Source organism: Vogesella facilis (genome assembly GCF_042648525.1).
Lineage (GTDB): Bacteria > Pseudomonadota > Gammaproteobacteria > Burkholderiales > Chromobacteriaceae > Vogesella > Vogesella facilis.
The window spans coordinates 251,912-307,264 of the sequence record NZ_JBHRXN010000036.1 but is presented as its reverse complement, the minus strand read 5'-3'; the positions used below and the strand labels follow the sequence as shown (position 1 = coordinate 307,264).

The 55,353-nt window shown below is 65.1% G+C and carries 53 protein-coding genes and 4 tRNA genes (1 of these 57 running past the window's edge); 33 read left to right on the top strand and 24 right to left on the bottom strand.

Features of this window, described 5'->3' with window-relative positions; genetic code table 11:
• Together fhuB and ACFOLG_RS16820 are read left to right on the top strand one after the other, a co-directional pair.
• Nucleotides 1–426 carry the final stretch of a Fe(3+)-hydroxamate ABC transporter permease FhuB gene (gene fhuB, locus ACFOLG_RS16825; RefSeq protein WP_386094088.1) on the top strand. It extends 1,572 nt beyond the left edge of the window, so only the last 426 of its 1,998 coding nucleotides appear in the window; its start codon lies off the left edge, out of view; its stop codon occupies nt 424–426.
• A gap of 20 nt (nt 427–446) precedes the next feature.
• Entirely contained in the window at nt 447–1,352 is a 906-nt protein-coding gene (locus ACFOLG_RS16820; protein ID WP_386094085.1) for an iron-siderophore ABC transporter substrate-binding protein, read from the top strand.
• 69 nt (nt 1,353–1,421) lie between these two features.
• Here the strand turns inward: ACFOLG_RS16820 and mnmA are convergent, their stop codons facing one another.
• From mnmA to ACFOLG_RS16800, 3 genes are all read right to left on the bottom strand, one after another.
• A complete protein-coding gene (mnmA, locus tag ACFOLG_RS16815; protein WP_386094082.1) occupies nt 1,422–2,498 on the bottom strand; it encodes a tRNA 2-thiouridine(34) synthase MnmA in 1,077 nt (358 codons plus the stop codon).
• Nucleotides 2,495–2,899, bottom strand: a complete 405-nt coding sequence (locus tag ACFOLG_RS18115) for a hypothetical protein (RefSeq protein WP_449369294.1) — start codon at nt 2,897–2,899, stop codon at nt 2,495–2,497. The genes mnmA and ACFOLG_RS18115 overlap by 4 nt, the downstream gene beginning before the upstream one ends.
• A gap of 141 nt (nt 2,900–3,040) precedes the next feature.
• Complete coding sequence (locus ACFOLG_RS16800) at nt 3,041–3,493, bottom strand: NUDIX hydrolase (protein WP_386094073.1); 453 nt, start codon at nt 3,491–3,493, stop codon at nt 3,041–3,043.
• An 88-nt stretch (nt 3,494–3,581) separates the two neighbouring features.
• Here ACFOLG_RS16800 and ACFOLG_RS16795 point away from each other — a divergent pair, with 88 nt between their 5' ends.
• Together ACFOLG_RS16795 and bfr are read left to right on the top strand one after the other, a co-directional pair.
• Nucleotides 3,582–3,776, top strand: a complete 195-nt coding sequence (locus tag ACFOLG_RS16795) for a (2Fe-2S)-binding protein (RefSeq protein WP_349582867.1) — start codon at nt 3,582–3,584, stop codon at nt 3,774–3,776.
• A gap of 116 nt (nt 3,777–3,892) precedes the next feature.
• Nucleotides 3,893–4,363: a bacterioferritin gene (gene bfr, locus ACFOLG_RS16790; RefSeq protein WP_386094069.1), complete on the top strand. Its 471-nt coding sequence runs from the start codon at nt 3,893–3,895 to the stop codon at nt 4,361–4,363.
• 63 nt (nt 4,364–4,426) lie between these two features.
• Here bfr and ACFOLG_RS16785 read toward each other — a convergent pair whose 3' ends face one another.
• Complete coding sequence (locus ACFOLG_RS16785; protein ID WP_386094066.1) at nt 4,427–6,007, bottom strand: YdgA family protein; 1,581 nt, start codon at nt 6,005–6,007, stop codon at nt 4,427–4,429.
• A gap of 168 nt (nt 6,008–6,175) precedes the next feature.
• Between ACFOLG_RS16785 and ACFOLG_RS16780 the strand changes: the two genes are divergently transcribed.
• Complete coding sequence (locus ACFOLG_RS16780; protein WP_386094063.1) at nt 6,176–7,357, top strand: DesA family fatty acid desaturase; 1,182 nt, start codon at nt 6,176–6,178, stop codon at nt 7,355–7,357.
• 87 nt (nt 7,358–7,444) lie between these two features.
• Nucleotides 7,445–7,789 carry a RidA family protein gene (locus ACFOLG_RS16775; protein ID WP_386094059.1) on the top strand — a complete coding sequence of 115 codons (345 nt, stop codon included), beginning with the start codon at nt 7,445–7,447 and terminating at the stop codon, nt 7,787–7,789.
• Nucleotides 7,790–7,872: 83 nt separating this feature from the next.
• Here ACFOLG_RS16775 and ACFOLG_RS16770 read toward each other — a convergent pair whose 3' ends face one another.
• The 8 genes from ACFOLG_RS16770 to sbcB all read right to left on the bottom strand — a co-directional run bounded on the left by ACFOLG_RS16770 (nt 7,873) and on the right by sbcB (nt 16,616).
• Nucleotides 7,873–9,417, bottom strand: coding sequence for a DHA2 family efflux MFS transporter permease subunit (locus ACFOLG_RS16770; RefSeq protein ID WP_386094056.1), 1,545 nt, complete (start codon nt 9,415–9,417; stop codon nt 7,873–7,875).
• 12 nt (nt 9,418–9,429) lie between these two features.
• Nucleotides 9,430–10,620, bottom strand: a complete 1,191-nt coding sequence (locus ACFOLG_RS16765; protein ID WP_386094053.1) for an HlyD family secretion protein — start codon at nt 10,618–10,620, stop codon at nt 9,430–9,432.
• A 4-nt stretch (nt 10,621–10,624) separates the two neighbouring features.
• Entirely contained in the window at nt 10,625–12,028 is a 1,404-nt protein-coding gene (locus ACFOLG_RS16760) for an efflux transporter outer membrane subunit (RefSeq protein WP_386094050.1), read from the bottom strand.
• Between the two features lie 137 nt (nt 12,029–12,165).
• Nucleotides 12,166–12,678 carry a MarR family transcriptional regulator gene (locus tag ACFOLG_RS16755; protein ID WP_386094047.1) on the bottom strand — a complete coding sequence of 171 codons (513 nt, stop codon included), beginning with the start codon at nt 12,676–12,678 and terminating at the stop codon, nt 12,166–12,168.
• A gap of 23 nt (nt 12,679–12,701) precedes the next feature.
• A complete protein-coding gene (gene miaA / locus ACFOLG_RS16750; protein WP_386094044.1) occupies nt 12,702–13,652 on the bottom strand; it encodes a tRNA (adenosine(37)-N6)-dimethylallyltransferase MiaA in 951 nt (316 codons plus the stop codon).
• Nucleotides 13,653–13,724: 72 nt separating this feature from the next.
• Complete coding sequence (locus ACFOLG_RS16745) at nt 13,725–14,189, bottom strand: heme-degrading domain-containing protein (RefSeq protein ID WP_386094041.1); 465 nt, start codon at nt 14,187–14,189, stop codon at nt 13,725–13,727.
• 97 nt (nt 14,190–14,286) lie between these two features.
• Complete coding sequence (locus ACFOLG_RS16740) at nt 14,287–15,057, bottom strand: sulfite exporter TauE/SafE family protein (RefSeq protein ID WP_386094038.1); 771 nt, start codon at nt 15,055–15,057, stop codon at nt 14,287–14,289.
• Nucleotides 15,058–15,188: 131 nt separating this feature from the next.
• Entirely contained in the window at nt 15,189–16,616 is a 1,428-nt protein-coding gene (gene sbcB, locus ACFOLG_RS16735) for an exodeoxyribonuclease I (protein WP_386094035.1), read from the bottom strand.
• Nucleotides 16,617–16,647: 31 nt separating this feature from the next.
• Between sbcB and ACFOLG_RS16730 the strand changes: the two genes are divergently transcribed.
• The 6 genes from ACFOLG_RS16730 (at nt 16,648) to zapE (ending at nt 22,159) form a co-directional block, all read left to right on the top strand.
• The gene (locus ACFOLG_RS16730; RefSeq protein WP_386094032.1) at nt 16,648–16,848 is read left to right on the top strand and encodes a hypothetical protein; all 201 of its coding nucleotides are present in this window, start codon (nt 16,648–16,650) and stop codon (nt 16,846–16,848) included.
• Between the two features lie 139 nt (nt 16,849–16,987).
• Nucleotides 16,988–17,332, top strand: coding sequence for a hypothetical protein (locus ACFOLG_RS16725; protein WP_386094029.1), 345 nt, complete (start codon nt 16,988–16,990; stop codon nt 17,330–17,332).
• Nucleotides 17,333–17,391: 59 nt separating this feature from the next.
• Nucleotides 17,392–18,435, top strand: coding sequence for a hypothetical protein (locus ACFOLG_RS16720; RefSeq protein WP_386094026.1), 1,044 nt, complete (start codon nt 17,392–17,394; stop codon nt 18,433–18,435).
• 124 nt (nt 18,436–18,559) lie between these two features.
• A complete protein-coding gene (gene glyA, locus ACFOLG_RS16715) occupies nt 18,560–19,804 on the top strand; it encodes a serine hydroxymethyltransferase (RefSeq protein ID WP_386094023.1) in 1,245 nt (414 codons plus the stop codon).
• Between the two features lie 251 nt (nt 19,805–20,055).
• Complete coding sequence (gene cysM / locus ACFOLG_RS16710) at nt 20,056–20,952, top strand: cysteine synthase CysM (protein WP_386094020.1); 897 nt, start codon at nt 20,056–20,058, stop codon at nt 20,950–20,952.
• 49 nt (nt 20,953–21,001) lie between these two features.
• Nucleotides 21,002–22,159 (top strand): cell division protein ZapE, encoded by a 1,158-nt coding sequence (gene zapE, locus ACFOLG_RS16705; RefSeq protein WP_386094017.1) that lies wholly within the window; start codon nt 21,002–21,004, stop codon nt 22,157–22,159.
• Between the two features lie 62 nt (nt 22,160–22,221).
• Here the strand turns inward: zapE and ACFOLG_RS16700 are convergent, their stop codons facing one another.
• Nucleotides 22,222–23,064: an SPOR domain-containing protein gene (locus ACFOLG_RS16700; RefSeq protein ID WP_386094014.1), complete on the bottom strand. Its 843-nt coding sequence runs from the start codon at nt 23,062–23,064 to the stop codon at nt 22,222–22,224.
• A gap of 135 nt (nt 23,065–23,199) precedes the next feature.
• Between ACFOLG_RS16700 and ndk the strand changes: the two genes are divergently transcribed.
• The 15 genes from ndk to ACFOLG_RS16625 all read left to right on the top strand — a co-directional run bounded on the left by ndk (nt 23,200) and on the right by ACFOLG_RS16625 (nt 38,312).
• A complete protein-coding gene (gene ndk / locus ACFOLG_RS16695) occupies nt 23,200–23,625 on the top strand; it encodes a nucleoside-diphosphate kinase (RefSeq protein ID WP_088966884.1) in 426 nt (141 codons plus the stop codon).
• A 50-nt stretch (nt 23,626–23,675) separates the two neighbouring features.
• Nucleotides 23,676–24,767 carry a 23S rRNA (adenine(2503)-C(2))-methyltransferase RlmN gene (gene rlmN / locus ACFOLG_RS16690; RefSeq protein WP_386094010.1) on the top strand — a complete coding sequence of 364 codons (1,092 nt, stop codon included), beginning with the start codon at nt 23,676–23,678 and terminating at the stop codon, nt 24,765–24,767.
• A complete protein-coding gene (gene pilW / locus ACFOLG_RS16685; RefSeq protein WP_386094007.1) occupies nt 24,767–25,510 on the top strand; it encodes a type IV pilus biogenesis/stability protein PilW in 744 nt (247 codons plus the stop codon). Before rlmN ends, pilW begins: the two co-directional genes overlap by 1 nt.
• Before the next feature lie 7 nt (nt 25,511–25,517).
• Nucleotides 25,518–26,366: a helix-turn-helix domain-containing protein gene (locus ACFOLG_RS16680; protein WP_386094004.1), complete on the top strand. Its 849-nt coding sequence runs from the start codon at nt 25,518–25,520 to the stop codon at nt 26,364–26,366.
• An 8-nt stretch (nt 26,367–26,374) separates the two neighbouring features.
• Nucleotides 26,375–27,649: a flavodoxin-dependent (E)-4-hydroxy-3-methylbut-2-enyl-diphosphate synthase gene (ispG, locus tag ACFOLG_RS16675; protein ID WP_386094001.1), complete on the top strand. Its 1,275-nt coding sequence runs from the start codon at nt 26,375–26,377 to the stop codon at nt 27,647–27,649.
• 44 nt (nt 27,650–27,693) lie between these two features.
• Complete coding sequence (hisS, locus tag ACFOLG_RS16670; RefSeq protein WP_386093998.1) at nt 27,694–28,968, top strand: histidine--tRNA ligase; 1,275 nt, start codon at nt 27,694–27,696, stop codon at nt 28,966–28,968.
• Nucleotides 28,969–28,978: 10 nt separating this feature from the next.
• A complete protein-coding gene (locus tag ACFOLG_RS16665; RefSeq protein ID WP_386093995.1) occupies nt 28,979–29,608 on the top strand; it encodes a YfgM family protein in 630 nt (209 codons plus the stop codon).
• 1 nt (nt 29,609) lies between these two features.
• Nucleotides 29,610–30,749, top strand: coding sequence for an outer membrane protein assembly factor BamB (bamB, locus tag ACFOLG_RS16660; protein WP_386093992.1), 1,140 nt, complete (start codon nt 29,610–29,612; stop codon nt 30,747–30,749).
• A 10-nt stretch (nt 30,750–30,759) separates the two neighbouring features.
• Nucleotides 30,760–32,124: a ribosome biogenesis GTPase Der gene (gene der / locus ACFOLG_RS16655; RefSeq protein ID WP_386093989.1), complete on the top strand. Its 1,365-nt coding sequence runs from the start codon at nt 30,760–30,762 to the stop codon at nt 32,122–32,124.
• Nucleotides 32,125–32,213: 89 nt separating this feature from the next.
• Entirely contained in the window at nt 32,214–32,471 is a 258-nt protein-coding gene (gene hfq / locus ACFOLG_RS16650) for an RNA chaperone Hfq (protein ID WP_174874661.1), read from the top strand.
• A gap of 70 nt (nt 32,472–32,541) precedes the next feature.
• Nucleotides 32,542–33,675, top strand: coding sequence for a ribosome rescue GTPase HflX (gene hflX, locus ACFOLG_RS16645; protein WP_386093985.1), 1,134 nt, complete (start codon nt 32,542–32,544; stop codon nt 33,673–33,675).
• Entirely contained in the window at nt 33,662–34,846 is a 1,185-nt protein-coding gene (gene hflK / locus ACFOLG_RS16640) for an FtsH protease activity modulator HflK (protein WP_386093983.1), read from the top strand. Before hflX ends, hflK begins: the two co-directional genes overlap by 14 nt.
• Before the next feature lie 12 nt (nt 34,847–34,858).
• Nucleotides 34,859–35,734 carry a protease modulator HflC gene (gene hflC / locus ACFOLG_RS16635; protein ID WP_386093981.1) on the top strand — a complete coding sequence of 292 codons (876 nt, stop codon included), beginning with the start codon at nt 34,859–34,861 and terminating at the stop codon, nt 35,732–35,734.
• A 99-nt stretch (nt 35,735–35,833) separates the two neighbouring features.
• Nucleotides 35,834–36,985, top strand: coding sequence for an ATP phosphoribosyltransferase regulatory subunit (locus tag ACFOLG_RS16630; protein ID WP_386093979.1), 1,152 nt, complete (start codon nt 35,834–35,836; stop codon nt 36,983–36,985).
• Between the two features lie 31 nt (nt 36,986–37,016).
• Nucleotides 37,017–38,312, top strand: a complete 1,296-nt coding sequence (locus ACFOLG_RS16625) for an adenylosuccinate synthase (RefSeq protein ID WP_386093976.1) — start codon at nt 37,017–37,019, stop codon at nt 38,310–38,312.
• 274 nt (nt 38,313–38,586) lie between these two features.
• Here ACFOLG_RS16625 and ACFOLG_RS16620 read toward each other — a convergent pair whose 3' ends face one another.
• From ACFOLG_RS16620 to ACFOLG_RS16595, 6 genes are all read right to left on the bottom strand, one after another.
• Nucleotides 38,587–38,919, bottom strand: coding sequence for a rhodanese-like domain-containing protein (locus ACFOLG_RS16620; RefSeq protein WP_386093973.1), 333 nt, complete (start codon nt 38,917–38,919; stop codon nt 38,587–38,589).
• A gap of 88 nt (nt 38,920–39,007) precedes the next feature.
• Complete coding sequence (locus tag ACFOLG_RS16615; protein ID WP_386093970.1) at nt 39,008–39,235, bottom strand: YgaP family membrane protein; 228 nt, start codon at nt 39,233–39,235, stop codon at nt 39,008–39,010.
• 143 nt (nt 39,236–39,378) lie between these two features.
• Nucleotides 39,379–42,585: an efflux RND transporter permease subunit gene (locus tag ACFOLG_RS16610; RefSeq protein ID WP_386093967.1), complete on the bottom strand. Its 3,207-nt coding sequence runs from the start codon at nt 42,583–42,585 to the stop codon at nt 39,379–39,381.
• Complete coding sequence (locus tag ACFOLG_RS16605; protein ID WP_386093964.1) at nt 42,585–43,610, bottom strand: efflux RND transporter periplasmic adaptor subunit; 1,026 nt, start codon at nt 43,608–43,610, stop codon at nt 42,585–42,587. The genes ACFOLG_RS16610 and ACFOLG_RS16605 overlap by 1 nt, the downstream gene beginning before the upstream one ends.
• A 571-nt stretch (nt 43,611–44,181) precedes the next feature.
• Nucleotides 44,182–45,015 carry a hypothetical protein gene (locus ACFOLG_RS16600; RefSeq protein WP_386093961.1) on the bottom strand — a complete coding sequence of 278 codons (834 nt, stop codon included), beginning with the start codon at nt 45,013–45,015 and terminating at the stop codon, nt 44,182–44,184.
• A 411-nt stretch (nt 45,016–45,426) separates the two neighbouring features.
• Nucleotides 45,427–46,428 (bottom strand): recombination-associated protein RdgC, encoded by a 1,002-nt coding sequence (locus tag ACFOLG_RS16595; RefSeq protein WP_386093958.1) that lies wholly within the window; start codon nt 46,426–46,428, stop codon nt 45,427–45,429.
• 92 nt (nt 46,429–46,520) lie between these two features.
• Here ACFOLG_RS16595 and ACFOLG_RS16590 point away from each other — a divergent pair.
• The 3 genes from ACFOLG_RS16590 to ACFOLG_RS16580 all read left to right on the top strand — a co-directional run bounded on the left by ACFOLG_RS16590 (nt 46,521) and on the right by ACFOLG_RS16580 (nt 46,809).
• Nucleotides 46,521–46,597, top strand: a tRNA-Pro gene (locus ACFOLG_RS16590).
• Nucleotides 46,598–46,627: 30 nt separating this feature from the next.
• Nucleotides 46,628–46,704 (top strand) — tRNA-Pro (locus tag ACFOLG_RS16585).
• A gap of 28 nt (nt 46,705–46,732) precedes the next feature.
• Nucleotides 46,733–46,809: transfer RNA gene (locus tag ACFOLG_RS16580), tRNA-Pro, on the top strand.
• A gap of 263 nt (nt 46,810–47,072) precedes the next feature.
• On the opposite strand, the gene gltX is transcribed toward ACFOLG_RS16580, so the two are convergent.
• A complete protein-coding gene (gene gltX / locus ACFOLG_RS16575; protein ID WP_386093955.1) occupies nt 47,073–48,458 on the bottom strand; it encodes a glutamate--tRNA ligase in 1,386 nt (461 codons plus the stop codon).
• A gap of 136 nt (nt 48,459–48,594) precedes the next feature.
• A complete protein-coding gene (locus tag ACFOLG_RS16570) occupies nt 48,595–49,227 on the bottom strand; it encodes a LysE family translocator (RefSeq protein ID WP_386093952.1) in 633 nt (210 codons plus the stop codon).
• A gap of 152 nt (nt 49,228–49,379) precedes the next feature.
• Between ACFOLG_RS16570 and ACFOLG_RS16565 the strand changes: the two genes are divergently transcribed.
• Both ACFOLG_RS16565 and ACFOLG_RS16560 read left to right on the top strand, forming a co-directional pair.
• The gene (locus ACFOLG_RS16565; protein WP_386093950.1) at nt 49,380–50,798 is read left to right on the top strand and encodes an aminotransferase-like domain-containing protein; all 1,419 of its coding nucleotides are present in this window, start codon (nt 49,380–49,382) and stop codon (nt 50,796–50,798) included.
• A gap of 59 nt (nt 50,799–50,857) precedes the next feature.
• Nucleotides 50,858–51,295, top strand: a complete 438-nt coding sequence (locus tag ACFOLG_RS16560; RefSeq protein WP_386093947.1) for an SRPBCC family protein — start codon at nt 50,858–50,860, stop codon at nt 51,293–51,295.
• A 5-nt stretch (nt 51,296–51,300) separates the two neighbouring features.
• On the opposite strand, the gene ACFOLG_RS16555 is transcribed toward ACFOLG_RS16560, so the two are convergent.
• The gene (locus ACFOLG_RS16555; protein ID WP_386093944.1) at nt 51,301–52,332 is read right to left on the bottom strand and encodes a DUF2157 domain-containing protein; all 1,032 of its coding nucleotides are present in this window, start codon (nt 52,330–52,332) and stop codon (nt 51,301–51,303) included.
• 196 nt (nt 52,333–52,528) lie between these two features.
• Complete coding sequence (rlmD, locus tag ACFOLG_RS16550) at nt 52,529–54,112, bottom strand: 23S rRNA (uracil(1939)-C(5))-methyltransferase RlmD (RefSeq protein WP_386093941.1); 1,584 nt, start codon at nt 54,110–54,112, stop codon at nt 52,529–52,531.
• Nucleotides 54,113–54,238: 126 nt separating this feature from the next.
• Between rlmD and ACFOLG_RS16545 the strand changes: the two genes are divergently transcribed.
• Complete coding sequence (locus tag ACFOLG_RS16545; RefSeq protein WP_386093938.1) at nt 54,239–55,138, top strand: L,D-transpeptidase; 900 nt, start codon at nt 54,239–54,241, stop codon at nt 55,136–55,138.
• Between the two features lie 92 nt (nt 55,139–55,230).
• On the opposite strand, the gene ACFOLG_RS16540 is transcribed toward ACFOLG_RS16545, so the two are convergent.
• A tRNA-Leu gene (locus ACFOLG_RS16540) sits at nt 55,231–55,317 on the bottom strand.
• Nucleotides 55,318–55,353: the final 36 nt, after the last annotated feature.

The window sequence follows — 55,353 nt, the reverse complement described above, 5'->3', positions numbered from 1 at the left end:
CTGCTGCTGGCCGGCGGCACGCTGCTGCTGGCGCTGCCGGTGCTGTGCGGCCAACGTGCGCTCACCTTGCTATCGATAGGCGACGGCGTGGCGCAGGGGCGCGGCCTGCAGCTGGCGCGCAACCGGCTGGCCTGGCTGACGCTGGTGGCGCTGCTCACCGCGCTGGTAACCAGCGTGCTGGGGCCGGTGGCCTTCCTCGGCCTGCTGGCGCCGCATATCGCCGCCATGCTGGGCGCGCGCCGCGTGCTGCCGCAATTGCTGCTGGCGGCGCTGTTGGGCAGTGTGCTGCTGCTGGTGGCGGACTGGCTGGGCCGGGTGCTGATCTTTCCGCTGCAGGTGCCGGTGGGCATCCTGGCCTCGGTGCTGTGCGGCGGCTATTTCATTTTCTTGTTACTGGCGCAGCGCCTGCGCCGGGGGAGGGCGTGATGGCGCGCGCAACGGGAATCATGTTGGCCGCAGCGCTGCTGCTGTGCTCGGGGCTGGCGGCGGCGTTGACGGTGCGCGACAGCGATGGCGAGCACCACTTTGCCCGCGCGCCGCAGCGGGTGGTGGCGTTGAGCTGGGAGGCGGCGGAGCAGCTGCTGGAGCTGGGCATCACCCCGCTGGCGGTGGCGGATGCCGACGACTACCGCAAGTGGGTGGTGCGGCCAACCTTGCCGGCGGCCACGCTGCCGGGCGGCGGCCGGCTGGAGCCCAACCTGGAGCTGCTGGCCAGCCTGAAGCCAGACCTGATCATCATCAGTCCCAGCCTGCTGGACATGCGGCCGCAGCTGGCGCGCATTGCGCCGGTGCTGTATTTCGACGCCTACCGCCACGACCACGACAATGCGCAGGTAGCGCGCGACATCTACCTGCAGCTGGCCGGGCTGTTCGGCCGCAGCGCACTGGCGCGGCAGCGGCTGGCCGCCATGGAGCAGGGTTTTGCCCGCTTGCGCGGCCGGCTGCAGCAGCATTTCGGCGCGCGGCTGCCGACAGTGGACGTGGTGCGTTTTGCCAGCCCTGCGGTGGCCTATCTATACGGCAGCAACTCGATGCCGGTGCATGCCTTGCAGCGGCTGGGGCTGGGCAGTACGCCGCAGGTGGCGGCGTCGGTGTGGGGCGTCAGCCAGAAGAAGGTGGTGGAACTGGGCAGCCTGCGGCACAGCGTGGTGCTGTACCAGCAGCCGTTCGAGCAGGCCGGCAAGCTGTTCGGCACCCCGCTGTGGCGCGCCATGCCCTTCGTGGCGCAGCAGCGCTTTGCCGCGGTGCGCTCCACCTGGAGCTATGGCGGCATCTTCTCGCTGTATTACCTGGCCGAGGCGATGACCGAGGCGCTGTTGCGCCTGCCGCCACGGACGGCGTTGGCGCCGTGAAGCACAAGGCCCCGCGCTGCGGGGCCTTGCTGGCATGCCCTGCGGCCAACGTTGGCCGCAAGGGGCTGCTTACTGGATGATGCCGCCGCCCAGGCAGATGTCGCCGTCGTACAGCACGGCGGACTGGCCGGGGGTGACCGCCCATTGCTTGTCGCGGAAGGTCAGCGTGGCCTTGCCGTCGACGATGGGTGACAGGCTGCAGCCGGCATCGGCCATGCGGTAGCGGTTCTTGGCGGCGTAGTCGCCGGCGGCCGGCGGCTGCGGCAGCGTCCACGACAGGTCGTCCATCTGCAGCGCCGGCTTCAGCAGCAGCGGGTGGTCGTGGCCCTGTACCACGATCAGCTTGTTGCCCGGAATGTCCTTGCCGCCGACGAACCACGCTTCGCCGTTGCCATCCTTGCTGCCGCCAATGTTCAGGCCCTTGCGCTGGCCCAGGGTGTAGAACATCAGCCCGACGTGCTCGCCCACCACTTTGCCGTCCGGGGTGATCATCTCGCCCGGCTTGGTGGGCAGGTAGCGCTGCAGGAACTCGCGGAACGGCCGCTCGCCGATGAAGCAGATGCCGGTGGAGTCCTTCTTGGCGGCGGTGGGCAGGCCGGCTTCCTCGGCCAGGCGGCGCACTTCGCTCTTGTGGATGTCGCCGAGCGGGAACAGGGACTTGGCCAGCTGGTGCTGCTGCAGGCGGTACAGGAAGTAGCTCTGGTCCTTGCTTTGGTCCACGCCCTTCATCAGGTAGTGCACGCCGTCTTGTTCCAGCTTGCGCGCGTAGTGGCCGGTAGCGATGCAGTCGGCGCCCAGTTCCATCGCGTAGTCGAGGAAGGCCTTGAACTTGATCTCGGCATTGCACAGCACGTCCGGGTTGGGGGTGCGGCCGGCGGAGTATTCCTTGAGGAAGTACGAGAACACGCGGTCCTTGTATTCCTTGGCGAAGTTGACGATCTCCATGTCGATGCCGACGATGTCGGCCACGCTCATGGCGTCCAGTGCGTCCTGCTTGATGGAGCAGTATTCGTCGTCGTTGTCGTCTTCCCAGTTCTGCATGAACACGCCGATCACCTCGTGCCCCTGCTGTTTCAGCAGCCAGGCGGTTACCGACGAATCCACACCGCCGGACATGCCGACGACAATACGTTTCTTACCCGTCACGGGGAAAATCCTTCCTTCCAGAGTGCAAGAGGCAGCACCAGCGGTGGTGCCCCGAAATCTCGCGGCCAGGCATCGATCACCCAGTGTTCGGGCGTGTCGATGGCATCCAGGCCGACGGCGTAGTGCTGGTTGAACAGCAGCGGGGCGCGGAACACGGCCCCGGCAAGATGGTGGTAGTGCAGCCATTGCCGCGCCTCCAGCAGCTGCAGCAGCTGCGCGACATTGCGGCTGTGATCGATGCAGTCCATGCGCCCGAGGGTGCGGCCATCCTCGTGGTTGCCGCCGCGATCGGCGGCGATCGGCGCCTGTTGCGCCGCCAGCTGGTAGTAGGCCAGCACTACGTCCTGCAGCGCGGCGCGTTCGCCGCTGGCGGAATCGGCGGCCAGCAGGCGCCGGTTCATCCAGCTGAGGGCATCTTCGCCCAATTCAAGCGTGCTGCTGCGATCGCATCCGTAATGGTAACAGAGGGTTAGCTCGGCCGCACCGGCCGGCAGGGCGTAAAGCACCAGCCATAGCAGCCACGGCCACACCCGGCGCATCATCTAGTGGCCGTGATGGTGCAGCACGGACAGCGGCAAGCGCTGGCCGGCCAGGTAGTCGTCCACGCAGCGGCCCACCAGCGGGCTGCGCCAGCTGGCCTGCTGCGCGCGGATCTCGGCGGCGCTCAGCCACACCGCCTCAATGATGCCATCGTCCAGTGCGCGCGCTTCCGGCGCGGCGGCGGCATCGCAGGCGAAGGCGAAGCGCAGGTAGGTGATGTCGGTGCTGTCTTCCTTGTCCGCCAGGTAGATGCCCACCAGCGCGGTGGCGGTGGCCGGGTAGCCGGTTTCTTCCAGCGCCTCGCGCGCCACGGCGGCGGGCAGGGTCTCGCCGTATTCCAGGTGCCCGGCCGGCTGGTTCAGCCGCACGCCGTGCGGGGTGTGCTCGCGCACCATCAGGAAGCGGCCGTCACGCTCGATGATGGCGGCCACTGTGGTATTTGGTTTCCATTGCATGCTGTGTTTCCGGATATTAATTGACAATCGTTATCATCTACTTTTATGATTTCCGTACTGCGATTAATTCTTGATACGGGTGTCATTCATGTACGTCTGCCTCTGCCACGGTGTTACCGACCGCGACATTCGCGCCGCCGTCTGCAATGGTGCCACCCGCATGAGCGACCTGGCAAAAGAGCTGGGGGTGGCCACCGATTGCGGCCGCTGCGCCTGTGCGGCCAACCAGCTGCGCAAGCAGACCCTGCTGCAGATCAGCGAGCCGGAACTGGCCGCCGCCTGAGTCGCATCCCGCCTTTTTAGCTCATTCTTTCTGCATTTTCAGCCGCCGCATCCGCCTTGTACTGGCATGACTATGTGCCATAATCCACGCACTCAATCCTCCCAGGAGCTGCGTCCATGCAAGGCGACAAGAAGGTCATCAAGTACCTGAACCAGATTCTCAGAAACGAACTCACCGCCATCAACCAGTATTTCCTGCACGCCCGCATGTACAAGAACTGGGGCCTGAAGGAGCTGAACGAACACGAGTACCACGAATCCATCGACGAGATGAAGCATGCCGATCGCCTGATCGAGCGCATCCTGTTCCTGGAAGGGCTGCCCAATCTGCAGGATCTTGGCAAGCTGTACATCGGCGAGCACACCAAGGAAATGCTGGAGTGCGACCTGAAACTGGAGATGGAAGGCATCCCACTGCTGCGCGAGGCCATCCACTACTGTGAATCGGCCAAGGACTACGTGACCCGCGATCTGCTGGAAGACATCCTGGAGAGCGAGGAGGAGCACGTGGACTGGCTGGAAACCCAGCTGGGCCTGGTGGAGAAGCTGGGCCTGCAGAACTACCTGCAAAGCATGATGGCCGACTGAGCCCGGCGCGCCGGCAACAAAAAACCCCACCGCGAACGGTGGGGTTTTTGTTTGCCTGCAGTGTTACTGTGCGGCCGAGGCATCGGCCGGCGGGGCCTCCTCGGTTTCCTGCCACGGCAGCGCCACCTTCTGCTGGTTGACGCGCAGCTCGCCGTCGGCAAAGCGCAGCGAGGTGGACAGTTGGCCGCCGTTGCGGCGGATCAGCTGCAGGTGTTCCCACTCCGACAGCTGGGCATCCAGCAGGCTGCGTGCCAGGTTGTCCACTTCATCCATGTTCGGCTGCTCTTCGGCGCTGGCATCCACGGTGAACAGGTTGCGTGCCTGCGCCACCACCAGGTTCTGCAGCGTCTGCTCCGGCAGCTCGATGCTGGCCTGGGCGGTAAAGCGCTTCAGGAAGGAGATCGGGTTTTTCAGATCGGCATCCTGCAGCCCGGCCAGCGTCAGGCTGCCATTGGCCTTCACCTCGCCATTGGGCATGCGCAGGTAGAAGGTGTGCACCATCAGCTTGGGGTTGTTCTTCAGCAGCGGCAGGCCCTGCTGCATCACGGTGTCGATGTAGCGCTTGCGCAGCTGTGCCGGGTCCTTGCCCTCGAACGGCAGGCGCGACAGCGCGTCATCCAGCTTCACCAGCGTGGGACCGTGCAGGTGGTTGGCAGACACGTCCAGCTTCAGCGGGCCGTACACGCTGTCGTTGTAGGCAAAGCGCTCGAAGTCCAGCTTGCCGCGGGTGTTGACGTATTCGTCCTGTTCGCTGGTCACGATCTGGTAACCCAGCTTGGACAGCTCCACGTGCGACGGACGGAACTCGCCGGACGGGTTGATGAACTCGCCGACACGAACGCGGCCAATCAGGTAGATCAGCTCGTTGAGCTTGATGCTGTACGGGATCGCCTCGTTCCAGTTGAGCTTGATGTTGTCCACCGTCAGCTCGCTGGTGCCCAGCTTCACGCCGGTATTGCCCGGGCGCACCTGCGACAGGTACTTGATGCCGCTGAAGGCGAAGCGGCCCTTGGGGCCGGCCTGCAGCACGAAGCCCGGGGTGGTGGATTCCACGTTGTACTCGCGGTAGCCGCTCTGGTAGTTCACCAGCAGGTTGAAGCCCTGCCAGTTCATCTTCACCCCGGCCAGGGTTTCTTCGTAGTCGAACTTGGGCACGCTGACGGTCAGCTCGCCGCCACCGGTCAGCCCCAGGCGGTTGACTACGGTGATCGGCTCGGCATCGCCGAAGAAGCGCTGCAGCGTCTTGCGGGTGCTATCGCTCATGTCGAACTCGGTGCGCACGATGGCGCGTGCCGGGCGCAGGTCGAAATCGAACAGGCCGGGCAGCAGGCCGTGCTTCACCTTGTGGTGATAGCGCAGGGTGCCGGCCAGTAGCGGGCGCAGGTTTTCCGGCAGCAGGCCGAGGTAGGGGCCGACCAGCTGCTTGTTCAGTTCCAGCTCGGTGGTTTCCTCGGACGAGAACCAGCCGCGCTGGTAGCTGTGCGACTTGATGGTGAATACCGACGACTGCGCAATCATGCGATGCTGCTCGGCCAGGGTTTCCTCGGCCTTGAGGCCGGCCCAGTAGGCAAAGCCGCTGTACAGCGCAAAAGTGGCGACGAGGGCGCCACCACCCAGAATGAGATGATGCTTGGAGACGTTCACGGTCCGGCCTGGATAGACGAATGAAGCGGCATCTTACCCTACCTGTGGCGGCTTATGCATGATTGCCCGGCCGGCCTGGCTGCAAGTCACTGAAATCGGGTTGGTTTTTACCGCTTCATTGCGTGTAAAATGATCAGTCGTCTGTAAACCCTGAGGTTTGACTATCACATGGAATGGCTTAATGGTCTGATCGACCTGCCGTGGTGGGGCTACATCGTGGTTGCGCTGGTGCTGACCCACATCACCATTGCTTCCGTCACCATCTTCCTGCACCGCCACCAGGCGCACCGCGCGCTGGATCTGCACCCGATTCCCAGCCACTTCTTCCGTTTCTGGCTGTGGCTGACTACCGGCATGGTTACCAAGCAGTGGGCCGCCATCCACCGCAAGCACCATGCCCGCTGCGAAACCGCCGAAGACCCGCACAGCCCGCAAGTGCTGGGCATCAAGAAAGTACTGTGGGAAGGCGCCGAGCTGTACCGCGCCGCCTGCAAGGATCAGTCCATCATGGATAAGTTCGGCCACGGCACGCCGGACGACTGGCTGGAGCGCAACATCTACACCGCGCGCAGCAGCAAGGGCATCCTGCTGATGCTGGCCATCGACGTGGCGCTGTTCGGCTTTGCCGGCCTGTCGGTGTGGGCGGTGCAGATGATCTGGATTCCGTTCTTCGCCGCCGGCGTCATCAACGGCATCGGCCACTTCTGGGGCTACCGCAACTTCGAGAACGAAGACGCCGCCACCAACGTGCTGCCGTGGGGCATCCTGATCGGCGGCGAAGAGCTGCACAACAACCACCACACCTTCGGCACCTCCGCCAAGCTGTCGTACAAGTGGTACGAGTTCGACATCGGCTGGATGTATATCCGCATGCTGGAGATCGCCGGTCTGGCCAAGGTGCGCAAGGTGGCGCCCAAGCTGGTGCAGGGTGTGTCGCGCGGCCAGCTGGACCTGGAGCATCTGCAGGCCATCATCGCCAACCGCTACGCGGTGGCTTCGCGCTACGCGCGCGAACTGAAGGCGGTGTACCACGCCGAGGTGGACAAGCTGCACCTGCCGGAGCTGGGCAATACCGACCTGGCACGCAAGATGAAGATCTGGCTGAAGCAGGACGCCAAGGACACCCCGGCGGCCGAGCGCGAACAGCTGGCCGCGGTGCTGGCCAGCAGCCAGGTGCTGCACACCGTGTACACCATGCGCCAGGAATTGACCCGGCTGTGGGAGCGCTCGTCGCGCACCCGCGACGAACTGCTGGCCGATCTGCAGGACTGGTGCAACCGCGCCGAGGCCAGCGGCATCGAGGCACTGCAGCGCTTCGCGCACAATCTGCGCAACGTCGCTGCCGCCTGATCGCGGCAGGGTTCCGCCAACGCCGGCACTGGTTGCCGGCGTTTTTTTATTGCGTACAATGCGGCCAACCTTAAAGGAGAAAACCGCATGAGCATTCACCGTCATCTGCCGGGCAAGCGCATGTCCGAAGCCGTCATCGTCAATGGCCTGATCTACACCGTGCAGGTGCCGGAAAGCGGCCAGGGCGACGCCCGCGCGCAGACCGCCGAGACGCTGGCGCTGGTGGACAAGGTGCTGGCCGAGCTGGGCAGCGACAAGACCCGCATCATCGAGGCCACCATCTTCATGCCGGACCTGAACGAGTTCGACCAGATGAACGAGGCGTGGGACGCCTGGGTGGCGGAAGGCCACGCGCCGGTGCGCTGCACCGTCGGCGCCAAGCTGGCGCACCCGGACTGGAAGCTGGAAATCCGCATCGTCGCCGCGGTGTAAGCCAGGCGGCAGTGCAAAAAAACAGGGCAAGGTTGCATACCTTGCCCTGTTTTTTTTGCGGCCAACGTTGGCCGCATGCGGCATCAATGCCCGGCGTCCACTACCGGCGCGGCGCCGGCGCCTGGCTTGGGCGGCCGCGAGAACCAGATCAGCCCGGTAATGCCCAGGAACAGGATGGCGCACAGCCAGAAGATCTCGTTGGCGCCCATGAACATGCCCTGGCGGGTCACGTCGCGGGCGATCACCCCGGCCGCCTGCTCCGCGCTCATGCCCAGCTGCTGCATATTGGCCAGCGCCTGGCGCGTGCCTTCGTCGAAGCTGCTGACACGGTCGGTGAGCTGCACATGGTGTACCGCCTCGCGGTGCTCCCACTGCCAGGTGAACAGCGAGGCGCCGATGGAGCCGGCCAGCGTACGCAGGAAGTTGGACAGGCTGGAGGCGCTGGCCAGTTGCTGCGGCTTCATGTTCGACAGCGTGATGGTGGTCAGCGGCATGAAGAAGCCGGCCAGCGCGATACCCTGCACGAACTGCGGCAAGGCCAGGTTGACGAAGGCCATGTCCGGGTTGAAGGTGACGTAGCGCCACCAGAAGCAGAACGCGAACATCAGCATGCTGATGGTAACGATCACCCGCATGTCCAGCCGGTGCGCGTTCTTGCCGATCACCGGCGACAGCAGCACCGGCAGGATGCCGATGGGCGCGGTGGCGAGGCCGGCCTCGGTGGCGGTGTAGCCCAGCTGGGTCTGCATCAGCAGCGGCATCAGCACGATGGCGCCGAAGTACAGCATGAAGCCGATGCTGACCGAGATCACCCCCACGCTGAAGTTGCGGTCGCGGAACAGCGACAGGTCGATGATGGGGTGACGGTCGGTCAGCTCCCACACCACCAGGTAGGACAGGCTCAGCAGCGAGGTCACGCCGTAGATCACGATCTCGGTGGAGTGGAACCAGTCCAGCTCCTTGCCGCGGTCCAGCATCATCTGCAGGCAGCCCACGCCCAGCACCAGCAGCAGCAGGCCCAGTTTGTCGATGGGTAGCTGCACGGTGGCGGTTTCGCGGTGGCGCAGCTCGCGCCAGGTCAGCAGGATCGCCACGATGCCCACAGGCACGTTGATGAAGAAGATCCAGCTCCAGTGCCAGTTGTCTGACAGCCAGCCGCCGAGGATGGGGCCGAAGATCGGCGCCACGATGATGGTCATGGTCCATAGCGCCATGGCGATGGCGCGCTTGGCCGGCGGGTAGCTCTGCAACAGCAGGCTCTGCGACAGCGGAATCATCGGCCCGGCCAGCGCGCCCTGCAGCACGCGGAACAGGATCAGCGTTTCCAGGCTGGGCGCGATGCCGCACAGCAGCGAGGTGAGCACGAAGCCCAGAGTGGCGATCAGGAACAGCCGCACCTCGCCCAGGCGCTTGGCCAGCCAGCCGGTGATCGGCACCGCGATGGCGTTGGCCACGCCGAACGAGGTGATCACCCAGGTGCCCTGGCTGGTGGAGGCGCCCAGATCGCCGGAAATGGTGGGAATGGCGACGTTGGCGATGGTGGTGTCCAGCACCTGCATGAAGGTGGCCAGCGACAGCGCCAGCGTCACCAGCGTGCGCGAACGGCCTTCCAGTGGCGGATGAGCCATGCCGGTGCTCCCTTACTTGCCGAGGTTGGCCGCAACGATGCCGGCCACCACGCGGTCGGCTTCCTGCAGGCGCTGCTCGAACACGCTGGTGGCCAGCACCGGCTTGCCCTTGGGCGCGTTCTGCAGCAAGGGGCCGCTCTGGTCCTGGGTGTCGACCGTCACCGCCATCGACAGCCCCAGGCGCAGCGGATGGGTCTTCAGTTCCTGCGGATCCAGGCTGATGCGCACCGGTACGCGCTGCACTACCTTGATCCAGTTACCGGTGGCGTTCTGCGGCGGCAGCAGCGAGAACACGCTGCCGGTGCCGGCGCCCAGGCCCGCCACCTTGCCGTGGTAGCTAACATCGTCGCCGTACAGATCGGCGTGCAGCGTCACCGGCTGGCCGATGCGCAGCTCCTTCAGCTGCACTTCCTTGAAGTTGGCATCCACCCAGGCGCTGTCCAGCGCGGCGATGGCCAGCAGCGGGGTGCCCGGCTGCAGGCGGCTGCCCGGCTGCACGCTGCGGCGGGCGATGGTGCCGGCCAGCGGCGCGCGGATCTCGGTGCGTGCCAGCGCCAGCCAGCTTTCGCGCACCGCGGCGGCGGCACGGGCCACCGCCGGTTGCTGCTCGATGCTGTTGCCCAGCACCAGCGCGTGGCTGGCGTTCTTTTCTTCGCGGCCGGCCAGCAGCGCGGCTTCGGCGGCGGCCAGGTTGGCGCGCGCGGTGTTCACCGCGTCACGCGCGTGTTGCACCTCTTCCTGCGCCACGGCCTGCTCGCGCGCGGCCTGTTCACGGCGCGCCAGGTCGCCTTCGGCGCGCGACAGGTCGCTGCGCGCCCGTTGCAGGTCGGCTTCGCGCTGCGCCAGCAGCGCATCGGCCTTGCTGCTGCTGGAGATCAGCTGCCGGCTCTGGCGTACCGCCTGCGCCAGTTCGGCCTGGGCGCGGTCGAAGGCGAGGCGGGCATCGCTCTGTTCCAGCTTCACCAGCAGGTCGCCGGCGGCCACCTGCTGGGTGTCGTCGGCATGCACGGCGACCACGTTGCCGGCGATCTGGCTGGATACCGGCACCAGGTTGCCGGCCACGTAGGCGTCGTCGGTGCTCTGGGTGTTGCGCAGGGCGACGAACCAGTAGCCGGCGCCGACGATGCCGGCGACCACCAGCACGGCGGTCAGGCGGGTGAGGGCGGTGCGGCGGGCGTTGTTGGGGGTGGCTTGTTGTTCCATGTGCTTATTCCTTGTCGGCAGGGAGGCTGCCCAGGGCGCGCAGCAGCGCCGCCTGGGCCTGCAGGCGTTGGGTGCGGGTATCGAGTATGCTCTGGCGTGCCTGCAGCAGGCGGCGCTGCTCGGCCAGGCCCTGCGTCGGTGCGGCCAGGCCGGCAGTGACGCGGCCCTGTACCGAGCGGGCGGCATCGCTGCGCGCGGCAAGGTTGGCCGCAGCGGCGGTTTCGGCCTGCTGCAGCGCCTGCAGATTGCTGCTGCGGTCGGCGGTATCGCGGATGGCGGCCAGCAGGGTCTGGTTGTAGCTGGCCACCGCGTAGTCGTAGTCCGCGGTGCGGGCGTCCAAGCGCGCGTCCAGCTCGCCATTGCTGAAGATCGGCAGGGTGATGGCCGGCAGCAGGCGCAGGCTGCGCGCGCCGTAGCTGAACAGCTCGCTCAGTTCGTTGGACGACAGCGCCGCCAGCGCATTCAGGCGGATGTCCGGATAGAAGTCGGCCTTGGCGGCTTTCACCGTCTGCGCACTGGCTTCCACCCGTTCGCGTGCGGCGAGGATGTCGGCGCGCAGGCCGAGCTGGCCAGTGCCCAGCGTCGGTAGCGCCAGCTGCCAGGACGGCAGCTCGGCGGCGCCCAGGCTGTCGATCGCGCTTTGCGGCTGCGCGCTGAGCGCCGCCAGCGCGTGGCGCGCCTGCGCTTCGCGCATCGCGGCGCGTTGCACGCGCTCGTCGATCTCGGCCAGCTGCGCGCGGTACTGCGCCAGCTCGTCGCCGGCGCTGAGGCCGCTTTTCAGTTTCTGCTCGGCCTGGGCCAGCTGGCGGCGCGCCAGTTGCTGGTCGGCCTGCAGCAGCTGCTGGCTTTGCTGCGCGCTGCGCCATTCCAGGTACTGGCTGCTTACCGCCCACGCCAGCCATTGGCGGGCGTCGTCGGCTTCCAGCGCGGCGGCGCGCGCCTGGCCGCGGCTGGCGGCCAGCTGGGCGCGGGTCTTGCCCCAGAAGTCGAAGCGGTAGGACAGGTCGGCACCCACCGTGGTCAGGTTGGTCCAGATGCCGGTCATGTAGCTGGGCAGGTTGGCGTGCTCGGAGATGCGCTCGCGGGCGAAGTTGGCGCTGCCGTTGATGTGCAGGCCGTCGCTGCTGGCTACCAGTTCGCTGCCGGCGCGCGCGCTGCGCAGGCGGGCATCGGCCTGGGCCAGGCTGGGGTGCTCGGCCAGCGCGTGCGACAGCAGCTGCTGCAGCTGGGCATCCGGGATGCGCTGCCACCAGTCGGCGGCGACGGGCTGGGGTGCCATGTTGGCGCCGAGCGCTTCGGCGGTCAGTGGCTGGCCGGCCGGCGCGGCGACGTGCGGCGTGGCGCAGGCGGCCAGCAGCAGGCTGGCGGCGACGGCGAGCAATGTGCGTTGCGGGTTATATTTACGCATGTAATGATCACCTGCGTTACTATTGGTGGGTGAAAAAGGCAAGCACGCGGCTTGCCTGAGTTACTGCGGCATGATGGCATGCATCCAGCACGGAGCTTGTTTCCGTCTGTACATGCGGCCAACCTGCCGCTGGCCGGCTAAGGCTCCAGCTTGGACAGCAGCTTGCGCAGCAGGCTGTCCAGCTGACTCTTTTCCTCGGCGCTGAAGTCCTGCCACAGCTCGCGCATGCGCTGGCGTTGCGGCGGCATCGCTGCGGCGATGAAGGTCTGGCCGGCCTCGGTCAGCACCAGGATGGTCTTGCGGCGGTCGTCGGCACAGGACAGGCGTTGGATCAGGCCGCGCTGGCACAGGTCGTCCACCACGCGGGTGGCGTTGGTGCGCGAAAACGCCAGTGCATCCGACAGCTCGGACGGGTTGATGCGCTGTTCCGGCCGCGAGTACAGCACCAGCAGTGCCATCCAGGTGGTCTCGTTCATGTCGAACGGTTTCAACGATTCGTTGAAGTAACCAAGCAGGTAGGGCTGGATGTGCAGTATCAGGCGCGTGAGCAGCACTTCTTCCCGCGGCGCGCCAGGCAGCTTGCGGGCGATGGTGTCGGTGGCCTGCTCGCAAGCGTGGAAGCTCTGGCAGGCGGGGCGGTTTTCTTGCATGAGCGATATAGTAACGTGCGTTACTAATTTGGGCAAGTGGCCAGCCACTGTTCGAGTTGGCGGGCGGCCGGGGTGAGCAGGTCCGCCTGCTGGCAATCCAGTGCGGTGTTCTCCGGCATCGAACGCAGCCAGGTCAGCTGGCGCTTGGCCAGCTGGCGGGTGGCGGCGATGCCGCGTTCGCGCAGCTGGTCGTAGCCGTAATGACCATCCTGGTATTCCCACGCCTGGCGGTAGCCGACGCAGCGCATCGACGGCAGCTCCAGCGACAGGCCGGGGTAGCGCTGTCGCAGCCGGCTGACTTCATCCAGGAAACCCTGTTCCAGCATCTGCTCGAAGCGCAGCGCGATGCGCTGGTGCAGCCACGGCCGCTCGGCCGGCAGCAGCGCCAGCCGCAGGCAGGCAAAGTTGGCCGCCGCGGCGCGGCCGCGGGCCAGTAGCTGCGACATCGGCACGCCGGCCAAGCGCTGGATTTCCAGCGCGCGGCCGATGCGCTGCGAGTCATTGGGCGCCAGTCGTGCGGCGGTGACGGGATCGACTGCGGCCAACTGCTGGTGCATCGCCGGCCAGCCGATGGCGGCAGCCTCCGCTTCCAGCGCGGCGCGCAGCGCGGCATCGGCCTGCGGCAGGTCGGACAAGCCTTCCAGTAGCGCCTTGTAATACAGCATGGTGCCGCCGACCAGCAGCGGAATCTTGCCGCGGGCGCAGATGTCGGCGATCAGGCGGTTGGCGTCGGCATGGAATTGCGCCGCCGAGTAGGCATCGGTGGGGTCGATGATGTCGATCAGGTGGTGCGGGCAGCTGGCCAGCTCGGCCGCGGTCGGCTTGGCGCTGCCGATATCCATGCCGCGGTACACCAGTGCCGAATCCACGCTGATGATTTCCACCGCAAAGTGCTGCGCCAGCGCCAGCGCCAGGCCGGTCTTGCCGCAGGCGGTGGGGCCCATCAGCAGCACGGCGCGCAAAGAAGAGTCCATGTCAGGCAAACGCGAAAAAGTCAGGCTGCCATTGTCGCACAGCCGCGGGCACGGCCACAGTTGGCCGCAGGCTCAGCCGCCGGCTAGCAGCTGGCGCAGGGCGTCGAGCACCAGCTGATGGTCTTCGCGCTGCGGCAGGCCGGACACGGTCACCGCACCGATCAGGCCGCCGCCCTGCAGCCGCAGCGGGAAGCTGCCGCCATGCGCGCAGTACTGGCTGGCATCGATGTGCGGCTGTTGTTCGAACTCCTGGCCCTTGTCGCGTTGGTATTCGCCCAGGTACAGCGAGCTGTGGCCGAAGCGCAGCACGCTGTTGCGTTTGCGGGCCAGCCAGTGCAGGTTGTCCTGGCTGGTGCCGGCCATGGCGCAGCCGAACAGCTGCTGGCCGTAGGCGTGCACCTCGATGGCCAGCGCCGCCTGCTGCTCGGCGGCCAAGGTGCGCAGCAGGCTGCCCAGCTGCCAGGCGTCGTCGTGGCTGAAGCGGGAAAACTGCAGTTCGGTTTCTTGTTGCAATAGTTCTGGCAGGCTGTAGCGCATGCTGGCTCCGTGGCGAGTATCGGGGTGGAAAAGCGACAAGGCCCGGCGATGCCGGGCCTTGTCGACCATACTGCGCTCTCCGGATGTAGGCCAGCGCTTACATCACCAGCTTGGCGCCGATCAGCGCCATCATGATCGCCAGTGCCGGGCGCAGCCATTGCTCGGCCACACGGCGGGTCATGTGACTGCCCAGCCAGATGCCCGGCAGCGAGCCGATCAGCAGCTGGCTCAGCAGGCTGTAATCCATATTGCCCATGCTGGCGTGGCCCAGGCCGGCGACCAGCGTCAGCGGCACCGCGTGGGCGATCTCGGTACCCACCAGGCGGGCGGTGGGCAGCAGCGGATACAGCGCAAAGATGGCCAGCGTGCCCAGCGCGCCGGCGCCGATGGAGCTGAGGGTGACGATCACGCCCAGCACCACGCCGGTGAGCACGGTGGCCTTGACCGGCATGTAGTCGGCCGGGCGCTGCGGCAGCAGGCGGGTGAGCTGGCGCAGGATGAGCGGCTTGAACAGGATCGCCAGCGCGGTGAGCATCAGCGCGAAGCCCAGCATTACCTTGATCAGGCTGTTGGCGGCCTGGGTGTCCAGTTTCATGACGTGCAGGGCCAGCAGCGTCAGCAGCGAGGCCGGGATGCTGCCGGCAGCCAGGTAGCCGGTGATGCGCCAGTCGATCTGCTTGTGCTTCTGGTGCACCGCCACGCCGCCCATCTTGGTGATGCAGGCGTACAGCAGGTCAGTGCCTACCGCGGTGGCCGGGTTGATGCCGAACCACAGCAGGATCGGGGTCATCAGCGACCCGCCGCCCACACCGGTAAGGCCCACGATAAAGCCCACCGTCAGACCTGCAATTACATATCCCAGCTCCATGCCGTGCTTTCTGCCTGATTCATAAACAGGCAGCCATGCTAACTGATGGCGTTATTCCTCTTTAGACGAATTTAGAGATTGCTTATCCAGAAAATGAATAACAGTGCCGGCCTTCAACCGGGTTGACTGGCTCAGGCGCCGGGCAGCTGCGCCGCCCACTGCGCCAGCGCCAGCAGAATGCTCTGCTGCGTCGGGGTGGCTCCGGCGCCCAGTCGTGCCAGCTCGGCCTGGAAGTCGGCGTGGCTGCGGCCGCCAGGTTGGCCGCTGGCCAGCTTCTGCGCGCACCAGTCCTGCCAGTGCTGCGCCTCGGCGGCCGACAGGCTGTGCGGGAAATTGCGTGCGCGGTAGCGCCACAGCAGACGGGTCAGCTGGCTGTCGTCGAACGCGGGCCGTTCTGCGGCCAACTGTGGCGCCGATAGCTGGCGCAGGCGGTTCAGCTGGCGGCGGTCGTGGTTGCTGACAAAGCCGCCGTACAGGTTTTCGTCCACGTCCGGCGTCTCGCCGGCCTCGCGCTGGTATACCTGTCGCCACAGCGCATCCAGCTTCGGCAGCCCGGCGGCGATGGCGGCGTGGCGTTCGATCTGCGCCATGTCGATGCCCAGCTCGGCGGCGCGGGCGGGGGGCAGGACGCGCAGGTCGCTGACCACGAACGGCGACTTGTTGACATGCAGCCCCTTGAGCGGCAGCCGGCGCACGCCTTCCGGCAGCGCATCGCTACGGCTGAACAGCCGCAGGCGCGCCTCGTCGGCGCTCAGGCCCAGCAACTCGGACGGGTCGTGCGCCAGGTCCCACACCAGCACCTCGTTCTTGTTGCTCGGGTGTTCGCCCAGCGGCCAGACGATGGCCAGATTGCCGCGCGCGGTGCCGAACATGCCGGAGACGTGGATCAGCGGCCGCGGCGCATGCAGCGACAGCTGGTGGCGCACGCTGTCTTTTTGCCGCAGCGACAGGCAGAAGGCAAACAGCTTGGGGTGACGCTCACGGATCAGCCGCGCCAGCGCGATGGTGGCGCGCACATCGGACAGCGCATCGTGCGCCGCCTCGTGCAGCAGGCCGTTGGCGGCCGACAGATGCTCCAGCTTGAAGCTCACCTGGCCGTCGTCGTGGCGCGGCCACTCGATGCCGTCCGGGCGCAGCGCGTAGGTGGCGCGCAGCACATCCAGCAAGTCCCAGCGGCTGCAGCCGTGCTGCCACTCGCGCGCGTACGGGTCGATCAGGTTGCGCCAGAACAGGAAGCGCGTCACCTCGTCGTCGAAGCGGATGGAGTTGTAGCCGACGCTGATGGTGCCGGGCGCCGCCAGCTCCTGTTCGATGGCGGCGGCAAACTGCTGCTCCGGCACGCCGCGTTCGGCGCATAGCTGCGGCGTGATGCCGGTGAGCAGGCAGGCTTCCGGCGCCGGCAGGTAGTCCGGTGTCGGCTGGCAATACAGCATCACCGGCTCGCCGATTTCGTTCAGCTCGGCATCGGTACGGATGCCGGCAAACTGTGACGGGCGATCGCTGCGCGGTACCGCGCCGAAGGTCTCGTAGTCGAGCCAGAAGAAGGTGGGCTGGGTCATGGCGGCAAGGAGGGCGTGAGCGAAGCGGCGATTGTCGCATCGCCGTCCGGCGGCGGCCAATATTGCGGCCAACGTTGGCCGCAACGACGGCGGCAGGAACTTTGCCGCGCGGCGGCTGACCAATCACCCGGACGTCGTTCAGACGTTTCCTCCCCTGATCGTTTCATGCATTTGGCCGAACCCGTGCGCGGGTTCGGCGTTCTTTTTTGTTCACTTTGGAAAATTTTCGTGAAAAAACGAACAATGCCGCGTCGTGGTGCGTGACGGGTGCTGCTGCGCAGCATTGGTGCGCGGCGCTACGGCGGCGTGTGGGGAAAGGTAATAGGAAAAGCTTGATCCCGGCTGGCGACAGCGGCGGTAATGTCTGCTAAGTGCTTGAAATGGATGGTGCCGGAACGGCAGGCAAAAAAAATGCGCGGGGTTTTATGCCCGCGCCAAGTCTACAAAGGAGAAATAGAGGAGAAACTATCAAGAAGCAATTGCTGCATCTCAACGAGTTCGGATTATCCCGATCATGGTGCATGGTGTCAATGTATACAATTTGCAAAAGCGCAAAAAACATAACATTTTGTCGCGCCATGAACACAAATTTGTTTGAAAGTGAAAATCGAGCGCTTGCTTGTGCGGCAAAATCGGGCCGTTGCCTCGCCGCTGGCGGCAAGCTGTGCGACAATAACGCCTTTGCCGCATCCGCCATTCCTTTGGTCCTGCCATGAGCGATTTCACTCCGGTTTTGCCCGATCCGCGCCAGTATCCCGAAGCTTCTCCTTCTAATATGTTGATCCATCACGCCGAGGCGATTGCCAAGGCGGTGACCGAGGACGACCGCGAGCAGTGGCGCGGCAACCTGCGCGCGCGGCTGATCGAGCTGCTGGAGCGCGAGGAGCTGCTGTCGCTGTCGGTGGCGCTGGCGATGGTGACCTCGGCGCAGATCTACCAGATTCTGTGGGATGAGCTGCGCGATGCCGCCGAGCGCCCGGACAGCGGCCGCCACGCGGTGGTGTTTGCCGTGCCGGTGGTGCTGGTGGTGGGCAGCAAGAACAAGGTGACGCTGCCGGAGCGCATTGCCGACGTGGACGGCCTCAACGCCATCTTCCGCCAGCACGGCGTGTTCGCGCCGGGGGCCGAGGTGTTCCTGTCCGGCAAGCTGCTGCACGCGGATTCGGTGGTGGGCATCTCCTCCGCGCAGATCTACCGCTACACCCGTCAGCTGGTCGACGCCGCGCGCGGCCTGCCGCTGGAGCTGCCGGCCGCCGCCATCACCGCCAAGGACGAGGGCGTGTTCCTGCGCTACCTGCTGGGCGTGGCGATCCGCGAAGACGGCGCCGAGCCGCCGGTGAAGCTGGGTGGCAGCGTTGGCGCCTGGGGCGTGCCGCTGATGAAATTCCTCGGCGAAGAGTTGAAGGTCGACGGCGTGACGCTGTTCCCGATTCCGCGCGTGCCGATGCCGCTGATGCAGGCCATCGTGGCGGCCAACCAGGCGCGGCTGGAAGTGGCGCTGCAGGTGTTCGCCAGCACGCAGATCCGCAAGCTGCGCGACCAGGGCGAAGAGCCGGTGGCCATCATGTCGGCGCACGACAACGGCGAGCTGCACTTCACCGTCTCCGCCGCCGGCAACGAGAAGGACTGGGGCGGCTTCGTGTGGCCGCTGGCGGCGCAGGACGTGGTGGGGCAGATCGAAACCACCTTCCGCATCCTGATGCTGGAATGCCAGGTGGGCGATGTGCGCATCGTGCCGCAGCTGCAGCCGGAGGCGCAGAACGGTGTTCCGCTGTTCTTTACCGCCGACGACTGGCCGGTGCAGCATACCTTGCAATAGATAGTTGAAATGGCGTGCGGAAGATGAAACAGATTCATGCTCCGTACGCCATTTGTTCATTTCGGGCCAGCGCCGGAATGCAGTAAAATTTCCCGATCCATAACCCATTGATGGAAAGTCAACGATGTTTGCTGATATCAAAATCGCCCAGTACGACCCGGAACTCGCCGCCGCCATCGCCGGCGAGGTGCAGCGTCAGGAAGATCACATCGAACTGATCGCCTCCGAAAACTACACCAGCCGCGCCGTAATGGAAGCCCAGGGCTCCCAGCTGACCAACAAGTACGCCGAAGGCTACCCGGGCAAGCGTTTCTACGGTGGTTGCGAATACGTTGACGTGGTGGAGCAGCTGGCCATCGACCGCGTGAAGCAGCTGTTCGGCGCCGAGTATGCCAACGTGCAGCCGCACTCCGGCTCGCAGGCCAACCAGGCGGTGTACTTCTCCATCCTGAAGCCGGGTGACACCATCATGGGTATGAACCTGGGCCACGGTGGTCACCTGACCCACGGTTCCCCGGCCAACCTGTCCGGCAAGATGTTCAACATCGTGGCCTACGGTCTGAACGACAAGGAAGAAATCGACTACGACGACATGGAGCGCGTAGCGATGGAAACCAAGCCCAAGCTGATCATCGGCGGCGCTTCCGCCTTCGCGCTGCGCTTCGACTTCGAACGCATGGGCCAGATCGCCAAGAAATGTGGCGCCTACTTCATGGTGGACATGGCGCACTACGCCGGTCTGGTAGCTGCCGGCCTGTACCCGAACCCGGTACCGCACGCCGACTTCGTGACCTCCACCACCCACAAGACCCTGCGTGGTCCGCGTGGCGGCATCATTCTGGCCAAGGCCGAGTTCGAGAAGTCGCTGAACAGCAACGTGTTCCCGACCCTGCAGGGTGGCCCGCTGATGCACGTGATCGCCGCCAAGGCGGTAGCGTTCAAGGAAGCGCTGACCCCGGAATTCAAGGAGTACCAGGCACAGGTAATCAAGAACGCCGACGTGATGGCGCGCACCCTGACCGAACGCGGTCTGCGCATTGTGTCCGGCCGTACCGAGAGCCACGTGTTCCTGGTTGACCTGCGTGCCAAGGGCCTGACTGGCAAGGCGGCCGATGCTGCACTGGGCAAGGCGCACATCACCGTGAACAAGAACGCCATTCCGAACGACCCGGAAAGCCCGTTCGTGACTTCCGGCATCCGCATCGGCTCCCCGGCCATCACCACCCGCGGCTTCAAGGAAGAAGAAGCCCGCATCGTGGCCAACCTGGTGGCCGACGTGCTGGACAACCCGACCGACGAGGCAGTACTGGCGCGCGTGGCCAAGGAAGCCACCGAGCTGTGCCACCGTTTCCCGGTGTACCAGAAGTAAGTCGTTTCCCGACGACAGAAAAAGCGGCCCGCGTGGCCGCTTTTTTCTTGTGCCAGCGGCTGCGTGCTGCTGGCGGCAGTTGCCGGGTGATCATCCGGTTATATTCAAGTGCTGTAAAATTCCAAGGCAAATTTCATGGCTAAACTCATGATTTTTATGGAAAAGCTTTGCCATTGCCGGAATGAGGGTTGGCCGCAGTGCGGAACACGCGACGCAAGCCGGTATAATGCGCCGCATCAATGGAGAGCGTGATGAGCCTGCCCCAATTCAAGTACTTGGAAGATTTTGTCGGCAACACCCCGCTGGTGCGCCTCAAGCGCATGGCCGGCAACAGCAGCAACGTGCTGCTGGTGAAGCTGGAAGGCAACAACCCGGCCGGTTCGGTGAAGGACAGGCCGGCGCTGTCGATGATCCAGCATGCCGAGGCGCGCGGCGAGATCAAGCCGGGCGATACCCTGATCGAGCCCACCAGCGGCAATACCGGCATCGCGCTGGCGATGGCCGCCACCGTGATGGGTTACAAGATGATCCTGCTGATGCCGGAAGGCTCCAGCCAGGAGCGGGTGGACACCATGCGCGCCTACGGCGCCGAGGTGATCCTGACACCGAAGGCGCTGTCCATGCCCGGCGCCATCGACGAGGCGCGCCGCATGCAGGCGGCCGGGGTTGGCCGCATCCTCGACCAGTTCGCCAACCCGGACAACCCGCTGGCGCACACCGAGGGCACCGGCCCGGAGATCTGGCGCGACACCGCCGGCACGGTGACGCACTTCGTGTCCAGCATGGGCACCACCGGCACCGTGATGGGTACCAGTACTTACCTGAAGCAGCAGAACCCGGCGATCCGCATCATCGGCGTGCAGCCGCAGCCCGGTAGCCAGATTCCCGGCATCCGCAAGTGGGAAGACGAATACCTGCCCAGCATCTGCGACTTCTCGCGGATCGATGAGCTGTTGCTGGTGGACCAGCACACCGCCGAGGAAACCGCCCGCCGTCTGGCGCGCGAGGAGGGCATCCTCGCCGGGCCGTCGTCCGGCGGCGCGTTGGCGGTGGCGCTGCGCCTCAATGAACAGTTGCACAACGCGGTGATTGTCTCCATTGTGTGCGACCGCGGTGACCGCTACCTGTCTACCGGCCTGTTTTCCTGATGCAACGTTGGCCGCATGCTGCGGCCAACCCTGATGTACACACGATCCCATGTCCCAACACGTATTCTCGCCGCCGGAAGACGGCTCGCTCAGCCCCCGTGCCTGGTATCAGGCTGCCAGCCTGCAGCCCGGCTTCATTCACGACGCCGCGCAGGCGGCCGCCATCGAGCGCCTGGACGAACTGTGGCAGTCGCTGCAGGAGTTCAAGGACAAGCGCAACCGCTTCCTCGGTCGCAGCCTGCGTAAGCCGCCAGTGCCGCGCGGCCTGTATTTCTGGGGTGGCGTGGGGCGCGGCAAGAGCTTCCTGATGGATGCCTTCTATAGCTGCGTCGGCTACCGCCGCAAGCGCCGGGTGCATTTCCACCATTTCATGGCCGAGATCCACAAGCAGCTGCGCACGCTGTCCAGCGAGGCCGACCCGCTGCAGACCGTGGCCGAGCGCATCGCCCGCGATGTGCGCCTACTGTGCTTCGACGAGTTCCACGTCAGCGACATCGCCGACGCCATGATTCTCGGGCGGCTGTTCACCGCGCTGTTCGAGCGCGGGGTGATCTGCGTGATGACCTCCAACTATCCGCCGGAAGAGCTGTACCCCAACGGCCTGATGCGCAGCAACTTTCTGCCCACCATCGCGCTGCTGCAGGCGCATCTGGAGGTGGTGAACGTCGACGGTGGCAACGACTACCGCTTGCGCGAGCTGACGCGCGAGCCGCTGTTCCTGGTGCCGGCCGGCAACGAGGCCAGTGCGCGGCTGACAGTGATGTTCGAGCGGCTGGCGGGCGCGGCGGCGGAGCTACCGCATGTGCTGGAAGTGTTGGGGCGCGAGATTCCGCTGCGGCGCCATGCGCCGGGCGTGGTCTGGTTCGACTTCCGCGCCATCTGCGACGGCCCGCGCGCGCAGACCGATTACCTGGAGATCGCCAGCGAATACCATACCGTGTTCGTGTCGGACATCCCGAAGCTGGAGGCGCGCGATGCTTCCGTCGCGCGGCGGCTGACCTGGCTGGTGGACGTGTTCTACGATCACCGCGTCAAGCTGGTGGCGTCCAGTGCGGTGGCGGCGGAGGATATCTACACCGACGGCATGCAGGCCAGCGAGTTCTTCCGTACCGCCAGCCGGCTCACCGAGATGCAGTCGCAGAGCTATCTGCAGCTGCCGCACCTGGTGGACAATTTCAAGATCGGCGACGGCGTGGTCGAGACCTGAGTCGCCGTCCCGGCAAATAACAAGGCCGCAGTAAGCTGCGGCCTTGTGCTTTTTGTGGCGGCTTACTGCGTGCCGAGCGGCACCAGCAAGGGCTGGTAACCCAGTTCGCGCAGCCGCTGCATCGCTTCCTCCGCTTCCGCGCGGGTGCGGAACGGCCCCAGTTGCACGCGGGTCTCGGTGCGGGCGCTCAGGCCGTGCTTTTTCAGATCGGCGACCAGCTTTTCGGCATTGCCCGGACTGGCGAACAGGCCGAGCTGCAGCTGGTAGCCGAGCGACGGGTGGTTGTTGCCAGTGGCCAGGGTCGGCGTGCGGGCCGGTGCCGGCAGTGGAGCCGGCTTGGCGGCAGCAGCTTGCGGCGCGGCGGTTTTGCCGGCCGGCGCGCTGCCGTTGCTGTCGGTTGCAGCTGCGGGAGTGGGGTTGGCATGGACGACTGGCGGCGTCGCCTTACTGGCCGGGAGGGGGGCTGCGGCGGCGGGCTTGGCCGGCGTGGCGGTTGCGGCCAACGTTGGGCGGCTCGCTGGTGCCGGGGCGGCGGCTGCCGGGCTGCCGGGCGTCGGTGCCGGCGGGGTGTTGTCGATGGCAGCATGGCTGTCGGCGGCCAGCGGGGCAGCCACGGCGGGGGTGCTGGCGGCCAGCGGGGCGCTGCTTTCCGGCAGCTGGGCGATTACCAGTGCCGGCGCCGATGCTGCATCTTCCTTGCTGACGATGCGGCCGGAGCTCAGCGGTGTGCTGCTGCTGGGCGCGGCGGTTTTCTCGCCGCCGCTAAACGATTCCAGTACCGGGATGGCGGCCAGCGCCACGGCAACCAGGCCGCCGGCGATGGCCAGGCGCTTGCGCATTTCCGGACTCAGGCCGGTAGAGGGGAGGTCGCTGTGCTGCTGGGGGTCGTTGGGCGTGGGCTTCATCGCGTCTTGAATTCAGTGCAGCAAAGGCTGGTGAACGCTGGTAAGATAACGGGTTCCTCAAAATTGGGTGACCCGCAGGCTCGATTGTGAGCCTGTCAAGTGTAACCATTTCGCTTGTAAACAGGGAGATTTTATATGGCAATCGAACGTACTCTTTCCATCATCAAACCGGACGCAGTCGCCAAGAACGTTATCGGCAAGATCTATGACCGTTTTGAATCCGCCGGCCTGAAAGTTGTTGCCGCCAAACTGAAGCAACTGTCCCGCGCCGAAGCCGAAGGCTTCTACGCCGTGCACAAAGAGCGCCCGTTCTTCAATGACCTGGTGTCCTTCATGATCTCCGGCCCGGTGATGATCCAGGCGCTGGAAGGCGAAAACGCCGTGCTGAAGAACCGCGAACTGATGGGCGCTACCGATCCGAAGAAAGCTGAAGCCGGCACCATCCGCGCCGACTTCGCCGATTCCATCGACGCCAACGCCGTACACGGTTCCGACAGCCTGGAAAACGCTGCTATCGAAGTAGCCTACTTCTTCGCTGCCACCGAAATCGCTGCACGCTAAGCTGTATCCGGCGGCCGCCGCTGGCGGCCGCCATTATTCTGAGTATTGCCATGAAGACCAACCTGCTCGACTTCAACCTCCCTCAGCTCACCGAACACTTTGCCGCCATGGGCGAAAAGGCGTTCCGTGCCAAGCAGATCATGCGCTGGATGCACCAGATGGGCGAAGCCGATTTCGACGCCATGACCGACATCGCCAAGGGGCTGCGTGCCAAGCTGCACGACACCGCCATGGTCGGTGTGCCGGAGCTGATGGTGTCGCAGGAATCGGAAGATGGTACCCGCAAGTGGCTGCTGGACGTGGGCACCGGCAACGGTGTCGAGACTGTGTTCATCCCCGAGGATGACCGCGGCACCTTGTGCATATCATCTCAGGTCGGCTGTGCGCTGGAGTGCACCTTCTGCTCCACCGGCCGTCAGGGCTTCAACCGCAACCTCACCACCGCCGAAATCATCGGCCAGCTGTGGTGGGCCAACAAGGCGATGGGTGTCACCCCGAGGAACGAGCGCGTCATCTCTAACGTGGTGATGATGGGCATGGGCGAGCCGCTGGCCAACTTCGACAACGTGGTGTCGGCGCTGCAGATCATGCTCGACGACCACGGCTACGGCTTGAGCCGCCGCCGGGTGACGGTGTCTACCTCCGGCATGGTGCCGCAGATGGACCGCCTGCGCGAGGCCTGTCCGGTGGCGCTGGCGGTGAGCCTGCACGCCTCCAACGACCGCATCCGCGACGAGATCGTGCCGCTGAACAAGAAATACCCGCTCAAGGAGTTGATGGCGGCCTGCCAGCGCTACCTGGTGAAGGCGCCGCGCGATTTCATTACCTTTGAATACGTGATGCTTGACGGGGTCAACGACAGACCGGAACATGCGCGTGAACTTATTGCGCTGGTGCGTGACGTACCGTGCAAGTTCAATCTGATTCCGTTCAACCCGTTCCCGAATTCCGGTTACGAGCGTTCCAGCAACAACGCCATCCGTGCCTTCCGCGAGATTCTGCAGGAGGCCGGCTTTGTGGTGACCGTGCGCAAGACCCGTGGCGACGATATCGATGCCGCCTGCGGCCAACTTGCCGGCCAGGTGCAGGACAAGACCCGGCGCCAGGAAAAGTGGATACGCATTAGCGAGGAAAGGTCCTGATGATCAAGACACGCGTCGTTGCTCTGTTACTGGCGGGCCTGCTGGCCGCAACGCCAGTCATGGCCGCCTCCGCGCCCGCGCGCGAACTGGCGCAGACGCGTGCCTTGCTCGCCATCGAGTACATGAAGTTCGGCAATATGCGCGTGGCCATGGAAAACGCCGAACTGGCCATCTCCACCGACCCCAGCTTTCAGTCCGGCTACCTGGCCAAGGCCTTGATCCTGATGCAGCTGGGCGTGGACAAAGAGGCCGATACAGCCTTCCAGCAGGCGCTGCGCATCGACGCGCGCAATCCGGAAGTCAACAACAACTACGGCAATTTCCTGTGCGGTCGTGGCCGGTTTGACGACGCGCTGCAGATGTTCGACCGCGCGCTGGCCGACCCGTTCTTTGCCTCGCCGCAGAATGCCATGGTGAGCAAGGCGCTGTGCCTGGAGCGCATGCAGCGCAGCGACGAAGCCAACCAGCTGCTGCTGGCCACGCTGCGGCGGGTGCCGAACGACCCGAGCGCCCTGCGTGAGCTGACGCGTTTTGCGCTCAATGGCAATAATGCGCAGCTGGCCGAGTTCTACTATCAGCGTCTGGCCATCGACGAGCGTCGCGGCAGCGCAGCCGAGCTGTGGCTGGGGGTGCGCCTGGCCAGGCTCAAGCACGACGAAGGCGCGCGCGAGCGCTTGTCGGCGCAACTCAAGAAACGCTTCCCGGATAGTCCCGAAACCCAACAGCTCTTAAGTGGAAACTGATTTCAGCATGCAGCCTCAGGATTCGACTTTTTCTCCCGCCCAACAGATTGGCCAGCAACTGCGCAGCGCACGCGAGGCTCAAGGCCTCAGCCTGCTGGATGTGGTTGATCGTCTCAAATTGTCGCCGCGTCAGCTGGAGGCCATCGAGGCCGGTCAGTTCGATCGCCTGCCCGGTGTGACTTTTGTCCGTGGTTTTGTGCGCAACTATGCGCGTTTCCTAGAACTGGACAGCAGTGGCCTGATGGCGCTGCTGGACGAGCAGTTCCCGCCGGTAAAGCTGGAGCCGGCCGCGGTGGCGACTGCCGCCCCGGCGGCGCCGCAGTCCGGCAGTGGCAAAGGCTGGCTCTGGCTGCTGCCGCTGCTGTTGGCCGGTGGCGTGGCCGGCTGGTGGCAGTTCAGCCAGCAGCCCGCCGCCAGCAGCGAGCCGCAGGCGCTGCCGCTGGAAATGGCCACCGCGAGCGCGCCGCTGGCCGAGGCCAGCGTGCCGTTGAGCGAGGTGCAGCTCGATGCCAGCGCAGTGCAAGCCGCACCGCTGCCGGCTAGCGCGCCGGCCGTGGTGGCGCCGGTAGTTGCTGCCGCCAAGGCGGTAGCCTCGGCGCCGGTGGCCGCCGCCGCGGGTGAGAAAAGCGTACGGCTGACTACGCGCCAGGAATCCTGGGTGACGGTGACCGACGCCAGTGGCAAGAAACTGATTTACGGCCTGCTGCCGGCCGGCAGCGACAAGCAGGCGAACGGTGTGCCGCCGTTCAAGCTCACCATCGGCAATGCCGCCCAGGTGGAGCTGTCCTATGACGGCGCCGCAGTCGATCTGAAGAGCAAGATTCGCGGCACCACGGCCAAACTCGAACTCAATTGAATATCGTGATGGACGCAACAAGTAAACGCCGCCCGACCCATCAGGTTGCCATCGGCCACGTGCTGGTGGGTTCCGCGCAGCCGGTGATGGTGCAGTCGATGACCAACACCGACACCGCCGACGCCGCCGCCACCGCGCAGCAGGTGTACGAGCTGGCGCAGGCCGGCTCCGAGGTGGTGCGCATCACCGTCAACAGCCCGGAAGCAGCGGCGAAGGTGGCGGAGATCCGCCAGCGCCTGGACGACATGGGCAGCAATGTGCCGCTGGTGGGCGACTTCCACTTCAACGGCGAGCGCCTGCTGAAAGAGTTCCCAGACTGCGCCCGCGCGCTGGCGAAGTACCGCATCAACCCGGGCAACGTCGGCAAGGGCGCCAAGGGCGACGAGAAGTTCGCCTACATGATCCGCACCGCCATCGAGTACGACAAGCCGGTGCGCATCGGCGTGAACTGGGGCAGCCTGGACCAGGCGCTGCTGGCGCGCATGCTGGATGCCAACAACCATGCGGCCAACCCCAAGCCGCTGGAGGTGGTGATGCGCGAGGCGCTGATCGTCTCGGCGCTGGAGTCTGCCGACAAGGCGATGGAGCTGGGCCTGGCGGCCGACCACATCCTGCTGTCGTGCAAGGTCAGCAATGTGCAGGATCTGATCACCGTGTACCGCGATCTGGGCAGTCGCTGCCAGTTCCCGCTGCACCTGGGCCTGACCGAGGCCGGCATGGGCAGCAAGGGCATCGTCGCCTCCAGTGCCGCGCTGGCGATCCTGCTGCAGGAAGGCATCGGCGACACCATCCGCATCTCGCTGACCCCACAGCCGGGCGAGGCGCGCACCAAGGAAGTGGTGGTGGCGCAGGAGCTGCTGCAGACCATGGGCCTGCGCTCGTTCACGCCGCTGGTTACCGCCTGTCCGGGTTGTGGCCGCACCACCAGCACCTTCTTCCAGGAACTGGCCGACAGCATCCAGAGCTACCTGCGCGAGCAGATGCCGGTGTGGCGCCTGCAGTATCCGGGGGTGGAAGACATGAAGGTGGCGGTGATGGGCTGCGTGGTGAACGGTCCGGGCGAATCCAAGCTGGCCGACATCGGCATCAGCCTGCCGGGTACCGGCGAAGTGCCGGTGGCGCCGGTATACGTCGATGGCCACAAGGATGTCACCCTGAAGGGCGACAATATCGCCGCCGAGTTCAAGGCCATCGTCGATCACTACGTGCAGAGCCGCTACGGCGAAGGCGGCGCCAAGCGCCGCGAACTGGTGAGTCGCACCATCCCGATCAAGTCGCTGTGACTGCGGCCAACCTGTAAAGAATCTGACTGTTTCCGGAACAAGCAATGGCACAAAAAATACAAGCGATTCGCGGCATGAACGACGTGCTGCCCGCCGAATCGCACCAGTGGGAATACTTTGAAACGGTGTTGCGTGGCTGGCTGCACGATTACGGCTACCAGAACATCCGCACCCCGATCGTGGAAAGCACGCCGCTGTTCGTGCGCTCGATCGGTGAAGTGACCGACATCGTCGAAAAGGAAATGTATTCCTTTGCCGACGGCCTCAACGGCGAGCCGCTGACCCTGCGTCCGGAAGGCACCGCCGGTACCCTGCGCGCGGTGGTGGAGCACAACCTGCTGTACAACACCACGCAGAAGCTGTGGTACACCGGCCCGATGTTCCGCCACGAACGCCCGCAGAAGGGCCGCTACCGCCAGTTCCACCAGATCGGCGTGGAAGCGCTGGGCATGAGCGGCCCGGACATCGATGCCGAAATCATCGCCATGACCGCCGAGCTGTGGCGCCGCCTCGGCCTGGCGAACAGCGTACGCCTGGAAATCAACACCCTGGGTAACAAGGACGAGCGCGCCGCCCACCGCGAGGCGCTGATCAAATACCTGGAAGGTCACGTCGACATCCTAGACGAGGACGGCAAGCGCCGCCTGTACAGCAACCCGCTGCGGGTGCTGGACACCAAGAACCCGGCGCTGCAGGCGATGGCCAATGCCGCGCCGCGCTTGAGCGACTACCTGGGCGAGGAGTCGCGCCGCCACTACCAGGGCTGGAAGGCGCTGATCGCCGCGTTGGGCATCGACTATGTGGAAAACCCGCGTCTGGTGCGCGGCCTCGACTATTACAACCAGTCGGTGTTCGAGTGGGTGACCACCGAGCTGGGTTCGCAGGGCACGGTGTGTGCCGGCGGCCGCTACGACGGCCTGATCGAGCAGCTGGGCGGTAAGCCGGCACCGGGTATCGGCTTCGGCATGGGTATGGAGCGCGTGCTGCTGCTGTTGGCGGAAAAAGGCCTGCTGCCGGTGCGTCGCAGCGTGGATGCCTTTATCGTCAACCAGGGCGAGGGCGCTACTGCCTACGCCATGCAACTGGCGCAGCAACTGCGCCAGGCCGGCATGAGCGTGGTGCAGCACATGGGCGATGCCAGCTTCAAATCGCAAATGAAAAAAGCCGATGGCAGCGGTGCCGTGGTGGCGCTGATCATCGGCGAAAACGAAGTGTCGGCCGGCCAGGTAGTGGTGAAACCGCTGCGCGCCGAGCTGGCACAGGAAACCGTTGCTGCGGCCAACCTGGTTGCCACGGTTGCCCGCTTCAAGGCTGAATAAGGGGAAGGCCATGGCCTACGACTTGCAGGAACAGGAACAGATCGACACGCTGAAGGCGTTCTGGTCGCAGTGGGGCAAACTGATCGGCGGCGCCGTGCTGGCGGTGTCGCTGGGTTTTCTCGGCGTCAAGGGCTGGCAGTTCTACCAGCGCAGCCAGGCCGAGGCTGCCGCGGTGATCTACAGCCAGCTGGAAACCCAGCTGCAGGGCGCCAAGCTGGAGCAGGTCAAGTCCACCGTCGCGCTGTTGCAGCGCGACTATCCGGCGTCGGCGCTGTCGTCCAATGCCGCCTTGCTGGCCGCCAAGCTGGCGTTCGAGCGCAATGATCTCGGTTTTGCCCGTGCCCAGCTGAAGTGGGTGCTGGCACAGCAGGGCGACGAAGTGGTGACAGCGGTGGCGCGCCTGCGTCTGGCTACCGTGCTGTTGGACGAAAAACAATACGATGCCGCACTGGCCGAGTTGTCCCTGCCGCGCCCGGCGGCTTTCGACAGCCAGTTCCTCGACCTGAAGGGCGATGTACTGGTGGCACGCGGTGATAGCAACGGTGCGCGCGAAAGCTACAAGGCCGCCTTGGCCAAAGCGGCGCCGGATGCGCCGGCGCGCGACTTCATCCAGACCAAGCTGGATTCCGTGGGGAACTGACATGAAACGTTACTTGCTTGCTACTGCCATTGCCCTGCCGCTGCTGTCCGGCTGCGCTTCCTGGTTCGCCGGGGAGGATGCCTATCAACCGACGCCGCTGGCCGACATCAAGCCGGAACAGGCGCTGCGCGTGAAGTGGCAGGTGTCGGTGCCGGAGGCCAAGAATGGCCTGTTCCCGCCGTTCTACGATGCCGGCACGCTGTGGGTAGCGGGCGAGGATGGTCAGGTCAAGGCGCTGGAGGCGCTGACCGGGCGCACCATGCAGACGCTGGACCTCAAACTGGAGCTGAGTGCTGGCGTAGCGGCGGCTGACGGCATGCTGTTTGTCGGCACCCGTAGCGGCGAGCTGTTGGCGCTGGACAGCAAGAGCGGCAAGAGCATCTGGCACCAGAACCTGACCAGCGTGCTGGCCGAGCCGCCGCAACTGGCCAGCAAGCTGCTGGTGGTGCGTGCCGGTGACGGCCGGGTGACGGCGTTTGACCGGGCCAGCGGCCGCCAACTGTGGACGCAATGGCAGCCGCTGCCGTCGCTGACCGTGCGCGCCACCACGCCGCAGCTCAAGACCGAAGGCGACGACGTGCTGCTGTCCGGCGAAACCGGCGGCAAGATTTCGGTGTACGCGGTAGAGCAGGGCCGCCAGTTGTGGCAGGCCACCGTGGCCTCGCCGCGCGGCGCCAGCGAGCTGGAGCGCGTTACCGACGTGGTCAGCCAGCCGGTGTTCGATGGCCGCCGTGTCTGCGCCGTGGCGTTCCAGGGCCGTACCGCCTGCTTCGAGGCGCGCGGCGGGCAACAGTCCTGGGCGCGTGATGTTGGCAGCAGCCGCGGCCTGACGCTGGATAGCAGCGCGGTATATGTCACCGCCGAAGACGGCGCGATCTGGGCCTTCGACATTGAGTCCGGTCGCAATCTGTGGAAACAGGACAGTTTCCGCTATCGCAATGTCACCGCACCGGTGAAGCTGGGCAACCAGCTGCTGGTGCTCGACGGCGAAGGCTATGCGCACCTGCTTTCGCCTCTTGATGGACACACGGTTGGCCGCAGCAGGCTCGACGTCAGCGGCACCATGAGTCGCCCGCTGGTACTGGGCGATACCGCCTACGTGTACGGCAAAAACGGCACGCTGGCTGCACTGACCCTCTAAGCTGTAGAAGATGAAACCAACTATTGCCCTGGTGGGCCGCCCCAATGTGGGCAAATCAACCCTGTTCAACCGGCTGACCCGCTCGCGCGATGCGCTGGTGGCGGACCAGCCGGGTCTTACCCGCGACCGTCACTATGGTCACGGCCGTGTCGGCAGCAAGCCGTACCTGGTAGTGGATACCGGCGGTTTCGAGCCGGTAGTGGATGAGGGCATTCTGTTTGAAATGGCGCGGCAGACTCTGCAGGCCGTGGACGAGGCCGATGCCATCGTGTTCCTGGTGGATGGCCGTACCGGCCTGACGCCGCAGGACAAGATCATTGCCAACCGCCTGCGCCAGTCCAAGCAGCCGGTATTCCTGGCGGTGAACAAGGCCGAAGGCGTCAACCACGCGATGGCCGCCGCCGAATTCCACGAGCTGGCGCTGGGCGATCCGTACACGATTTCCGCCTCGCACGGCGATGGCGTGCGCGAGCTGGTGGAAATGGTGCTGGAACAGTTCTCGGACGCCGAGGAAGAAGAGAAGGTTCACCACCCCAAGTTCGCCATCATCGGCCGCCCCAACGTGGGCAAGTCCACGCTGGTGAACGCGGTGCTGGGTGAAGAGCGGGTGATTGCCTTCGACCAGGCCGGTACCACCCGCGACAGCATCTATATCGATTTTGAGCGCGAAGGCCGCAAATACACCATTATCGATACCGCCGGCGTGCGGCGTCGTGGCAAGGTCAACGAGGCCATCGAGAAGTTCTCGGTGATCAAGACCATGAAGGCGATCGAGGATGCCAACGTTGCCGTGCTGGTGCTGGATGCGCAGCTGGACATCTCCGAGCAGGACGCCACCATCGCCGGTTTCGCGCTGGAAGCCGGGCGGGCGCTGGTGGTAGCGGTCAATAAATGGGATAACCTGGAACTTCAGCAAAAGGAAACCATCAAGCGTGATGTGTTGCGCAAGCTGGGCTTCTTGGAATTTGCCAAGTTCCATTACATCTCGGCGCTGGAAGGCCGTGGCGTGGGCGATTTGTTCAAGTCCATCGACGATGCCTACAAGGCGGCGATGAGCAAGCTGCCAACGCCGAAACTGACCCGTATCCTGCAGGTGGCAACCGAGCGTCAGCAGCCGCCGCGCGCCGGTACCGTGCGTCCGAAGCTGCGCTATGCGCACCAGGGCGGCATGAACCCGCCGATCATCGTGATTCACGGCAATGCGCTGGATCGGGTTCCGGAAAGCTACACCCGCTATCTGGAAGGCATGTTCCGCAAGGCTTTTCATTTGCAAGGCACGCCGCTGCGGGTACAGTACAAATCGAGTGACAACCCGTTTGAGGTCGAAGCCACAGGCGGCAAACCAGGTTTGATGCGCCATAAAGGCCTCAAATAGTCGGCTGGAATTTTTTATGCTACAAAGACTGCTAGCACCAGCCCGCTTGAACCGAATTACAGAAACTCTTTGAAATTGGAGAACAAAAAATGAGCGCCAAAGGGCAAATGTTACAAGACCCGTTTCTGAACATCCTGCGCAAGGAACACGTACCGGTATCCATCTACCTGGTAAACGGTATCAAGCTGCAGGGTCAGATCGAGTCCTTTGACCAGTATGTCGTTCTGCTGAAAAACACCGTGACTCAAATGGTATACAAACATGCCATTTCCACAGTGGTACCGGCCCGCCCGGTAAGCATTCCGCATGAGCACCACGCTGCCAAGCCGGAAGCACAGGACGCCTAACTTTTGCTTCATCTCGGGGGCTGGTCGATCATCTGATCGGCCAGCCCCCATTTCTTGAAAGTCTCCCCGAGTGTTTGACCGTCCCGACCTGGGTGACCAGGCAGTACTGGTGTGTCTGGATTTTGGCGAAGCCGACTACGAAGACGGTGTTGCCGAGTGTGTGGAACTGGTGAAGGGTGCCGGCGTGGGTGTCTGCGGCATTTTGCGCGGCAAGCGGCAACGGCCGGACGCCGCGCTGTTTGCCGGCAAAGGCAAGGTGGAAGAGATCGCCGCCATGGTGCGCGCCACCGAGGCCAATGTGGTGATCTTCAACCATGACCTGAAGCCGATCCAGGAGCGTAACCTGGAGCGCGCCATGCAGTGCCGGGTGGTCGATCGCGTCAGCCTGATCCTAGATATCTTCGCGCAGCGTGCGCGCAGCCACGAAGGCAAGCTGCAAGTGGAACTGGCGCAGCTGTCGCACATGGCCACCCGCCTGGTGCGCGGCTGGACCCACCTGGAGCGGCAGAAGGGCGGTATCGGCCTGCGCGGCCCGGGCGAAACCCAGCTGGAAACCGACCGCCGCCTGCTCGGCATCCGCGTCAAGGCGCTGAAAGAGCGGCTGGCCACGGTGCAGAAGCAGCGCAAGACCCAGCGCAAGGGGCGCGCCCGCTCCGGAGTGGCCTCGGTGTCCATCGTCGGCTACACCAACGCCGGCAAGTCCACGCTGTTCAACGCGCTGACCAAGGCCAACAGCTATGCGGCCAACCAGCTGTTTGCCACGCTGGATACCACCAGCCGCCGGCTGTACATCAACCCGGAGGTGTCCATCGTGCTGTCGGATACCGTGGGCTTCATCCGCGATCTGCCGCACTCGCTGGTGGCGGCGTTCCGTGCCACGCTGGAGGAGACCATCTCCGCCGAACTGCTGCTGCACGTGGTGGATTCGGCCAGCGAGGTGCGTGACCGCCAGGTGGAAGAGGTCAACAAGGTGCTGCAGGAGATCGACGCTGCCGATGTGCCGCAGCTTTTGGTGTGGAACAAGACCGATCTGCGCGAGCTGCCGCCGGAGATCATCCGCGACGAGCATGGTGTCGTCGTCGGCGTGCGCGTATCGGCGTTGACCGGCGCCGGTCTGGAACTCCTGCGGGAGGCCATTGCCGAACGCGTGTCGGGAACGACAGCAACGCACTTTCAACAAGAAGACACCTATGGCACAGAATGACAATAACCGCGGTCCCAATGACGGGCCGCCGGATCTGGACGAAGTTTTCCGCCAACTGAACGAAAAATTATCACGCCTGTTAGGGGGCAAGCCGCGCCAGCCGCAGACGCCGAATGGCGGCAATGGTGGCCCGCGCATGCCGGGTGGCATGCGTTTCGGTGCCGCCGGCTTGCTGCTGGTGCTGGGCGGCCTGTGGCTGGCCAGCGGCTTTTACGTGGTAGATGCGCGCGAAGAGGGCGTGGTGCTGCGTCTGGGCAGCTACAGCCGCACCAGTGAATCCGGCCTGCAGTGGCATGCGCCATACCCGTTCGAACAGGTGGAAATCGTCAACCTTACCCAGCTGCGCAGCGTGGAAATCGGCTATCGCAGCAATGCCAAGAACCGGGTGAAGGAAGAGTCGCTGATGCTGACCGAAGACCAGAACATCATCGATGTGCAGTTGTCGGTGCAGTACGACGTCAAGGACGCGCGGGATTTCCTGTTCAACAACCTGGCGCTGGAGGAAGACGCGCAGGACGTAGTGAAGCAGGCGGCGGAAACCGCCATCCGCGAAGTGGTTGGCCGCAACAAGGTGGACTTCGTGCTGAACGAAGGCCGCAGCCAGATCGCGGCGGAAACCCAGCGCATCATGCAGCAGATTCTGGATCGTTACCGCATGGGCGTGCGGGTGGCCAAGGTCAACATCAATGACGTGCAGCCGCCGGAAGCGGTGATCGCCGCCTTTGACGACGCGGTGAAAGCCGGCCAGGACAAGGAAAAGCTGCGCAACGAGGGCCAGGCTTACGCCAACGAAGTGGTGCCCAAGGCGCAGGGCCTGGCTTCGCGCCTGCTGGCGGAGGCCGAAGGCTACCAGCAGAAAGTGGTGTCCACCGCCGAGGGTGATGCCGCGCGCTTCCAGAGCGTGCTGGCCGAATACAGCAAGGCACCCAAGGTGATGCGCGACCGCCTGTACCTGGACATGATGCAGCAGGTACTGAGCAATAGCAGCAAGGTGTACGTGGATCAGAAGTCCGGCAATAACCTGCTGTACCTGCCGCTGGACAAACTGATGCAGCAGACCGGCGCGGAGCGTGCCGCCGAGCCGAAAGCGCCGGCCATTCCGCAGAGCGACAGCTCGTCCGCCCCGGCGCCGCGCGCGCACACCGAACGCGAAGTCATTCGCGGCCGCTAAGAGGATAAACAGATGGAACGCATGTTTCCCGTCATTATTGCCATCGTCGCCGGCCTGCTGCTGGCGGCCGGTTCGCTGTTTACCGTCGATCAGCGCCAGTTCGCCATGGTGTTCCAGTTCGGTGAAGTCGTCAGCGTCATCAAGCAGCCGGGCATCCATTTCAAGATCCCGCTGATGCAGAACGTGCGCTATTTCGACCAGCGCATCCAGACCATCGATCCGGAAGCGCCGGAGCTGTTCAACACCCGCGAGAAGAAAAACGTGCTGGTGGACAGTTTCGTCAAATGGCGCGTGATCGATGTCGAACGCTTCTACAAGAGCGTGGGCGGCAACGATACCGTGGCGGTGCAGCGCCTGCGCCAGACCATCAACGACGGCCTGCGCGCCGAGTTCGGCCAGAAAACCGTGGCCGACGTGATTTCCGGCAAGCGCGATGAAGTGATGGAGGTCGTGCGCAAGCGTGCGGATGGCGAAGCACAGAAGATTGGCGTGGCCATTCTCGATGTGCGCCTCAAGCGTGTGGACTTCCCGGAAAAAATCAGCGATTCGGTCTTCGAACGCATGAACTCCGAGCGCCGCACCGTGGCCAACCAGCTGCGCAGCGAAGGTTCGGCCGAGGCCGAGCGCATCCGTGCCGATGCCGACCGCCAGCGCGAAGTGATTCTGGCGGAGGCCTACAAGAAGGCGCAGCAGCTGAAGGGCGAGGGCGATGCCAAGGCGGCGGTGATCTACGCACAGGCCTACGGCAAGAACCCGGAGTTCTACGCCTTCTGGCGCAGCATGGAAGCCTACAAGCAGACCTTCCGCAACAAGAGCGACGTGATGGTGCTCGACCCGAGTTCGGATTTCTTCAAGTATTTCAAGCGTGCGCAACCGGGTTCACGCTGATACAATTTGGGCTGACATTTAGGCACGTTGGCCGCAGGCCGCGCTGCTGAATAACAAGGCGGGATCCTGAATCCCGCCTTTTCTTGTGTGTAAGGCAAAATGCGCAATTGGCTGTTACCCGAACATATCGCCGACATCCTGCCGGCAACCGCACGCCAGGTGGAAACCGCCAAGGCAGCGATGCTGGAGCTGTTCCGCGTGTCCGGCTACGAACTCGTGCTGCCGCCGCTGGTGGAGTACGCCGACGCGCTGGTGTCCGATGACGACGCCACGCTGGATCTGAAAACCTACAAGCTGGACGACCATCTGTCCGGCCGTCAGCTCGGTCTGCGCGCCGACATCACCCCGCAGGTGGCACGTATCGACGCCCATCTGCTGTCGTCGCGTACCGGTGTTACCCGCCTGTGCTACGCCGGCAGTGTGGTGCATGCCCGTCCGTCCGGCCTGATGAGCTCGCGCGAGCCGCTGCAGGTGGGGGCCGAACTGTACGGCTACGCCGGCATCGAGGCCGACGTGGAAATCATCGGCCTGATGCTGGATGCGCTGGACCAGGTGGGCGTGTCCCAGCTGCGCCTGGACGTGGGCCACATCGGCATCTTCCGCGGCCTGGCTACGGCTGCCGGTCTGGCGGCCGACGTGCGCCAGGAGTTGTTCGCCGCGCTGCAGGCCAAGGACGTGGCCACCGCTGGCGAACTGGTGGCCGGCGTGGCCGAACCGTACCGCAGTGCCTTCCTGGCGCTACCGGAGCTGTACGGCCCGGCCAGCGTGCTGGAAAAGGCGCGCAACCGCCTGCCGTCGCTGCCCGAGATTGAACTGGCGCTGATGCAGCTGTCCGCCATTGCCGCCGCCGTGGGCGACCGCGTGCAGGTCAGCTTCGACCTGGCCGAGCTGCGCGGCGATGCCTATCACACCGGCCTGATGTTCGCCGCCTACGCGCCGGGCTGGTCCGAGGCGCTGGCGCGCGGTGGCCGCTACGACAACGTTGGCCGCCGCTTTGGCCGCGCCCGCCCGGCCACCGGTTTCAGCCTGGATCTGCGCGACTTGGTGCGCATCCTGCCGCAGCGCGACAGCGCGCAAGGCATCAAGTTGGCCGCCCGCCTGCTGCCGCAGGCCGCCGCCAAGGTGGCCGAGCTGCGCGCCGCCGGCGAACGCGTGATCATCGATTACCTGGGCGAATCTGCCGCCGCACTCAATTGCGACCGCGAACTACAGCTCGCCGCCGGCGAGTGGCAGCTGGTCCCTTTCAAATAATTTGAACTTGAAACAGAAGAGGTTTTTTCCCATGTCCAAGAATGTCGTGGTGATCGGTACCCAGTGGGGTGACGAAGGCAAGGGCAAGATTGTTGACTGGCTGACCGACCACGCGCGTGCCGTGGTGCGCTTCCAGGGCGGCCACAACGCCGGCCACACCCTGTGGGTCAACGGCAAGAAAACCGTTCTGCGCCTGGTACCGTCCGGCATCCTGCGCGAAGGCGTGGAGTGCTTCATCGGCAACGGCGTGGTGCTGTCGCCGGAAGCGCTGCTGAAGGAAATCGACGAACTGGAAGCCGCCGGCGTCAACGCCTCGGCCCGCCTGAAGATCGCCGAAGGCTGCCCGCTGATCCTGCCGTACCACGTGGCACTGGACCAGGCGCGCGAAGCCGCGCTGGGCGCCGGCAAGATCGGCACCACCGGCCGCGGCATCGGCCCGTGCTACGAAGACAAGGTAGCCCGCCGCGCCCTGAAAGTGATCGACCTGTTCAACCCGGAACGCTTCGCCGCCAAGCTGAAGGAAAACGTCGACTACTACAACTTCCTGCTGACCAATCTGCTCAAGGCCGAGCCGGTAAGCTACGACAAAATCCTGGCTGACACCATGCAGCAGGCCGAGCGTATCAAGCCGATGGTGGCTGACGTATCGCGTACCCTGTACGACATGGACAAGGCCGGCACCCCGATCCTGTTCGAAGGCGCCCAGGGCACCCTGCTGGACATCGACCACGGTACCTACCCGTTCGTGACCTCGTCCAACTGTGTGGCCGGCGCAGCCGCGCCGGGCGCCGGCGTACCGCCGCAGATGCTCAACTACGTGCTGGGCATCGTGAAGGGTTACTGCACCCGCGTGGGTTCCGGCCCGTTCCCGTCCGAGCAGGACAACGAAGTCGGCGCCTTCCTGGCCAAGCAGGGCAACGAGTTCGGCTCCGTGACCGGTCGCCCGCGTCGCTGTGGCTGGTTCGATGCCGCCGCGCTGAAGCGCTCGATCCAGATCAACGGCGTATCCGGCCTGTGCGTGATGAAGCTGGACGTGATGGACGGCCTGGAAGAAATCAAGCTGTGCACCGGCTACATGCTGGATGGCAAGCTGGTCGACATCCTGCCGTTCGGTTCCGATGCGGTGACCAAGTGCGAACCGGTGTACGAGACCCTGCCGGGCTGGACCGACTCCAGTGTGGGCGTCAAGCGCTGGGAAGACCTGCCGGCCAACGCCCAGGCCTACCTGAAGCGCATCGAGGAAGTGTGCGGCGCACCGGTAGACATCGTGTCCACCGGCCCGGACCGCGAAGAAACCATCGTGCTGCGTCACCCGTTCGGCCTGTAAGCCAGCGCGTTACACCGCAAGTGAAAGGCACCGTCGACAGACGGTGCCTTTTTTCATGCCGCTGATTCGAGAACCCATAGCCCGGATAAGCGCAGCGCATCCGCGGACTGGCGCAGTGTAAGCCGCCGACGCAAACCCGTGCCGCCAGGCGGCCAACCTTGCAAGCAAAGCAGACCCGTAGCCCGGATAAGCGTAGTGCACCCAGGACAAGCAGCAGAAAGCCGCGCATCCGGGAGTGCGCCTCCCAACGTTGGCCGCATGTCCGCGGAGGCGGCTAGGGCTTATCCGGCGACGAAGCCTGCGCCAGCCAGGCCGCAGCCTGCTGCCGGGTGCGCGCGTTGTACACCTGGCGGAAGCCGGCCTGCTGCAGCTGGCGGCAGGCGGCGGCGCTACGCATGCCACTGGCGCAGTACAGCAGCAGTGCCGGCGGCTGGTTGGCCTGCAGCCGCGGGATCTGGCTACCCAGCTGCGGCAGCGGGATGTTGATGGCACCCGGGGCGTGGCCGGCGGCGTATTCCTGCGGCTCGCGTACGTCGAGCAGCAGGGTGCCGGCCGGCAGGCTGGGCGCGGCGGTGGGGGAGAGCAGTTTCTTCAGCCAGGCGATCATGATTGGCTCCTCTCAGCAATAAGCAACGGGGTGGGGCGGGCCAGCACGTTGGTGTGCAGCATGTCGGCTCCGGCGGGTAGCTGGCGTGTCATTTGCCGGCCTCGCAGCCGGCCTGCTGCGGCACGCCCAGCTTTTTCAGCAGGATGGCCAGCGGGCAGACGTTGCTCAGCGAGAACTGCAGCAGGTTGGCGCCGACGAAGGCGGTCAGCCACAGCCAGTACTTGCTGACGAACAGCGGGCTGGCCTCGGCGCCCAGCGCCAGCGACAGCAGGATCATCAGGCCGGCAAAAAAGCGGATGGCGCGTTCTATGGTCATGGTGGTGTCCTTTCAGTGTTGAGTGCACCTCGAAAAACTCCCGCTTTCGTCGCGATACTGCGTTGCTCACGAAAAATTTCTCCTTACATATCAAACATATGCTGCGTCGAAATTTTTCGTTCGCGCCTTGTATCGCTTAGAAGTCAGGGTTTTTCAAGGCGCCCTGGGGTGTCCGTAGCCAGGCCACGGAAGGCGATGTAGTACAGCAGCGGAATCACCAGCAGCGTCAGCAGGGTGGAGACCAGGATGCCGAAGATCAGCGCGATGGCCAGGCCGTTGAAGATAGGGTCGTCCAGGATGAACAGCGCGCCGGTCATCGCCGCCAGGCCGGTGAGGGCGATCGGCTGCGCGCGGGTGGCGGCGGAGTGCACCACCGCGCTGGCCAGATCCCTGCCGGCGTCTACCTCCAGGCGGATGAAATCCACCAGCAGGATGGAGTTGCGCACGATGATGCCGGCCAGCGCGATCATGCCGATCATGCTGGTGGCGGTGAACGGCGCGCCCAGCAGCGCATGGCCGGGCATCACGCCGACCAGGGTCAGCGGAATCGGCGCCATGATGATCAGCGGCATCAGGTAGGAGCCGAAGTGCGCCACCACCAGCAGGTAGATCAGCACCAGGCCCACCGCGTAGGCGGCGCCCATGTCGCGGAAGGTTTCGTAGGTGATCTGCCATTCGCCGTCCCATTTGATGGCGTACTGGCGCTGGGTGTCCTGCGGCTGGTGGATGAAATATTCGCCCAGCGGCTGCAGGTTGGCGGTCTTGATGGCGGCCAGCTGGCCGCGCATCTCGAACATGCCGTACAGCGGGCTGTCCTCGCCGCCGGCCATGTCGGCCAGCACGTAGTCCACCGCCACGCCGTCCTTGCGCATGCGGGGGTGCTCCACCACCGCCGGTACCGCGTGCACCAGCTCGGATAGCGGCAGCACGCTGCCATTGCCGGCGCGCACCGGCAGCGCCAGCAGCGCGTCGGTATCGGCCTGCGCCGCCAGCGGCAGGCGCAGTTGCACCGGCACCGGGTACTTGCTGTTGTCGTGCAACCAGGTGGCGTTGTCGCCACCCAGCCCTGCGGCCAACGTTGTCACGATGTCGGCTTGCGGCACGCCGCGCTGCATGGCTTTTTCGCGGTCGATCAGCAGCACGGTTTTCGGGGCTTGCGGCTGCACGCTGCTGTCCACGTCCACGATATGGCCGCTGCGCTTGAACAGCGCCTCCAGCTGCTGCGCCACGCCGGCGCGCCCCTCGGCGGACGGGCCGTAGACCTCGGCCACGATGGGCGCCATCACCGGCGGGCCGGGCGGCACTTCCACCAGCTTGATGCGTGCGCCGTAGCGGCTGGCAATGGCGCTGAGCGCCGGGCGGTAGCGCAGCGCGATGCGGTGGCTGGCTTCGCTGCGCTGGTGTTTGTCCTGCAGATTGATCAGCATGTCGCCGCTTTCATAGCCGCTGCGCAGGTAGTACTGGCGCACCAGGCCGTTGAAGTTGATCGGCGCGGCCACGCCGGCATAGGCCTGGTAGTCGACCACCTCCGGCTGCCTGCCCAGCCAGGCGCCCATGTCCTTCATCAGGGCGGCGGTGTCTTCCAGCGGGCTGCCGGCCGGCATGTCCACCACCAGCTGCAGCTCGGACTTGTTGTCGAACGGCAGCATCTTCAGCACCACCAGTTTTGCCACCGGCAACGCCAGCGACAGCAGCACCATGCCGGCCACGGCCAGCCACAGCAGCGTGCGTGCCCGGCCGCCTTTGTGCGGGTGCAGGAAGGGCGCGAACAGCTTGCCGGCCAGCGGCTGCAGCTTTGCGGCCAAGCCGTGGTGCGGCTGGTGGGTCGTGGCCAGCCAGCGTCGCGCCAGCCACGGGGTGAGGATGAAGGCGATGGCCAGCGAGATCAGCATGCCCATGGAGGCATTGATCGGGATCGGGCTCATGTACGGCCCCATCAGGCCGGAGACGAAGGCCATGGGCAGCAGCGCGGCTATCACCGTCAGCGTGGCCAGGATGGTGGGGCCGCCCACTTCGTCCACCGCGCGCGGAATCAGCTCGCCCAGGCTGGCTGCCGGGTGCAGCTGGCGGTGGCGGTGGATGTTCTCCACCACCACGATGGCGTCGTCCACCAGGATGCCGATGGAAAAGATCAGTGCGAACAGCGATACGCGGTTCAGCGTGAAGCCCCAGGCCCAGGAGGCGAACAGGGTGGCGGTGAGGGTGAGGATCACCGCCACGCCAACGATGGCGGCCTCGCGGCGGCCCAGCGCCAGCATCACCAGCGCCACCACCGAGGCGGTGGCAAACGCCAGTTTCTGGATCAGCTTCTGCGCCTTGTCATTGGCGGTGGCGCCGTAGTTGCGGCTGAGGGTGACCTCGACGTTGTCCGGCAGCATGCTGCCGTGCAGCTGCTGGACGCGCGCGAGCAGCGCATCGGCGATGTCCACCGCGTTCTGCCCCGGCTGCTTGGTGATGCTGATGGTCACCGCCGGTGTTTCACCTTTGGCATCGCCAAACCATACGTAGCGCGACGGCTGCTGCGCGCCGGCGCTGACTTCGGCCACATCGCGCAGGTACACCGGCTTGCCGTTACGCACCGCCACGATCAGCTCGGCCACCTGCCGGGCGTTCTGCAGGAAGGGGCCGGCCTCCAGCGTGATGGCGCGCTGATCCACGGTCTGGCCCAGCGGCAGCGCAAAGTTGGCGCCGGCCAGTGCGTGGCGCAGGTCGTCCACCGTCAGGCCGGTTGCGGCCAACCTTTGCGGCTGCAGGCTCACGTTGATGGCCTGGCCGGGGCCGCCGATGGTGCTTACCTCGCGGGTGCCGGGCACGCGCTTCAGCTCGCCTTCCAGTGCGTGGGCGATGCGCTCCAGCTCGAAGCTGCCCAGGCTGTTGTCGCGGCTGTGCAGGGTAAAGGTGACGATGGGCACGTCGTCGATGCCCTTGGGCTTGATCAGCGGCTGGCCCACGCCCAGGCCAGGCGGCAGCCAGTCGGCATGGCTGTTCACCGTGTCGTACAGCCGTACCAGCGCATCGATGCGCGGCACGCCCACCTTGTACTGCACGGTGATCACCGCCATGCCGGGGCGCGACACGCTGTAGATGTGATCGACGCCGTCGATCTGCCCCAGCACCTGCTCGGCCGGCTGGGCCACCAGGCTTTCCACGCTGTCGGCGCTGGCGCCGGGGAAGGGGATCAGCACATTGGCCATGGTGACGTTGATCTGCGGCTCTTCCTCGCGCGGCGTCACCAGCACCGCGAACAGGCCCAGCAGCAGCGCCAGCAGCGCGATCAGCGGGGTGATGCGCGCGTTCTGGAAAAAGGCCGCCAGCCGGCCGGCGATGCCCATCTTGTCGCCGGCGTGCATCAGCGTGTACCTGCGTGTGTGATGGTCAGTGCGGCCGCCTGTTCGGCGTTGGCCGCAATGCGCTCACCGGCCTTCAGGCCGGACAGCACCGGGTAGCTATCGCCTTGTGGCGTGCCCAGCCGCACGTAGCGCAGGCTGGGCTTGCCGGTGGCATCCACCACGTAGACGGCATCGAATTCGCGCTGGTGGCTCACGGCACCGGCCGGCACGCTCAGGCGCACGTCGGCCTTGCCGCGGGTAGCGAAGCTGGCACTGGCCATCTCGCCCACCACCGGCTGGCTGCCGGCGGCCAGGTTGATGCGCACGGTGCGGGTCTGGCTGCCGGCATCCGCGGCGGGGAACCACTCGATGCGGCCAACCTTCAGCGCCTGGCCGCGCCAGCTCAGGCTCACCGGCGCATCCTGGCGGATGTCGGCATAGGCGCTGGCCGGCAGCTGCAGTTCCACCCGCAGCGCGGTGGGGTCGTACAGCTCCACGATGGACTGGCCCGGCATCGCCAGCGCGCCCTGGTCGCCGTCGACGCGGGCGATGGTGCCGGCAAACGGTGCGGTGAGCCGGTACAGCCCGGCCTGGGCGCCGGCGGCGCGGGCAGTGGCGATCTGCGCGCGTGCCTGCGCTTCGGCGGTCTTCAGCTGTGCGCCGGCCTGCTCCAGCGCCGCGCCGCTCAGGAAGTGCTCGGCGGCGAGTTTGGCGCTGCGCTGGTAGTCGCGGCGCGCCTGCTCCAGCTGGGCGTTGGCCGCAGCAATCTGCGCCTGGCCGGCGGCGGCGCTCTGCCGTGCGGCCTCGCCATCCACCTGCGCCAGCAGCTGGCCGGCTTTCACCGTTTGCCCGGCGTGGGCGGCAAGGCGGGTGAGCCGGCCGGCTACCGGCACCGACAGCTGCGCGCTGCGCTGCGACTGGACCACGCCCTGGATGCGGTATTGCTGCACGGCGCTGCTGCCACCCAGCTGCAGGGTGGCTAGCGGGGCGGCGTGAGCGCTGGACAGTAGCAGCAGGCTGGCGAGCAGCAAGTTGGGGCGGGACATGGGCGGGGCTCTCCGTCGGCTCATGCCGAGTTTCTATGTTTGTAAACATAATATAAAAAAAGATAATGTACAAGCTGGCTGACGCCGGCGGTGCTTGCGGCGTGGCTTCACTATTGCTCGCGGAAAGTGCAAGGCAGAAGCAAACGGCACATGAGCTGGTTGCGGCAGCTAGTGACCAGATCCGGAGATATTCGGTGTGGCAAGCGCAGCAACTGCTGGCGGCGGGCCTGCTGCGTGCGCGAGCCGGCGGCGTTTGCCGCCGAGCATCTGGCCGGCGCGCCGAATATCCCGCGCGCGGTGCTGGGGTGTCGCCTGTCGGGTGATCCGGCCTTGGCCGACGTTGGCCGCACGGTGCTGCTGTACTGCAAGAGCATCGGCCGGGTGACGCTGGCAGCCAGGGTGATGCCGGAGATGGGGCAGTGGCAGGTGTGGTCTTCGATGCCTGGCTGGTTGCCGGTATGCGGTGGCGCAGCCGCGGGTGCTGGCTTTCGACTAGGAGGGGGTGCGCCGGAGCCAAAACATCGGGGCCAGGCGCGTCGCGCTGGCCCCGATGGCGAGTGCTGCTGCCGGCTTAGTACAGGCCGAAGATGCCCAGCAGGGTGAACACCAGCACAAAGCAGGTCACCCCGGTCAAGATCAGGTTGGTGTGCCGCTCCTTGGCCAGCGATACCTCCAGCGAGCGCTCCTGGCTTTTTACCGCCGTCAGCTGCTTTTGCAGCTCCAGCTTGTCGCCATCCAGCCGCGCCACGCTGTCCAGCAGCAGGCTCAGCGGCACCTCGGTGATCTTGTCGGTTTCCCAGCTGCTGATCAGCTGGCCGACGCGCTCCTTGAAGTAGCGGCCGGAGCGTTGCTCGCTGTCCAGCCATTCAAAGTCGAAGCCCTGCGCCGCCAGGCGGGAATTGCGCTTGATGCGTGCCTCTTCGCCGTCGGCTTCCGGGCTGGGCAGGGTGGTGGGCGGCACGCTGTAATCGGCAAAGTGGGTTTTCAGCCACTGGATAATCTGCGCATAGGCGTAGCTGGTCAGCCCCAGGCCGGCGATTTCCGGGCTCAGCAAGAAGCCGGAACGCGGGCCGAACTGCACCAGGCGCCGCGCGTGGTCCACGCTCACCTGCAGGCAGTTGCGGGTGTTCATCCAGTCGCTGGCTTCACCCTGCATGCTCTTCCACTGCGTGCCCTGCACCATGGCATAAGCCTGGAACTGGATGCGGTAGAAGTCGGACAGCGAGGTCTTGGCCAGGCTGCGGCGCGCAAACACATAAATGATGTTGCCGTTGCTGTTCAGCGCCAGCAGCTGGTCGCCATGCGTGCTGGCCTGGCTGGCAAGATAGGTTTCGTTCTCCAGCGCCGGCAACGGTGGCGGTTCCGGCGGCGCGGCGGTGCTGGTTTTACTGGCCTTGATATTCATCGGTGGGATGGCAATAGACGGTCAACATACTCAAGCGTACACGATTTTGCCTGGCACGGTGGCCGCCAGGCGGGCCGGCGGGCGGCAAGTCTCAATACGGGGCATGACGCACTGCTTCTGGGCGCGGTTGGCCGATGTCAGTGCCATGGATGGGCGCATCCGCCGCCGGCGCGCGCCCTGGCGCTGGCACGGGGATTGCTCAATGTAGGTTGCGGAGTCTGCATGCAGACCCCCGCTTGAGAGTCTGTCCCGTTGCTTCTGTCTCACCATCATTCAGAGACCGCCCGTTCCCGCCGGAATGGGCGATTTTTTTTGTGCTGGCCGCTGGCGGCGGCGCCACGGCCGGAACGACGCAGCGCCAGACGCAGGGAACAAAGCTGCGGCTGGCGCTGTGGGTTGCCGCTAGGGGGCTTAGTCCCAGGGCACGTCGTTGCTGTCGCTGGCCGCTGCCGTGTCGCTGGCGGTGTTGACGGTGCTGCTGGTCGCCTCGGTGACGGGCTGCACGGCACGCTGGCTGTCGTCCAGCCCGCCCAGTGCCAGCACCAGCTCGTCCACCAGTTCGCCCAGTTCTTCCGCCATCAGCAGGAAGGTGGCCTCGAACAGGCTGGCCATGTCGTCGCCGGCCTGGCTGGCTTCCTCTTGCAGCACATCCAGGAACTGCAGGCGCTTGAGCTGCAACTGGTCGGTGAGCACGAAGCGGATGCGTTCGCGCCAGATCAGCCCCAGGCGGGTGGCCTGCTTGCCGGTGGCGATGTGCTGGCGAATCTCGTCGGCGGTCAGGTCGATGCGGGTGCAGCGCACCACGGCGCCGTTTTCGCTGCCGTCCTTCAGTTCGCACTCGGCATCCAGCTCGAAGCCGCCGGGCGCTTCGCCGCTGGCCAGCCAGTCGGTCATCGCCGCGTGTGGCGACAGCGCGGTACGCGGCAGTGCGGCCGGGAACGGCGGCAGCGCCTCGCGCAGCTGCGACACCAGGTTTTCCGCCTTGCTGGCGGTGCCGCTATCCACCATCAACCAGCCGCGCTGGCCGTCGAGATAGGCAGTGGTGCGGCTGGAGCGGGTGAAGGCGCGCGGCAGCAAGTCGTCGGTGATCTGCTCCTTGAGCGCCAGTTTTTCCTTGCGGCCAACCTTGCGCAGTTCCTCGGCTTCGATCTGGCTGATCTTGCTGTCCAGGTGGTCGCGGATCACGCCGGAAGGCAATACCTTGTCTTCGCGCCGCAGGCTAAGCAGGCGGTACTGGCGCTGCTGGTACAGCGGGGTATCCAGGTGTCCGGCGGGGGTGACCCAGCCTTCGCTGAACCAGTCCAGGCCGCTACAGTGCTGGAAAGGGCGGGTGGCCAGCGCGTCGGTCAGCTTGTCGCCGTCGATGGCAAAGTTTTCATCCAGCCGGAAAAAAGAGAGTTGCTTAAACCACATAATTGATAGATAATCTTTCGCCTCAGTGATCGACAGATTGTAGCGCAAAAACGCCGCAATCTACCTGTCTTTCACGATGAATGAATTCACGGCGGGGTGTAGCTTAGCCTGGTAGAGCGCTACGTTCGGGACGTAGAGGCCGGAGGTTCGAATCCTCTCACCCCGACCATTTCATTCATATTGCAAGTGCAGCCTAAAACGGGGTGTAGCTTAGCCTGGTAGAGCGCTACGTTCGGGACGTAGAGGCCGGAGGTTCGAATCCTCTCACCCCGACCAGAGCTGTTTCTTGCAACAAAACCTAATTCGGGGTGTAGCTTAGCCTGGTAGAGCGCTACGTTCGGGACGTAGAGGCCGGAGGTTCGAATCCTCTCACCCCGACCAGAATTTAAAAAGCCAAATCAACCGTTGCGGTGATTTGGCTTTTTGCATTGCGGCGGCTGGGCGCGGCATCTTCGCGGCGGCAGGTGGGGTCGCCCACGTTGGCGACTTCCCGCTGCCGGCCTGTTTGCTCATCGCGGGCGGTGCTGGTAGCGCGCTGTCGCACGCGCTTCGGGCGGCGTGCAGTCGTGGTGGGCTGATGCTGGCGCGGCGGCAAACAAAAACCCCGGCGCGTTGCCGGGGTTTTGCATTGCGGCCAACCTGGCTCAGGCGCGCAGGCGGCGCAGCACTTCGTCCTTGCCGATCAGCGCCAGCACCGCATCCACCGACGGGGTCTGGGTGGTGCCGCAGACCAGCACGCGCAGCGGCATGCCCAGTTGGCCCATCTTGATGCCTTCCTCGGCGCAGAACGGCTTGAACAGCTCGTGGATGCTCTCGGCGTTCCAGCTTTCCAGTGCGGCCAGCTTGTCGGCAAAGCGCAGCATGCGCTCGCGGCTGTCGGGCTGCAGGTGTTTTTCCACGTCGGCGGCCTGCGGCTCGCGCTTGGCGTAGAAGTAGTCCACTTCCTGCGCCAGGGCATTCAAGTCCTGGATGCGCTCCTTCACCAGTGCCACCACGTCGGCCAGCGCCGGGCCGTTGCCGGTATCAACGTTGGCCGCAGCCAGGCGGCCGGCAATCAGTTTGGCCAGGCGTTGGTTGTCGGCGGCCTTGATGTGCTGCGCGTTCAGCCACATGAATTTTTCGTGGTTGAAGCGGCTGGCGGACGGGCTCACCGCCTCCAGGCTGAACCATTCCACGAACTGTTCCATGTTGAAGAATTCCTCGTCGCCATGGCCCCAGCCCAGGCGCGCCAGGTAGTTCAGCAGCGCTTCCGGCAGGATGCCCTTGGCGGCGTAGTCCACCACGCTCACCGCGTCGCGGCGCTTGGACATCTTGTTGCCGTTCTCGTTGAGGATCATCGGCAGGTGCGCGTACACCGGCAGTGGGGCATCCAGCGCCTTGAGGATGTTGATCTGGCGCGGGGTGTTGTTCACGTGGTCGTCACCGCGGATCACGTGAGTGATGTTCATGTCCCAGTCGTCCACCACCACGCAGAAGTTGTAGGTGGGGCTGCCGTCCGGGCGGGCGATGATCAGGTCGTCCAGCTCGTCGTTGCTGATCTCGATGCGGCCTTTCACCGCGTCGTCCCACACCACCGAGCCGCCGATCGGGTTCTTGAAGCGCACCACCGGCTGCACGTCGGTCGGAATCGCCGGCAGGGTCTTGCCGGCCTCCGGGCGCCACAGGCGGTTGTAGCGCGGCTTCTCGCCGTTGGCTTCCTGCTGCGCGCGCAGCGCATCCAGCTCGTCCTTGCTCATGTAGCAATGGTAGGCGTGGCCGCTGGCCAGCAGCTGCTGGATCACGTCCTTGTAACGGTCGAAGCGCTGGGTCTGGTAGAACGGGCCTTCGTCGTAGTCCAGGCCTACCCAGTGCATGCCGTCCATGATCGCCTTCACCGATTCCGGGGTGGAGCGCTCCAGGTCGGTGTCTTCGATGCGCAGCACGAAGGTGCCGGCATTCTTGCGGGCAAAGGCCCAGGAAAACAGCGCGGTGCGCACGCCACCGATGTGCAGGAAACCGGTGGGGCTGGGGGCAAAACGGGTGCGGATCATGGTCTACGCCTGAACGGGAAATTCGGTAAGGCGGCTATTGTACGTTGCCGGCCAAAGCGCGGGCAAACCGGTGGCGCAAAGCAAGTTGGCCGCATGCCTTGCGGCAATGCGGCCAACGTTGTGCGGAACAGTGCGATCAGGCGTTAAGGCCGGCCGGCAGGGCAGGGCTGGCCGGCAGGTTGGCCAGCAGCAGCCACAGCGCGGTGGCAGCCAGGGTCAGTGCCATCGCGGTATTGAATAGGCGCATGCGGCGCGGGGTGTGCAGCAGCCGTTGCAGTGCCACACCGGCACCGGCCCACACGCTGATGCACGGCATCATGGTGGCGAATACCACCACGAAGAACAGCACTGCCGCCTGGCTGGCCGGCATGCTCTGCGGCAGGAACACCATGCCCATGTTCAGGCTGATCATCCAGGTCTTGGGGTTCAGCCACTGGAACCAGATACCGCCCATGAAGGACATCGGCTGCACCGCGCCATCCTCGTCATCCAGCATGCTGCTGCGCTGGATCTGCCAGGCCAGGTACAGCAGGTAGCCGCAGCCGGCCACGGTCAGCAGCGGCTTGAAGCTGCCTACCAGCCCGGTCAGCTGGCCCATGAACAGGATGATGATGGCCGCCTGCAGCGCAATGCCGGTGGCGATGCCGAACAGCGACGGCACGGTGCGGCGGAAGCCGTGATTCAGGCCGGAGGCGGCCAGGATCAGATTATTGGGGCCGGGGGTGATGGCCATTACGGCCAGGTAGATCACCAGAGCTGCGGTATTCATGACGCCGGTTCGCAAAGCTGTTTTCGATGGCTGTGATGATAGGCATTGCCGCGCTACAATAACAGATTCAGAAATTTCAATTTGAAACCATAACAGTTTGTTGTTGGCAGAACTGTTATGGTCGATGATGCCCCAAACTGTGCAGGTGCAATATGGCGCAAGAATCCCTCTATATGCGGCTGGTAAGCGAATGGACCACCATGATGCAGCGTGGGGTGCTGCAGCCGGGGCAGAAGATGCCGTCGGTACGCAAGGCCTGCGAGCAATACCAGGTAAGCCCGGCTACCATCCTGTCCGCCTACCGGCTGCTGGAAGAACGCGGCCTGGTGGAGGCGCGGCCGCAGTCCGGCTTCTACGTGCGGGCGCAGACGCGGCTGCCGCTGCCGCACATGCGGCGCCAGAGCGGCACCGTGGCCACCGGCGACGAGGTGCTGGACAACATCGAGCTGGTGCTGGCCGCCCAGCAGCAGCCGGGCTACCTGGATCTTTCCATGGCCTCGCCGCGCGGCAGCGATTTCTACCCCACCAGCCGCCTCAAGAGCATCCTCGGCAAGCTCACCCGCGAGCAGCCGGAGCTGGCCACCGACTACAGCTACCCTCCGGGTTCGCTCGCCTTGCGCGAGCAGGTGGCGCGCCGCGCGCTGGCCTGGGGTGTGGCGCTGACGGCGGACGACATCGTCACCACCAACGGCTGCACCGAGGCGCTGCAGCTGGCGCTGCGCACGGTGTGCAAGCACGGCGACACCATAGGGCTGGAATCGCCCACCTATTTTCTGCTGTTGCCGCTGCTGAAAAGCCTGGGGCTGAAGGTGATCGAGATTCCCACCCACCCCACCACCGGGCTGTCGCTGGACGCACTGGAATTGCTGCTGAGCGAAGGGCGGCTCAACGCCATCGTGGCCATGCCCACGGTACACAACCCGCTGGGCGCTACCATGCCGCTGGAGAACAAGAAAAGGTTGGCCGCACTGGTGAACGAGCACAAGGTGCCGCTGATCGAGGATTGTCCGCACGCCGATCTGTTCTACGGCCAGCTGACGCCGGACGCGGTGAAGGCTTTCGACCGCGACGGCTATGTGCTGCTGTGCGGCAGCTTCAACAAGACGCTGGCGCCGGGCTTTCGCACCGGCTGGATCGCGCCGGGCCGCTACCGCCGCGAGCTGACCCGGCTCAAGTTCGCCTCCTCGCTGTCGCAGCCGCGGCTGCTGGAGGAAACCCTGGCCAGCTACCTGCAGGACGGCGCCTACGACCAGCACCTGCGCTTTTTGCGCCGGCATTACCAGTCGCAGATGTCGCGGCTGCAGGACGTGGTGGCCAATTACTTCCCGCCCGGCACCCGCGCCACGTCGCCCACCGGCGGCTGTGTGTTATGGGTGGAGCTGCCGGGCGAGGCCGATTCGCTGGCGCTGTCGCGCGCTGCTTACGCCGAGAAGATGCTGCTGGTGCCCGGCGCGCTGTACTCGCCGCGCGGCCGCTACCGCAACTGCTTGCGGTTGTCCTGCTGCTACCCGTGGAGCGATGCCTACCAGCGCGGCCTGCAGCGGGTGGCGGAGTTGGCCGCTGGCAATTGAGCCCGGCCGCGCTGGCAGCGTGGTCTAGACTGGTGACATCCCCCAGCCGGAGCCTCGCCATGAGCAGCCATACCGTACATCTGCACCGCGTGATCTGCGCGGCCCCCGACAAGCTCTACCGCGCCTTTCTCGATGCCGACGCGCTGGCCAAGTGGCTGCCGCCACACGGTTACAGCGGCCATGTGCACAGCCTCGACGCCCGCGTCGGCGGCAGCTATCGCATGTCGTTCACCCATTTTGGCAGCGGCCAGAGCGAAAGCTTCGGTGGCGAGTACCTGGAGCTGGTGCCCGGCCAACGCATCTGCCACACCGACCGCTTCGACGACCCCAACCTGCCGGGCGAGATGCGCACCACCATCACCTTTGCCGCCGTGTCCTGCGGCACCGAGCTCAGCATCGTGCAGGAGGGCATCCCCGCCGCCATTCCGCCGGAAAGCTGCTACGTGGGCTGGCAGCAGTCGCTGCAGCTGCTGGCGCAACTGGTGGAGGCGCGCTAGCGGCTTCAGCCGCGGCGTGCCAGCAGCGCCTGTAGCTCTGCCGGCAGCCGCGCGCGCAGACGGGCGCTGACGGCGGCCTCGTGCCGCTGCCACTGGATGCCCAGCCAGATCACCGCCAGGCCGATCAGCGTCAGCACGAAGGGGAACAGCAGGCTGTCGCGGAACACCTGGTAGGCCAGGTGCCCCAGATAGCCGGCGCAGCCCAGCGCGCCGCATACCGCCAGCACCCGCCGCGCCAGCACTGCGCTGGCCAGGATCATCAGCAGGTTGATACACAGATAGATGAACTTGTTCAGCTCGCTGTCGGAGTTCATCAGGCTCAGCCCACCCCAGAACGCCAGTGTGCCGAACAGGTACAGCCAGAACGCGTAATCCTTGCCGCTGCGGCTGCGCAGGTCCACCCAGAACGCCAGCAGCAGCATGGCCAGACCGAACCACAGCGACACCCACTGCCGCCAGTAGTGGCCGACATATTCCGGGTCGAACAGCATTGGCGCCAGATCCATGCTCAGGTACCACAGCGTCACGGCGATAGGCATTACCAGAAATGGTAGCCGCAGCCGCTGCAGCACAATGCTGCCGGCGGCCAAGGTGGCCAGTTCCATCTGCAGCCAGCGCCAGTCGATATAGCGGTGGTAGTCCTGATAATGGGTGTTGACCGGCCACTGGCCCAGCATGCTCTGCAGCCCGTACACCGCCAGTGGCGTCATGCACACCGCCAGCGTGGCCAGAATGCCGGCCGGTATGGCAAACCGCTGCTGCAGTAGCCAGCGGCTGCAGCCCAGCGCGGCCACGGCGTACAGCAGCGAAATCAGCAGCAGCCCGCCGCCGCCGAAGCGTTCCCAGCCCAGGTTCATGAACAGCGTCATGGCGCCGATGGCGATCATGCCGCCCAGGTAATACAGGATGTGGGTGAGCTGGAAGCGCGGCGTCGCCTTGTCCTGCTGCTGCAAAAAGGCCCACAGCGCCGCGGCCTGCTGCGCCGTCAGCAAGCCGCGCTCGGTTGCCTGTTGTAGCTGTTGCTGGTTCAGTTCCATGCGGAGCGGCCCTTCCGTGTCGGCAGCGGCGCATCGGGGCGATGTGCGCTATTCCGCTGTATTGTCGGCAGCGATCGGTAAGGGGGCAAGGCGCAATCCGGTCGGCGGCGGGCAGGGCGGTGTTGGCCGGCGGCGCAAAAAAAACAGCCGGCGGGTGAGTGCCGGCTGTGTGCTTGGGCGGGTTACCGCCGCGGTCTTACTCCGCCTGTTCGCCTTCGCCACCGTGGCGCGCTTCGTAAGCAGCACGCTTGTCGGCGTTGGCCTGGGTGCGGGCGTGGAACTCGGCGGTGCGGGCGGCCTTTGCGGCCAACCTTTCGGCTTTTTCCGCGGCTTGCTGCTCGGCCAGCGTGGCCTCACGCTCCAGACGGGCGGTAATGGCGATCTCGCGGGCGGCGGCGCGCTGCGCTTCTTCCTCGGCTTCCATGGCTTCCAGCTCGGCGTGGGTCTTGCACGGGCCGGTCTTCTCGAACCAGGCGACGGACTCGACGTGCGCGGTGTGCGGGAACATGTTAACGATGCCGGCGGATTTCAGCGTGTAGCCCTTGGTGTGCACCAGCACGCCGGCGTCGCGCGCCAGGGTGGACGGGTTACAGGAGACATACACGATGCGCTGCGGCGCGGTTTCCTCGGTGATGGCCTTCACCAGCTGGATGGCGCCGTCGCGTGGCGGGTCGATCAGCATCTTGTCGAACTTGCCCAGCGCGGCGAACGATTCCTCGGTTACCTCGAACAGGTTGGCCATCTCGTAGCTCACCTTGTGCTGCAGCCGGTTGTGGGTGGCGTTTTCCACCGCGCGCTTCACCAGCGCCTCGCTGCCTTCCATGCCGTGCACGTCGGCGCCGCTGCGGGCGATAGGCAGGGTGAAGTTGCCGATGCCGCAGAACATGTCGGCGATGCGTTCGCCGGCCTTGGGGTCCAGTAGGCGCAGCGCGCGGCTGACCATCACGTTGTTGATGTCCGGGTTCACCTGGGTGAATTCGGTGGGGTAGTACGGCATTTCCACGTCGAAGTCGCGCAGGCGGTAGGTGAGCTTGGGCGCGTCCAGCGGGTAGATCGGGTAGCAGGTTTCCGGGCCCTTGGGCTGCAGCCAGATTTGCAGCGGGCGCTTGGGCTGCGAGTACTGGTCGGAGAACTTCTGCAGGATCTCGAAGTCTGCATCAGTAATGGCTTCCATATTGCGGAACACCAGGATATCCACCTCGGCGCCGACGGCCACTTCCACCTGCGGCATGCGGTTGTTGATCGACAGCTTGATGATCATCTCGCGCAGCGGCACGATCAGGTCGGAAATGTGCTTGGGCAGCACGCGACATTCGCGCATGTCGGCAATGAAGCTGGAACGCTTTTCGTGGAAGCCCACCAGTACGCCGCCTTTTTTCTCCACCAGCCGGGCAGACAGGCGGGCGCGATGGCGATAGCCCCAGGTGGGGCCGGCGATCGGCGTCATCACCACTTGTGGCTTTACCTTGCCAAGCCGCGTCAGGTTGTCTTCCATTACGCGCTGCTTGATGGCGACCTGGGCGCTGAATTCGACGTGCTGCATCGAACAGCCGCCGCAGACACCGAAGTGCGGGCAGGCCGGCTCGGCGCGCATGTAACTGTCCTTGATAATATCGACGGCAACTGCGTTTTCGTAGCTGGGCTTTTTGCGGAAGCTGCTGTAGCTCACGGTCTCGTAGGGCAGGGCACCTTCGATGAAGATGGTCTTGCCGTCTACATGGGCAACACCGCGGCCTTCGTGGTCCAGTGATTCGATATGGGCAAGCTGCTGTTGAGTCATTGTTTTGTAAGTCAAAATGCTAGGGCAAAGGCGTTAATTGTCGCAGAAACCACAGTAAAACGCACGGCAATGGCCGCTATCTATCGCAACGCAACAAACGAGGGTCCATCTGGTACCATCACGGCTATGCAAACCGTCCCATCTATCCCGTCCATGCTGCGCCTGGGGCTGCTGTGCAGTCTGCTGGCCGGCTATGCCGTCGCGGCGCAGGCTTCCGAGCCGGAGCCGGATGTCGCCATTGCTGCGCAGGGGCAGCATCTGGTCGTGAACCTGCCGCAGACCCGCGTGCACCTGTATCAGGATGGCCTGCTGCTCAAGACCTATCCGATTGCCGTCGGCAAGCAGCTTACCCAGACGCCTACCGGCAACTACAGCGTTACCGGTATTTATCGTGATCCTACCTGGCATATTCCCAAGTCTATCCAGGCGGAAATGGCCAAGCAGGGCAAACCGGTGAAAACCGAGATACCGCCGGGGCCGGACAATCCGCTGGGCAAGGTGTTCATCCGCTTTGGCGAGCCGCGGCTGGGGCTGGGCTTTCATGGCACCAACCAGCCGGGCAGCGTACCGGGTGTGCGCAGCCACGGCTGTGTGCGGCTGCGCAATGAAAATGCGCTGGCACTGGCGGACTGGGTGAATGTTGGAGCCATGGTCACCATCGCCTACCAGCCGCTGGTGCTGAACGAAGACGAGGCCGGCGAGCTGTGGCTGACCGCCTATCGCGACGTTTACGGTATGAAAGACCCGTCCTATCGCTACCTGGCCAACACCTTGTTGTCCTGGCAGCAGGAAAAGGGCAAGGTGCTGCACGGTGCGCGGGTGGATCAGGCGATCCGCGAGCGCAAGGGCAGGCCGGTATGCCTGTCGTGCAAGGACGCCGACAAGGCGGTGATTACCGGCAGTCTGCTGGCAAAGCGCTGGCTGAGCGTGGACGAAGAGCAGCTGCTGAACAATGGTGAGGCGGTACAGCCGGTGGGGGGGCACCTTAACCCAAGGCTGCCGCGCAGCCTGCCCGGCATCAGCTGAGTACCAATGACAAAGCCCCGCCGCGGCGGGGCTTTTGCTTGTGGGGGTGACAATGCAAAAGAGCTGCAGACATAATCTGCAGCTCTTTATGCTGGTGCCCAGGAGAAGACTCGAACTTCCACAGTGTTGCCACCGCTAGGACCTGAACCTAGTGCGTCTACCAATTCCGCCACCTGGGCACATCGCAAATTTTTATCCGGAGGGCATCAGCGTAG

What these genes read in the sequence shown, in the direction of transcription:
- ACFOLG_RS16820 (WP_386094085.1), top strand. Translation starts at nt 447, where the DNA reads ATGTTGGCCGCAGCGCTGCTGCTGTGCTCGGGGCTGGCGGCGGCGTTG.
- ACFOLG_RS18115 (WP_449369294.1), bottom strand. Translation starts at nt 2,899, where the DNA reads ATGAACCGGCGCCTGCTGGCCGCCGATTCCGCCAGCGGCGAACGCGCC.
- ACFOLG_RS16800 (WP_386094073.1), bottom strand. Translation starts at nt 3,493, where the DNA reads ATGCAATGGAAACCAAATACCACAGTGGCCGCCATCATCGAGCGTGAC.
- ACFOLG_RS16795 (WP_349582867.1), top strand. Translation starts at nt 3,582, where the DNA reads ATGTACGTCTGCCTCTGCCACGGTGTTACCGACCGCGACATTCGCGCC.
- bfr (WP_386094069.1), top strand. Translation starts at nt 3,893, where the DNA reads ATGCAAGGCGACAAGAAGGTCATCAAGTACCTGAACCAGATTCTCAGA.
- ACFOLG_RS16780 (WP_386094063.1), top strand. Translation starts at nt 6,176, where the DNA reads ATGGAATGGCTTAATGGTCTGATCGACCTGCCGTGGTGGGGCTACATC.
- ACFOLG_RS16775 (WP_386094059.1), top strand. Translation starts at nt 7,445, where the DNA reads ATGAGCATTCACCGTCATCTGCCGGGCAAGCGCATGTCCGAAGCCGTC.
- ACFOLG_RS16770 (WP_386094056.1), bottom strand. Translation starts at nt 9,417, where the DNA reads ATGGCTCATCCGCCACTGGAAGGCCGTTCGCGCACGCTGGTGACGCTG.
- ACFOLG_RS16765 (WP_386094053.1), bottom strand. Translation starts at nt 10,620, where the DNA reads ATGGAACAACAAGCCACCCCCAACAACGCCCGCCGCACCGCCCTCACC.
- ACFOLG_RS16760 (WP_386094050.1), bottom strand. Translation starts at nt 12,028, where the DNA reads ATGCGTAAATATAACCCGCAACGCACATTGCTCGCCGTCGCCGCCAGC.
- ACFOLG_RS16755 (WP_386094047.1), bottom strand. Translation starts at nt 12,678, where the DNA reads ATGCAAGAAAACCGCCCCGCCTGCCAGAGCTTCCACGCTTGCGAGCAG.
- miaA (WP_386094044.1), bottom strand. Translation starts at nt 13,652, where the DNA reads ATGGACTCTTCTTTGCGCGCCGTGCTGCTGATGGGCCCCACCGCCTGC.
- ACFOLG_RS16745 (WP_386094041.1), bottom strand. Translation starts at nt 14,189, where the DNA reads ATGCGCTACAGCCTGCCAGAACTATTGCAACAAGAAACCGAACTGCAG.
- ACFOLG_RS16740 (WP_386094038.1), bottom strand. Translation starts at nt 15,057, where the DNA reads ATGGAGCTGGGATATGTAATTGCAGGTCTGACGGTGGGCTTTATCGTG.
- sbcB (WP_386094035.1), bottom strand. Translation starts at nt 16,616, where the DNA reads ATGACCCAGCCCACCTTCTTCTGGCTCGACTACGAGACCTTCGGCGCG.
- ACFOLG_RS16720 (WP_386094026.1), top strand. Translation starts at nt 17,392, where the DNA reads ATGTTGATCCATCACGCCGAGGCGATTGCCAAGGCGGTGACCGAGGAC.
- glyA (WP_386094023.1), top strand. Translation starts at nt 18,560, where the DNA reads ATGTTTGCTGATATCAAAATCGCCCAGTACGACCCGGAACTCGCCGCC.
- cysM (WP_386094020.1), top strand. Translation starts at nt 20,056, where the DNA reads ATGAGCCTGCCCCAATTCAAGTACTTGGAAGATTTTGTCGGCAACACC.
- zapE (WP_386094017.1), top strand. Translation starts at nt 21,002, where the DNA reads ATGTCCCAACACGTATTCTCGCCGCCGGAAGACGGCTCGCTCAGCCCC.
- ACFOLG_RS16700 (WP_386094014.1), bottom strand. Translation starts at nt 23,064, where the DNA reads ATGAAGCCCACGCCCAACGACCCCCAGCAGCACAGCGACCTCCCCTCT.
- ndk (WP_088966884.1), top strand. Translation starts at nt 23,200, where the DNA reads ATGGCAATCGAACGTACTCTTTCCATCATCAAACCGGACGCAGTCGCC.
- rlmN (WP_386094010.1), top strand. Translation starts at nt 23,676, where the DNA reads ATGAAGACCAACCTGCTCGACTTCAACCTCCCTCAGCTCACCGAACAC.
- pilW (WP_386094007.1), top strand. Translation starts at nt 24,767, where the DNA reads ATGATCAAGACACGCGTCGTTGCTCTGTTACTGGCGGGCCTGCTGGCC.
- ACFOLG_RS16680 (WP_386094004.1), top strand. Translation starts at nt 25,518, where the DNA reads ATGCAGCCTCAGGATTCGACTTTTTCTCCCGCCCAACAGATTGGCCAG.
- ispG (WP_386094001.1), top strand. Translation starts at nt 26,375, where the DNA reads ATGGACGCAACAAGTAAACGCCGCCCGACCCATCAGGTTGCCATCGGC.
- hisS (WP_386093998.1), top strand. Translation starts at nt 27,694, where the DNA reads ATGGCACAAAAAATACAAGCGATTCGCGGCATGAACGACGTGCTGCCC.
- ACFOLG_RS16665 (WP_386093995.1), top strand. Translation starts at nt 28,979, where the DNA reads ATGGCCTACGACTTGCAGGAACAGGAACAGATCGACACGCTGAAGGCG.
- bamB (WP_386093992.1), top strand. Translation starts at nt 29,610, where the DNA reads ATGAAACGTTACTTGCTTGCTACTGCCATTGCCCTGCCGCTGCTGTCC.
- der (WP_386093989.1), top strand. Translation starts at nt 30,760, where the DNA reads ATGAAACCAACTATTGCCCTGGTGGGCCGCCCCAATGTGGGCAAATCA.
- hfq (WP_174874661.1), top strand. Translation starts at nt 32,214, where the DNA reads ATGAGCGCCAAAGGGCAAATGTTACAAGACCCGTTTCTGAACATCCTG.
- hflK (WP_386093983.1), top strand. Translation starts at nt 33,662, where the DNA reads ATGGCACAGAATGACAATAACCGCGGTCCCAATGACGGGCCGCCGGAT.
- hflC (WP_386093981.1), top strand. Translation starts at nt 34,859, where the DNA reads ATGGAACGCATGTTTCCCGTCATTATTGCCATCGTCGCCGGCCTGCTG.
- ACFOLG_RS16630 (WP_386093979.1), top strand. Translation starts at nt 35,834, where the DNA reads ATGCGCAATTGGCTGTTACCCGAACATATCGCCGACATCCTGCCGGCA.
- ACFOLG_RS16625 (WP_386093976.1), top strand. Translation starts at nt 37,017, where the DNA reads ATGTCCAAGAATGTCGTGGTGATCGGTACCCAGTGGGGTGACGAAGGC.
- ACFOLG_RS16620 (WP_386093973.1), bottom strand. Translation starts at nt 38,919, where the DNA reads ATGATCGCCTGGCTGAAGAAACTGCTCTCCCCCACCGCCGCGCCCAGC.
- ACFOLG_RS16615 (WP_386093970.1), bottom strand. Translation starts at nt 39,235, where the DNA reads ATGACCATAGAACGCGCCATCCGCTTTTTTGCCGGCCTGATGATCCTG.
- ACFOLG_RS16610 (WP_386093967.1), bottom strand. Translation starts at nt 42,585, where the DNA reads ATGCACGCCGGCGACAAGATGGGCATCGCCGGCCGGCTGGCGGCCTTT.
- ACFOLG_RS16605 (WP_386093964.1), bottom strand. Translation starts at nt 43,610, where the DNA reads ATGTCCCGCCCCAACTTGCTGCTCGCCAGCCTGCTGCTACTGTCCAGC.
- ACFOLG_RS16600 (WP_386093961.1), bottom strand. Translation starts at nt 45,015, where the DNA reads ATGAATATCAAGGCCAGTAAAACCAGCACCGCCGCGCCGCCGGAACCG.
- ACFOLG_RS16595 (WP_386093958.1), bottom strand. Translation starts at nt 46,428, where the DNA reads ATGTGGTTTAAGCAACTCTCTTTTTTCCGGCTGGATGAAAACTTTGCC.
- gltX (WP_386093955.1), bottom strand. Translation starts at nt 48,458, where the DNA reads ATGATCCGCACCCGTTTTGCCCCCAGCCCCACCGGTTTCCTGCACATC.
- ACFOLG_RS16570 (WP_386093952.1), bottom strand. Translation starts at nt 49,227, where the DNA reads ATGAATACCGCAGCTCTGGTGATCTACCTGGCCGTAATGGCCATCACC.
- ACFOLG_RS16565 (WP_386093950.1), top strand. Translation starts at nt 49,380, where the DNA reads ATGGCGCAAGAATCCCTCTATATGCGGCTGGTAAGCGAATGGACCACC.
- ACFOLG_RS16560 (WP_386093947.1), top strand. Translation starts at nt 50,858, where the DNA reads ATGAGCAGCCATACCGTACATCTGCACCGCGTGATCTGCGCGGCCCCC.
- ACFOLG_RS16555 (WP_386093944.1), bottom strand. Translation starts at nt 52,332, where the DNA reads ATGGAACTGAACCAGCAACAGCTACAACAGGCAACCGAGCGCGGCTTG.
- rlmD (WP_386093941.1), bottom strand. Translation starts at nt 54,112, where the DNA reads ATGACTCAACAGCAGCTTGCCCATATCGAATCACTGGACCACGAAGGC.
- ACFOLG_RS16545 (WP_386093938.1), top strand. Translation starts at nt 54,239, where the DNA reads ATGCAAACCGTCCCATCTATCCCGTCCATGCTGCGCCTGGGGCTGCTG.